Source organism: Spirosoma endbachense (assembly GCF_010233585.1).
Taxonomy (GTDB): Bacteria; Bacteroidota; Bacteroidia; order Cytophagales; family Spirosomataceae; genus Spirosoma; species Spirosoma endbachense.
Genome location: NZ_CP045997.1, coordinates 692522 through 750192, shown reverse-complemented (window position 1 = coordinate 750192; position 57671 = coordinate 692522). Strand labels below are relative to the sequence as shown.

The window sequence follows — 57671 nt, the reverse complement described above, 5'->3', positions numbered from 1 at the left end:
TATGGGGTGTGGGTTTCAGTCAGGTGCAGTCTTGTCGACTCTGTTTTATTATCGTAATTACTATATGCTCTTTGGCGGCAGCCTTAGTCCCGCTAACTGCACCCGTATTTTCGACATTACCTGGTCACTATCCATTGAAGAGCATTTCTATCTCTTTTTCCCGTTACTATTTATGGCCTTCTATCGTCGGCCTAAAATTCTGGCAACACTTATGGGGATCAGTATTGTATCAGTGCTGGCCTGGCGCTTATACCTTGTTGCTACAGAAGGGTTAACAGAACTGACAGTTTACCGGATTTACCATCTCACTGATACCCGGCTAGATGCTATTATGTTTGGTTGTCTTGTAAGCCTGATTTTACACCAAGACCGGGTAGGCCGTTACATCCGTATTGTGGCTCATCCAGCCGTGTTCGCCGGAGCGATTGGGTTATTATTTTTTACGTTCCTCTACCGAGACGGCACTTTTAGAGAAACTTGGCGCTATTCGCTACAGGCATTAGCCCTAAGTGTTATTCTACCAGCGGTGCTATACGGAAAGTCTTATACTAGCCTTATGCATTGGCTAAGTACACCCTGGCTTGTGACCATTGGTAAGCTGAGTTACTCGCTCTATCTGTTTCACTGGGTTGGAGTAAGTGTAGCAGAAAACTTAATTGGCGGAGAGCGTCTCAAGGCTCCCTGGCTCCTGACAGCCGTACCACTTGGCCTGTTACTTAGTTTGTTAAGTTACAATTATATTGAAAAGCCTACAGCCAGACTTCGGAAGCGATTCGGTTCCACCGTCGAAACAGCACCGCTCATTGCCGATTCAACGCTGGTTACCGAACGTCCCTTTGTAGGATAGATAGTTTTATCTCATTTAAAATGCCCGTGATCATGGTACTACAACCATGATCACGGGCATTTTCTGTTAACAGATAAATTGAAATCTAAACTATGTATAAGGTCGAAAATCAAGTAATAATAGTTATCAAAATGTACCGTATAGTAAATTAATCACTTTTAAAGGCTGTCACTTAAAACATTATGCATTTTGTTACTTCTATCAAAAAATCACTAATACGTAATTTTCACTAAATTTTAATATAAGTACTTCTACTTATTAAATTGAGCTTAAAAATAGATCTGATAGATTCTTTATCATCATTACACAAACATATAAATTTGAACAAATCTAAGCATAAAAATAGTCATTAAAATATAAATTATTGATTATGAGGGTATTAATATAGTCACATTAAAAACTAATTAATACTAAACTAATAGTCTATTTTGTGACTGAAAAAAAAGTTCACTGTCATAATTCCAAAAACAGTGTACTTACATGAAACGTGCTTATACCTCCTTTACTCTTTTTGCCACTTCCGTTAATAAGGATTTTTCTCTTGCGTTCACGTATATTCAGGCTACTAACCGACTTGTCCGTTTAGCCGTGCTTACCACTCTCTTACCTCTCTTTTTTAACCTAAGTTTGAGCAGTTGCTCCCAAGCAGACACGATTACTCCAGAGAGCGAAACTCACTCGGCTGCTCGTGAAGATGTTAGTTTACTTGGCAGCGACGGTTTTGAAGGCCAAACAATTGCCAACTTCTGGCGAACTGAACTTCGAACTCCAACAGCAGGTCTCATTACAAAAGATATGCATCGTGTTGGCAAACAATCGATGCGCTTTTCGTGGAAAACCAGTCAGGTTAACGGCACAAATGATATGCTACACTCCGAATTAGCAATGGAAGCTTTGCCCGTCGGCGAAACAGAACGCTGGTATGGCTATAGTTCTTATATGCCTTCATCCTCAATGGCCGACGATAATCAAACAGTAATTGTTAGCCAATGGCATGGCCATCCAGATCCAGGCTTTGAAGATTCAGTTCCTCCAATAGCTATCTCTGTAGAACCAGGCAATAAATTACAATTGGTTTACCGAGCATCAAACAAGCCTATTGTTAAACCTTTGCAACACCCTACAAGCCAACTTTATGCAGATTTAGGCCCAGCGATATTTGACCAGTGGGTAGATTTCGTTGTCCACGTTAAATGGGATCCCACGGGTACAACTGGCCAACTTCAAGTATGGGTAAATGGCATTATGAAGGTAAATGAACAGAATATTCAGATTGGCTATCTACAACAGCGGAAACCATTTTGGAAAGCTGGCCTCTATTGCTGGACAGGGAAATCGAAATATGATGAGAAAGTTATATATTACGATGAAGCCCGCGTAGGTGGTCCTTCGGCTAATTACGATGCCGTAAAACCTGGCCGGGGTGATAACTCAGCCAAGAATAAGCAATAAAATAACATCATAAAGTGACTGCTTTGAGTAACTAATTTATCAGCCAATCACCAAAAAGCCGCTCCTGATTCGTCAGGAGCGGCTTTTCTATATCTCACAAAATAGCCAGCTTTAGCCGTTGTTATCCATAAACGATTACTGTTTTTGGAGTACCCGTCGGCTTTCAGTCTGCTTATGAATTAATGGGTCCACATCGGCGGGCTCAATCACTTCAAGCTGGTGAGTAAGCGTAGTTGTTCGTTCTGGATCGAGCATGAGCGAGGCCCGGATCGTTGTCGTTGGCTGATTGCGATAAAAGCCCTCCGAGTACCAACCCAGTCGTAGTGGTTCTGTCTGACCGGTCATTATCTCAGTACGCAGACCAGAGGCTATTGTTAGCCACACCCGTCGTTCTGTATCAGGATGGCTGAGGACAAACTTATTTCGACTTAACGTATCCACCCGAACGTTTGGCCCAAAATGAAACATCACCTCCACAAGCCGGGCCTGCTGACCATAATTCTCTACCAAATCACGTATTGAGAACAAATCATTAGCTTTCTCAAACCGAAAGGTTCGCTGGTGTTTACACTGAAGCCGCGCATAGCCATTGTGAGTTGCTACAACCTCATCGGCCTGGTCGTTGGATAACGACGACAATACCTGCGGTTTATAGTGATCGAGCCACAGTAAAGCACCGGCCTGAAACGCCTGATTCTGACCATCGATACAAATTGTGTTGTGGGCTCGGGTGCTGATAAAATAGTTACGCCATTCTGGATCAGTTTGATAAGAATACGTACCTGGATCAGCCAGGAATACCTGTCCATCTACATGCATCAAAAACGATAAGGCATCAGCATGGCCGTGAGCAGCAATAGACAAAAAACCCAACGGAGCAGCATCGGCATGGATATAGATCTCCCGGAACTTCGATGGGTCATCAGCAATTTCCTGTTTCCGAAAAATGTAATGCCCTTCATCATATAAAACGCTGCCTAATGGTTCACTAGTGACCGGAACAGCCTCGAAAAGCGACTGGCCGGCTGCGCCAAACAAAATATAGTTCTTTAGATCGAAACGCGGAACGTCCCCCCTACTCGCCGATTGCTGCTTAAACAATGGTTCACCAAACAATACGGCCCCTGACCGCAACAACGACTGGAAATTGTTATGCGGATGTGCATCATCGAGTAATAGCACCCGGCCATCATCCTCATCGCCGTAGCGCGGAAATGTTCCCCCGCAGTCAAGAAACTGAGCGATATAAGCTAGAATCTGTTTGAGTTTGGCGGTGTAAGCTTCTGAAAACGGATCACCAGCCCGGTCACCTACTACGTTAGCAATCAGGAAAAAGTCCGTTATAAACTGAATATATTCGGCAGCCTCTTCCCGGTTAATACCTCTTGCACTGTGTTGCAGCTGAATTTCGCGTTCCAGTCCAGCTTTTGCGTAATTCCGCCAACTGGGTGATTCGGGAAAGGCCCAGAACGAAGCGGCAATAAACAACCCGGCATACTCTGAAATAAGGTGATTATTGGCCGAAGAATGGTAGGATGGATTGCTTCGGCTATAAACGCAATGCTGGTAAATCACCGGAAGCCACTCCGTTTCGACAAATAATCGAAAATCATTATTAGTCTGCGCCAGCCCCGATGCATCTAAAATATTCCAGCTGATAAACCAATTGATCAGCCGGATATTGACCTCGATATTACTGTACCAGTTTACGCCTGTCAGGTATGGATTTTCTGCGAACCAGGATCGGTTAAGTTCCAGGAATTGAGTTAAAAAACGCTGATCGCCCGTTTGCCGGTATTGCACAGCCAGCTGAGGCAAAAACAACAATCGGTTGATCTCCCAGGCGTATTTGGCACTTCCCCAACGCCCGCTTCTCACATCGACGTCTTTGGCATAAATCAGCGGAAAACGTCGACCCGTGTTTATATCGAGATGCCAGTCTACGGGTGTGTTAATATCAATTGTATGCCGAAAAATGGGCTGTTCGGGCGAAAAGGTTACGACAGGCGTCCCTGATGGATCGAACGGCAACAAGGGCTCTGGTAAGTGAGCCAGCCGTACGGCTGGCTGCCAACCCATTCGTCGGCGACCGGCTTTCTTCCGGATGAATTCTCCTGATCGGAACATTATTTCCGAGACAGTCATAGAACGCAGCCGATGATAAAACCACTGATAGGTGTGTGTCATCTATTTGGTTGTTTTCAAGGTTTTCCGAATACTTACCCAGCCCCCTACGGAATTCTCATACAGTTGCCCCTGATCGATTGCAATGGCGGTCTTAAGTTCAGAACCGCCTAACCAGGTAAGCGGCCATGTTAACCAGGCTGCGCCCGAAAACTGCGATACAGGTTCGTCGAAAGGATGGCGATAGGTCCCATAATTAAGGCTCATCGACAGGCGAGTTTGCCACTGAATACCTTGTCCAATTGTTCCAGCCAATCCCAGGTGGCCCATTTGAACTCGGTTGTTGGCAATTGCCCAGATTCGCTTGCTCGGTTGCTCATTCTGACGTTCGGGCCGCAAGTCGGCCCGGCGCGACAGAAATGGACTACCAATCACATGCTGTTTCTGTGCCCATCCATCGAGATATTGGTAGTTGTTAAAATAGTCATCCTGTCCGTCGTAGCGGGAGCCGGTATGGGTGAGCGAGCCACTCTGGCTCATCGTATTGAAATATTCGAGCAAAATGTGCCGTACCTGAAAGCCTCCCGATTTTGTTGGCTGCCGCTTCAGTGTCAATCCGTATAATCCATCCGGCATATTGACAAAAACGACGCCCGACTTATCTTCAAACGGATGCTGGTAGTAGGCCATCGCCTGCCACTGCCCCAACGCCATTTCTGCACTGAAATCAATAGAACCCAGGTGATTACCAACGCGATTAACCCGATCAAACTCCGTTAGATTAGGGGAGTCAGACTCGCTTCCCTCGCGAGCTGTCAGCACATACATATAGTCTTTAAACGAATTGGGTAACTGTCCATTTTGAGCCACAAGGGCAGGCAGATACGCAGAGTGACCACCCCATTGTGCATTGTGCAACACGCCCGCCGTTAATCGGATGCGCGAATCGGGTCGACCAATTCGAACATACAGGGCTTTCTGATGCAGGTAGGATTGTTGAATGGAATCAGAATTGGCAAACCAGCCGTGGGCAAAAAAAGCATGAACTGAAACCAATCCTCTTGTAAAACCTAGTGGCGTAAAACCATTTGTGCCGATCTGTAGCTTCGTAATCGGCAGAGCATTGCCAGACCAGGAGTAAAAGCCAGATGATAAGGTTGAATCGCCCAGACCGATGATTTCTTTTTTGCGCCCACCCCACAGGCTAAAATGACCTAAATCAAGGGATACATACGCCTGTGGCAACAGGACAGCCGACGTTCTGGCGGCATTACCAACTGCCTGAATACCGTAACTAATGGATCGATTAAGATGACTGGTACTTAATTGGAAGCGTTCACTAATACCAACCCGCACCGAACCAGCCGGACTGTTGGTGGGAACAATACCAAACTGATTCGCCTGTAGCCAGAAGGGAGTTCGACTACCCGATGCAATTAAACCGCCCACTTCAATGTCGTATATCGTCAAACGACGTGGTGGCAGAGTCAGGGAATCGATCTGCGCTAGTGCAAGAGGACTAATTGCTGCCCAGAAAATGATCGAAAGTAATGTCTTCACCAAATAGGGGGATAAAATGAACTAAAATCGGATCAAAAATAGGACTTACTACGCAATATAATAAAACTATAATTTCCTAAATATTATTTTTGGTAACTTATTATTTAATAAAAGTAAAGTCCAATTATTTTTATGCGATGCTCTTCAAGTCCACTATTACCAAGTTGAGTAATCGTCAATCGCTATGTTCTGCGTTATAATTTCCGGATGGATAATGCTCCTATTCCCTAAAACAAAGTCCCACAATAGCATACGCCTGTCAAAGACGTAGCTACTGCGGGACTAAATTGTAAAGGACTATAAACTGAACCTCAGACCGAAGCCTGTATCTGTCTATTGCTTGTTGTAAAGCGGGTCGAGGAATAAATAACGCCCTCTTTTCTGTTCAGGCTCCTGCCGGGTTGTTACGTCGATGTGCATAACCGGAACCGCATTTCCATTCGTAACTGCCGACCAGGTTGGCAAACCAGAACCGTTCGGATTACCCGTTTTTATGAAGTTGGCAAAATAGTTCTGCATTACCTCCGACACTTTATAATCGTCAGGTGTCCAGGCATATACTTTGTTCGTGGCCAGATTGCCCATGGCATACTCGATCTCCGCCGAATGCACGGCTCCACGAGCAGGTGGCGCTTTGGCAGCAGGGGCATCGCTCTTGACAACACCACCCGCCAGACCTGGGGCCGCATTACCCATTTCGGGTGTCATAGCCGGTCTTGGGCGTGAGTAGAGATAACGATATACCGGTTTTCCGCCCGTTTTACTCTGAATATCAGCCCATTTCCAGGTGCTATAGCCAATAAACCGGTCGCTGGCCAGATCAGTAGCCGCCTGTATGATTTCATCTTCGGTTGTGCCCGAATATAGTTTTAAAACTTCACTGGCCTGTTCGCCATACAGTTTCTGCACCGCTTTTGTATAGTTTTCGGGGGTTGGCTTTTCCTGTCCCAGCACAACCCGTGCGTTCATTTCCTCCGAATTCCAGCCAGCCAGTAATGGAACATGAGCCTGTTCACCAGCGGCAAAAAGCTGGGATGGTGGCTTTGGAAAAAAGTATCCATCGACCGTAGCCGAGAAGCGGCCGAAAGGAACCTTAGCGGTTGCTTCGAGCAGTTTGTCAGCTTGCATCGCCCGTAAATCGACCAGCGATTTTGCCCCGACACTCGTGGCGAACTCAACACCGTTTTTCTCTCCTTCGGAAAGCGGAGCAGGCGGCAATGTGCCGAGTAGTGAACCGCTTTCACCAATAGCACCAGCAATCAGGCCTTTCGACAAGGGTGATACCATCTGAGCGCTGACCGAGACCGAACCGGCGGACTCACCAGCAATCGTTACTTTTTTAGGGTCTCCTCCAAACGCTTCAATATTTTGTTGTACCCAACGCAAAGCAGCATTCTGATCGAGATAGCCATAGTTACCGGATGCCCGATGTGGCGATTCTTTTGTTAATTCAGGGTGGGCAAAGAACCCAAATAAGCCCAGGCGGTAGTTCACGGTAAGCGTAACGATGCCTTTACGGGCCATACTCTCACCATCATAGCGTGGCTCTGAACCATCGCCAGCCATAAAGCCACCCCCATAAAAGTAAACCAACACCGGTAGTCGTTCTTTGGCCGATTTGGCGGGTGTCCATACATTCAGGTAAAGACAATCTTCGCTCATACCGTCCGACCGGAAGCCCATATCGCCAAAAAGAGCAAGCTGCATAGCACGGGGCCCAAATTTTTTAGCAGGACGAACTCCCTGCCAGTTTTTTGCGGGCTGCGGCTCTTTCCAACGTAACTCACCGACAGGCGGTTGTGCAAACGGAATTCCTTTGAATGAGCGAATCCCGCTTTGTTCAGTAGTACCCTCTACGGTGCCGTTGGCGGTTTTGGCCTGAGGGGCTTCATTGTTTGATTGAGCAATTGCCGCTACTGTTAGCTGCATAGCAAGCAACGCGATAAAAGGGATTTTCATGACAAATCGGATAAGGGTAATTAGCAGGACTTAGTAGACAATTTTCTTAGGGAATCAGTTAGTCAGGGTTAATTACTGGTAAAAATCATCCCTGTGTCTGTTATTGGCTTATTATTGTAGCATAATGAGACAATAATAATCGCTTAAATTGAGATCACCAAATTTTCTGTTATTTGTGGCTAGAATTCTGACAGTATGAACGATCAACTTATTCCGGAAGAAAGCAGATCAGATGGAGCCGGTTTCTTACCGGGTCTGGCCATCGACTGCGTGATTTTCGGCTTTCATGATAACCAACTGAAAATCTTATTGCTGGAGTATCGAAATACGAGCCTGTTTGCCCTACCGGGTGGTTTTATTCGAGAGGGTGAAAATGTAAATGATGCCTCCAGGCGCGTACTCGCCGAACGAACGGGTTTGCATGATATTTACCTGGAGCAGTTCTATACGTTCGGTGACCTAAACCGTCATGACCCTACCCCTTTACGCGCAATCATGGCAGGCAAGGGTCTGGAACCCGTCGACAGCCATTGGTTGCTGGGCCGATTTGTTACGGTGGGGTACTATGCGCTCGTTGATTTTACAAAGGCAGTGCCTGTTCCGGATTTGCTTTCCGATAGTTGTACCTGGTACGATCTGGCTGCCTTACCTACACTGATGCTCGATCACCAGACTATCGTTTTAAAAGCGCTGGACACGCTGCGAGCTGACCTCGACCGGAAGCTGATTGGCTTCAATTTGCTTCCCGAAACTTTCACGATGAACGACCTCCAAAGTCTCTATGAAACTATTCTGGGGCAGTCGTTGCATCGGTCAAGCTTTCAGCGAAAAATGCTTGGTCTGAGTATTCTGGAGCGGCTCGACAAACAATACAGGGGCGGAGCGCATAAAGCGCCTTACCTATACCGTTTCATTTCAGGAAAATAGAGGGGAATCGCGCAGGAACTAAAAAGCGGACACAAAAGAGAAGCGAAATTACTTCGGGAAATACAGCCGGAAGGTCGTTCCCTGCCCTACCTGACTATCCACTTCAATGGAGCCTTTATGGCTGTTGATGATATTCTGTGTGGCCGTCAGACCAAGGCCCATACCGCCCGATTTACCGGTAAAAAATGGATCAAATAGTCGCTTACGGTCGGCTTCGGTAATCCCTCCGCCATTATCCATCACTTCCACATAAACCCGGTTATCTTCAGTACTATAGGTTTTTACAACCAGCATTCCTTTGCCTTCTTCCATCGCTTCAACCGCGTTGACAAGAATGTTAAGCAGTGCCGTTTTCACCTGCTCCCTATCCAGTAACGCCGTACAGTCATCCGTTGCAAAATGCACCTCAAGCCGCATCCGTTTGAGTTTAATACGGTCGCTGATAAGTTGTAGGGTTGCCTTTACAACTGCGTTGAAATCCTGCCGACGACGTTCGAGTTCACGTGGTTTGGAGGAGTTAAGCATTTCGGTGATGAGTTGCCCGATGCGATCTACGTTCCGCCCGATAATATCGGTAAACATCGTTACATACTCATTGTCCATCTCCAGCTCATCTTTGAGCTGTTCCAGAGCGAGGCTTAAATTGGTCAGTGGATTACGGACCTCGTGGGCAATACTACGCGCAATTTTGCCGGTCATGGTCAACTTCTCGGCCAGAATCAGATCCTGTTGTGCCCGTTTCTGATCCGTAATATCGCGGACAATGCCCTGGTACCATTCGGGTAAACCGGCTCTATCTTCAACCGCCCAGACCGAAATCAGGCAAATTCGCTTCCGACCGCTTTTGCTGATCAGTGTCGTTTCAAAGTCCTTGATCTGGCCATGCTCACGGACGTTGAAGCGTAACTCCCGCAGAAAGTTCAGATCGGCAAAAAGCCGGGCGGGGTTCAGTTTACGCAGCTCATCGCGGCTGTAGCCCAGCAGGCGCTCAACGGATGGGTTAGCATCCTGAAAATGAAGTTGTTCATCGGCTACGAAAATCGCATCAATTGAACGCTCGAAAAGTGACCGGTATTTGTTTTCCTTCTCGGCAACCTCGGCCAGAACGCTGGCCTGTCGAAGTGCATAGCGAATACTGCGCCCAAGCAGTTGAGCGTCGATACGCCCCTTCACCAGATAATCGGCGGCACCGAGTTCGAGAGCCGACTGGTCGACCGTCAAATCATCCTGCCCCGTCAGCAGAATCATTGGGGCCCGGCAACCTAATCGAAAAGCTTCCTGAATGAGGTGAATCCCGGTATGATGCCCTAATCGATAATCGACCAGGTAGACATCATGGTCGTTCTGTTTTAGCGCTTCCAGCCCCCGTTCATAACTGTCGACCCAGTCCAGCTTAATATTTCCATTTTCCCGCGCCGACACCAGTGCACGGGTTAACATGTAATCGTCCTCGTCGTCTTCAATCAGGAGAACGCGGATAGTATCATTTTTTACAGAAACGTTGAGAGTAGATTCAGCAGTCATATACTTTTGGGCAATAACCCACAGTTTTCAATTATAATGCAACGTTAAATTTAGCCATTAAGCAAACAGAAAACTGTTTGAGTCTACTAGGGCAATTTAACGGTATCCATCCAGTAGGCTTTAAGTGCCCCTATCATTTCGACCAGCCGATTAAAGTTAAAGGGCTTTGTCACAAACGAGTTAACGCCCAGGTTATACGTTTTAATCACATCTTCGTCGGTTGAGGATGTTGTCATAACGATTACGGGCAAACGACGAAGCTTCGGATCATCTTTAATTTCGCTAAGCGCCTGAAACCCGTTTTTACGAGGCATATTCAGGTCCAGAATCAACAAATTGGGCCAGGGTGCGTTCTGCTCATTATAACGTCCTTGCTGCCTCAGATATTCCATCAGTTGTTCGCCATCTTCAACGAACTCAATTGCCTGATTATAACCATTCTGCCGCATCGCTTGTTCGAGAAACATACGATCATCGGCATCATCGTCGGCAATAAGAATAGTCATCACAATAGACTTTCGGTGCATACAATCAATTAAGTTAAGCAGTTACGGTTATTTACGTTCAATTACATCCTTTTCAACCAGCTTAACAGGCTGATCGCACACTCAAGTCTGTAAGTAGGAAGGTACACACTATTCTACGCAGGTAAATTGGTCAAAAATAAAAAAAATCTGCTAACTATAGAGTTTTAATAGGCAACAAAACAACGAAAGTTGATCCTTCATTGGGCCGACCCTCTGCACGAATAAAACCCTGGTGGTTTTCTACTACTTTCTGAACGATGGACAAGCCAATACCCGTTCCGGTAAATTGAGATCGGGTATGCAATCGCTGAAAAAGCTGAAAGATTCGCTCGGCATATTGCTGGTCAAATCCAATCCCATTATCGAGTACCTGAATCCGGTGAAAGCCCCGATTTGCCAGAGATTCTGGCAATAGATTCGTTCCATCAGGCCGGGTCACCTCGCGTCCTCGTACCAGATCGGCCATGATCTGTACGTGTGGCACCACATCTGTCCGGCTAAATTTTAGCCCGTTACTAATCAGGTTCTGAAAAAGCTGGCGTAACTGACTGGTATCTCCATTAACCGTAGGCAATGCACCTGTCACCAGGTTTGCTTTCTTATCCAGAATGACTAATTCCAGATCATTGATTACTTCAGCAACAAGCTGATTAAGGTCTACCTCGTTAAATGCTTCTCTGGCGTTAGCCACATGGGAGTAGGCCAGCAAGTCTTTAATAAGAATTTGCATCCGGAAGGCCGCCGACTGCATGCGGTTGATCATATCAGCCCCATTGGCTCCCAGTGTATCAGCATATTGATTTCGCAGCATATCGCCAAAAGACACTACCTTTCGCAACGGCTCCTGCAAATCATGGCTGGCCACATAGGCAAATTGTTCCAGATTGTTATTTGTCTTCTGAAGCTCCTGAATTAAGGTACCAGTATGCCGTTCGGCTTTTTTTCGCTCTGTAATATTGATGAATGAGACAACGAGTCCGTCTCCATCGCGAGGGGTTGCTGACACATCAAGCCAGAGTTCGGCTTTGTCAGTTTGCAAATAGGCTTCCACACGTTCAGCCTGTCTGGCCTTCAGTACCTGCTCAAACATGGTCCAGAGGCCCATTTCCACACTTTCGGGGTATAGCTCCAGCAACCCGCGTCCCACAACCTCGGTCTGATTTCGCTGAAAGAAAACTTCGGCGGCTCGATTAGCCGATAATATGCGCAAATCGGTTAAGTGCCCATTTCCCCGAACAGGATCAAGAGAAACAAGGCCATTCAATGACCCATCCAGCAGCTTACTCACAAATTCGGCCTGATCTTCGGCCTGCCTTGAAGCCTTTTTTAATTGGCTGATATCGATAAAGGTAACGACGCAACCATCATCCAGCTTGGCGATAGCAACATCATACCAGGTATTTACGGAGGGAAAATAATGTTCAGTACGTACCGATTCGCCAGTTTCTGTTACTCGCGCATACAGCCCGAACATACCCGTTATGTGTGAGTCGGGATAGATACTCAGCAATGTGTGATCGGCAATGTCTCTACCGATACGTTCCAGAATATCTTTTCGGGCAGTCTGATTATATAGTCGAAATCGAAAATCAATGATCGTACCGCGGCTATCGCGAATGGCTTCATACACAACGGTTCCATTCAGCGACGTATTCAGAATTCCATGCAGAAGTTTGTTCTGCATTTCGGCCTGTTGAGCTGCCCTGTGCTGAACCGTTATATCGCGCAATGTCACCAATACGCCATCGCCCATTTTTCGAGCTCTCAGACTGATTGTTGCATTCAGATTGGGATCATAAAAAACGTGTGTTGCCATTTCGCCCGTTTCAACCACCTGCACATATTGCCGCATGGCTGGCCCCAGAATGGCTTCCTGTTCCCGATTATCGCCCAGCATATACATCCCCAGTTCCCGTTTATAGGGCGATGGAGCAAATGACTCAAATGCTTTATTAAAATAGATGAGCCGAAAGTCCACAATGATGCCTGTTTCATCTCGCACGGCCTGATGAAACACGACCCCATCAGGCAATAAATTAAGCATATCGGAAAACGGAAGATCGGATAAGCTATCGGTAACCATATTCATTCTAGTGAACGGATTCTTCCCCATACTGTGGAAGACTGTCCGCAAAATACGTAAAATGCCTAATTGGTGAATACATACCTACTGGCTCCGTAAAAATGCTGAATCCATTGAAATACAGCTTCAGACGGCTATAAAGTAGGGTACAGTTAAACTCTGGCACGAATTTTTACCTCTAAGTCAGGAAAGCAGGACGTGTTCCTGCCTCACAATCCAACATTCAACACTATGAAAAGCTCAGTGAATGCTTTATTTACGGCTGCTATTTTAACGATTGGTGTCTATGTATCAACAACCACCGATACATTGGCTCAGGGTCGTGTTCGGGCCGGTATTAAAGGCGGTCTGAACGCCAGTTCTCTCTACTATGATAGCCAGGGCGTCACCAACAAGAACGAACGAATTGGCTTTCATTTAGGTGTATTTGCCCAGGCTCCCCTTGGCGAGTTCTTTGCCATCCAGCCAGAGTTACTTTATACAACGAAAGGGGCATCGGCAGATTATAATGTGTTAGGGTTTAACGGTAAAAACACGTTTCGGCTCAATTACGCGGAACTTCCTGTTTTAGCAACCTTCAAATTAGGTCAGTCTGTTGAATTACAGGCGGGGCCCTACGTGTCTTACCTGCTAAACTCAGACGTCAATTCTAACGGTGATTTTGGCACGGGAACCTCTGCCATCAATCGGGATAATTTCAACAAAGTTGATTATGGCCTTGCTGGTGGTCTGAATGTCTATTTTGGTAAAGCCTTTATCGGCGCCCGGTATGAACAGGGACTACAAAATATTGCGAATAGCGGAGCTGCCCGTACGGTATTAGGCAATGCTAAAAACGGTGTAGGACTATTATCAGTAGGTTTTAGTTTTAATTAATTGACGATTTCAGTTGTAAACTGATTGAACCAGCATTGCTGGTTCAATCAGTTTACAACTGAAATTATGAAGCTATAGATGGATATCGTACGCTTTGAGCTTATTGTACAGGGTCTTACGATCAATGTTCAGCACTTCAGCAGCCTTGGTTTTGTTGTATCCGGTTTTCTCCAGAACTTTTAAAATGGCAGCTCGTTCGGCATTTTCTGAAACAGATTTCAAATTAGCAGCCGATTGACTGATCACCGGAACACCAGGCCGGGCCGGATCATAGCTTACCTGGGCTCCACTTACGGCATCGGAGGTCAGATATTGTGGGGAAAGAATTTCCTGTGGTAATACATCCGCTTCGATATAATCACCCTGCGTCAGCAGTACGGCTCGCTTTACAACATTCTGCAACTCACGCAGGTTACCATGCCAGAAATATTCCTTCAGTTTGTCTTTCGCTTCGTCGTTGAAGCCGATAATGTCTTTTTCCAGTTGCTGGTTAGCCAGTTCCAGAAAATGTTCGGCAAAGATCATGACATCGGCCTTACGCTCACGCAGCGGGGCGAGGTGAATTTCAAATTCTGCGATCCGATGGTAAATGTCTTCCCGAAAACGGCCCTGTCTTACGGCTTCACGCAGATCTTCGTTGGTAGCAACGATAATCCGTACATCCACCGCAATATCCTGATTAGAACCAATCCGACGGATTTTACGCTCCTGTAGAACACGTAATAATTTGATCTGATTATCGTAGGAAAGGTTTCCAATTTCGTCTAGAAACAACGTGCCTCCGTTCGCAAATTCGAAGCTACCCGCTTTATCGGCCATTGCACCCGTAAAAGCGCCTTTAACGTGTCCAAACAGCTCGCTGCCAGCCAGGTCTTTGCTCAGTGCACCACAGTCAATAGCGACAAAAGGCTTATCGCCCCGTTTGCTTTTGAGGTGAATAGCATTGGCTACAAATTCCTTTCCTGTTCCGGTTTCGCCAGTTATGATAACTGACATATCGGTTGGAGCAATCAGGTCGATGTGTTTCTGTAGCTGTTCGGCTACCCGGCTTTTACCAAAAATAAATCGCTTGCCGTCGGGTGCAATGACACTCTTAGTGGCAGACCTTGCGGAAGTTGGTTTAGCTGATGCAGTGCCAGAAGCGGCTGGAGAAACGGATGAGTCAGCGGGTTGGTTAAGCGACTGCAACCGTCGTTCGAGAGCACTCTTGATTGTATAAAGGATTTCGTCGGGGTAAAGTGGCTTTGTCACATAATCATAAGCACCATGCTTTACCGTCTGAACGGCAACCCGCACATCGGAGTAGCCGGTAATAATAATAACAGCTGTGGTTGGATGTAATACCTTTATCCGGCGTAACATTTCCAGGCCGTCGATATCAGGTAGTTTGAAGTCACAGATAACCAATTCGAACGGCTCTTTTCGTAACAGTATGAGACCGTCCTCACCCCGTTGGACCGACGCTGTTTTATAACCCTGTTTACTCAGAAAACGCTCGAGAAGCAGGCATATATCATTGTTATCGTCAACGATTAAAATCTTTTCCATGAAGTAGTAGCAGCCGATTCGGGCAACCTATGCCAGCTAAATAACGAATGAAAGGACGAGAAAGGTACTTCCGGCTGCGTAAACAAAGATACTCAAACCTGAATGGTTTGCAAAGCCTGCTCAACCGAACGGCGGGTGAAGGGTTTGCCCACAAAATAGTCAGCACCCTGCTCAGTAGCGCGTCTACGTTCGGCCTGCCCATCGAAGGCACTTATCATGATTACTTTAGCCTCCGCCTGGTCTTGCTTAATAAACGGCAGCAAGTCAAATCCTAATCCATCTGGCAAGTTTAAATCCAGGAAAATAGCATCGAACTGTTGTGTATTCAAACACTGACGCCCTTCTTCAATGAAGTGCGCGCACGTTGGAATATATCCTAGCTTTCTTAACAAGCCTGATAATAATAAACAAATATCTGCTTCGTCGTCAATAATTAGAACCCGCTTGTTATTCGAAACTGGATTCATTATGGTCGGCCTGAACTTCGGTCTGGTGCTAACTCCCATCATCGCTTTACTACGCTTAATCCAATGGACTAAATTTATTAATACTCTATATAATTCTATGCCGAAGAAAATTTCAGTTTCTCAGAACACGTAGATATACTTAGTAAAGTGCAGAGAATGGGCGAATTATGGCATTTAAAGGCGCATTAAAAATTACAGAAACGTTTGATTTATGGCTAAACTCTATTGGTATTATGGGCTTTTTTTCCCCGTTATTTCTACAACTGTAGAATTAAGTCCACAGTTATAGCGACCTTTTTATAGGCTATTTTTGATTAGTTACCATTATGATAGAGATAGTAAAGGCTCATTTACAACACTGTAAGCTATGTTTTGTTACATTTTCGCCAATCTGAGTTCTTTTGGCATAACTTTTTCTACTAAGAATGACGAATGCGAGACAATCAATTCTGATTTACTCAATTGACGTTATGGGAAATTTGCTCTATACGATAGCTGTTATATTAGTTATCCTCTGGCTCCTGGGCTTTTTAGGGTTTAATAGCTTTGGGTTAGGCAGTTTGATACACGTATTACTGGTTATCGCTGTTATTGCAATTATCCTGCGCCTGATTCAGGGAAGAGGGGTTTAAGGCGTACTAGTTTCAACTTACCTTTTTCAGCCAGACCATTCTGGTTAAAGACATACACAACATACCTAACAAGGTGGTACATTTAGGTTTAGGTGGTTTCATTTTAGGTTAAGTACAAGTTACGGTGGGTACGGAATCCCTACGCCAAGTTGAGCGTAGGGATTTTTTGTTTTGTCACTATTTTTTGCCCCTACAATCAGGCAAATGCCCAAAATTAATGGTAGATTGTACTGACAATGGGGTGAGGAACTATTGGGGCCCTTTGTGGAAAATACTCCTCAGTATATCTGTATTGGCTTATTCAGCGCATTCAATAACTTGTTTTCTGTCAGACACTTATTACATTTGCGACGTTCTGGTACAAAATTTTCTATAGGAACGGCGTAATGAATCACACACTAAATCAAGCAATCATGAAATCGTTACCCGGAATTTTAGTGGGATTAGCAGTAGGAGCCATTGTTGGTGTTTTGTTAGCTCCCGAAAGTGGCAAGAAAACCCGCAAACGGATCTCGTCTGAGTCGGATTCGTTCTTTAAAGATTTGCAAGACCAGTTGCAATCGGGTCTGGACAATATCCGTAGCCAATATAACGACTATGTCGACAGCGCTGTCACAAAAACCCAGGACGCTGTTAGCCAGGTCAAGAAAAAAGCAAAATACTAATTGATCACCAATCACCTAAAACGAACAGAAAAATGAGAAGCTCACGCGATTTTTTAACAGGAATAATCACCGGTATCGTTATTGGCATTCTGACAGCTCCCCGGAGTGGGAAGGAAACACGGGACAAATTAACTGAAGAAGCCAGCAAAAGAACCGATGATCTGAAAGATCAATTACAAAAAGGTGTTTCGCAGGTAAAAGATGGTTTCGAGCAAGCTAAGTCGCAGGTGAATCAGTACGCCGATAAAGCGAAAGAGCAATACAATCAATATAAAGATCAGGCTACGGAAGCTTTTAATAAAGAAAAAGAGAATCTAAAATCTAAATACAACACTAAAGTTGATGATTTAGCCGACAATGCTCAATCTGGCGTTGAAGATTCGCAGGATGCGCTTAAAGTCAACTAGTGCAAAATTTTGATTTACTTAACGTCTTGAAAAATGCAGCGACCTACTCTGAATAAGGGTAGGTCGCTGTTGTTTTACAGCCTAAGTAATTGACAAAAAAGTAGTTAAAGATTCATTAAAATAAAAATACCACTAACAGTCTGCATATCTGCAAATTATCCTTTTTTATCAATATAGTAATACTTAAAGAATTTACAGTTTTGAGAACGTACAATTACTTAAAGCATACGTTTAACAACCTTTTAATTTTGGTTTAAGCAGCCTTTAATTGCGTCTGATGACCTTTGCTGTTGAAATAATGTCTACCACATTGTTCAACATGATTTTGCATCTGACATCGGTTTTGTTTTCCCCCATACGTACCGCACTGACGGTATGGGCTGCGCTGAGTTTATCAACCGGGTTCGCTATTGCTCAAACGCCGGTTATAAACACAAATACACCCACAACTCCCGCTTCCGATACGCTTCGGCTGACGCTTGCTCAGGCAGACGAACAGTTTAAAGCTCATAACCTGACTGTACTGGCTACCCAACTTGGCATTAGCGAGAATCAGGCTTATGAAATTCAATCGCAACTGCGCATCAATCCGGCCATTTACGTCGAAACGATGCCCTATAACCAGCAGACCAAAGAAGTACTCCCGTTTCGGCAGAGCAATGCTCAACAGGTTGTACAAGTGCAGCAATTGATCCGGCTGGCTGGCAAGCGGAACAAACAGCTGGCAATTGCCAGAACAAGCACTGAGTTGGCAACTGACCGTTTCTACGATCTTCTGCGAACACTGACCTATCAGCTCCATACCACCTTTTATGACCTCTATTATGCCCGGCAGACGCTAACTGTTTATAACCAGGAAATTACGACTCTTCAGCAAACCGTTGCCCTCTATCAGCAACAGTTTGATAAAGGCAATGTGCCTCTCAAAGATCTGACTCGCCTGAAAGCATACCTGTTTAGCCTGACTACCGAACGGCAGCAATTACTCCGCCGGTTAATTGATGATCAGGCCGATCTGGTTGTCCTGCTCAATACAAGTCCATCCACAGCCATACAACCTGTAGTTGCCCCCGAAGCCATCAATCGGTTTACGGTAAACAGCCTGACTATTAATAATTTGTTTCAGCTGGCAGAACAGCATCGATTTGATTTAAAAGGCTACCGCGATCAGGCAAAACAGGAACAGCAGAACCTGACTCTGCAAAAAGCGATGGCGGTCCCAGACCTGACTCTTCAGGGGACCTACGACCGTAATGGCAGCTATATTTCCAACTATTTTGGCGTCGGTGTGGGTATCAGCTTACCTGTACTCAATAAGAATCAGGGAAATATTCAGGCCGCTAAAATTCGTATTCAAAGCAGCCAGCAATTACTGAGCGCGTACAATTTGCAGGTCGACAGCGATGTGGAGCGGGCCTACACCAAAGCACTCCAGACCGAGCAACTATACCAAACCTTCGACCAGCGGTTCAACGATGATTTCGGGCGGTTAATCGATGGTGTTACGACTAATTATAAAAAGCAAAATATCGATGTGGTTGAGTTTCTGGATTTTTTTGACTCCTATAAAAGTAGCCAGCTTCAGTTTGCCCAACTCCAGAATGACCGGATGCATAGCCTCGAAGAAGTAAGCTTTGCCGTTGGTACCAACCCCTTTCAAAATTAAGTCATGAAAAAGTATTCATTCATATTGCCCTGCTCCCGCCCGCTTCAAATTCGCGACCACCTGGGGTTAAGTACCGATAAACCAATGGCGGCTGCCTTCGGATTTCTGGTCCGTTCATCGACTGATACCAGATTTCGGCAACGGGCAATAGCTGCTATTGCTGGCCTGCTCCTGATGGGTAGCCTGAGTAGTTGCGGCTCATCGGCCCAATCGGACGATGCATCGTCGACAGAGCGCCATGAAACGAATTTGCTGTCTACGGCCCGACTCGATACAGCCAGGTTAGAAAATGCTGTCAATGAGTTGAATCTGACCGGAAAAATCACGTTTAATCAGGATCAGGTTGTCAAGGTATTCCCGCTTGTTGGTGGGCATATTGAGACGATCAAAGCCGATTTAGGCGATTTTGTTAAAAAAGGACAGACCTTAGCCGTGATCCGGTCGGGCGATCTTGCCGACCTGGAGCAACAGGGTATATCGGCCCGTGGACAGCTGTCTGTTGCTCAGAAGAATCTTCAGGTTACCGAAGACATGGCGCAGGCTGGTTTGAGTTCGCAACGTGAACTGGTAGCCAGCAAAGAACAACTGTTAGCGGCAAAAGGTGAAGTCAATCGTGTTTCGGAACGGCGTCGGATTCTGGGCGGTAATGGATCTGTTTATGTAGTGAAAGCGCCAATGAGTGGGTTTATCGTTGAAAAGACAGCCTCTCCCGGCATGGAACTGCGTTCGGATGACCCCGAAAATCTGTTCACCATTTCGAATCTTGATCGTGTATGGGTGATGGCTAACGTATATGAGTCCGATCTGGCTAATGTTCATGAAGGCGACCCCACAACTATTACGACCCTCTCCTACCCTGACAAAGTCTTTCATGGTCGAATCGATAAGATTTTTAATGTACTCGACCCCGATAGCAAGACACTGAAGGTACGGGTAACCCTCGACAACGCCGACTATCGGCTAAAACCGGAAATGTTCGCCAACGTGAGCGTAACCTATCCCGGCCGCGACAAACGCGTAACAGTGCCGGCTGGGGCTGTTGTCTTCGACAAAAATCGTAACTTTGTGGTTGCTGTCAATAAAGAAAACCAGCCCATTGTACGCGAAGTAAACATCTACAAAACAGTCGGGCAAAAAACGTTCCTGGCGAGCGGTCTGACTCCCGGCGACCGGGTTGTTACCACAAACCAGCTATTGATCTACAATGCGTTAGGCAATTAAATCAACTATCGGCAATCGGGTCCGGCAGCGCTGGCTACCCAAAGCAGAAGATCTGTTCAGGTAGCCAGCGCTGCCGGGCTCGATTATTAACAACAAGCTATAAATTCTTCACCCAACTGGTACTATAGTTGAATTTTTGACCTCAGCCATCACGAAAAAGCTACTTATATGCAGCGTTCCGGGAATAACAGACAATTGTTCCTGATAAAACCGGTTATACGTTTCCATATCGCGGCTAACGATTTTGAGCAGATAATCAAACGTTCCCGAAACCCGGTTACACTCCAGTACTTCTGGTAACTCACGTACGGCTGCGTCAAAGTCGGCAAAGGCATCGCGTGTTTGTCGGTCCAGCGTTACCTGACAGTAAACCATCAATATATTACCCAGTTTTTTTTTATCCAGAATTGTCACATAGCGGTCGATAACGCCTTCGCGTTCGAGTCGTTTGATACGCTCATGAACGGGCGTCTTGGATAGATTGATACGCTGTCCGATCTCCTGAATCGTCAGTCGGGCATTCTCCTGGAGAAGACCCAGGATTTTATGATCAATTGAGTCTAGATTTACCATAACGGAATTTTTACGCCAGGTAAGCGTATTATAGCCTACTGATAGAATAATTTCCTTTTAATGTTTCGAATATTATCCAAATTTCCCAAATAGTACGCAACTATTAGAAAAGAAAACCTGTTAGCCTACCTTTGTTTCCTCAATCGACAACAACTTTTAAAGTCCCAGATATCATGGTTATTGGTGTTCCGAAGGAAATCAAAAACAATGAAAACCGCGTTGCTCTGACACCTGCTGGTGTTGCTGAGCTTCGGAAGTATGGCCATACTGTCTATGTACAGGTCAACGCTGGCGAAGGCAGTGGTTTTGAGGACACAGAATACATTGCGGCTGGTGCGACAATGCTCCCTTCAATCGAAGAGGTATATGGCATTGCCGAAATGATTATGAAGGTTAAAGAGCCAATTGCGGCTGAATATGACCTTATTAAAGAAGATCAATTACTGTTTACCTATTTCCACTTTGCTTCGTCGGAAGAGTTAACACAGGCTATGCTGGCTAAAGGCGCAGTTTGCCTGGCTTACGAAACGGTGGAGCGACCAGATCGTAGCTTACCACTACTCGTACCCATGTCGGAAGTAGCCGGTCGGATGGCGGTTCAGGAAGGAGCCAAGTATCTTGAAAAACCGCTCAAAGGTCGTGGCATTCTTCTGGGTGGCGTTCCGGGCGTAAAACCAGCCAACGTACTTATTTTGGGTGGTGGAATTGTCGGAACACAGGCCGCGAAAATGGCTGCCGGTTTAGGGGCGCATGTTACCATCATGGATGTTAGTCTGGCACGTCTACGCTATTTGTCGGACATTATGCCGCCCAACGTTCAGACAATGATGTCGAACGATTACAACATTCGTGAAATGATCAAGGTCTGCGATCTGATCATTGGTGCTGTCTTGATTCCGGGTGCTAAAGCTCCTCACCTCATTACCCGCGATATGTTGAAACTGATGCGATCGGGTACGGTGCTTGTAGACGTTGCGGTTGATCAGGGAGGTTGCATTGAAACCTGCCGCCCAACCACGCACGAAGATCCAACCTTCATTATCGATGGCGTTGTGCATTACTGTGTAGCAAATATGCCGGGAGCAGTGCCTTACACCAGTACCCTTGCGTTAACGAATGCTACTCTGCCTTATGCACTCCAGTTGGCTAACAAAGGCTGGCAACAAGCCTGCCGCGACAACATGGACCTTCAGTTAGGGTTGAATGTAGTTGATGGCAAAATTGTTTACAAAGGTGTTGCTGATGCGTTCAATCTACCACTGACTCCTGTAAGCCAGGTATTGGCGGAAGAAGAACTGGCAAACTAAAAGACTTCAGACACAGCAAAAAAGACACTTACTTATTCTTCGTCTTTCAAAGCTGTTATAAGATATTACCAATTCATCGACAAACGCAGGCCGCTCTTCTCTTGAGCGGCCTTTTTTTACGTGTCTAAAAAATCTGTGAATTAGTCTATAAAGCAATCAATGTGGTGTCGGTTTCTCAAAACCGACACAGCGAGGACGGTTCGCCGATGCGACGGTTCGGTTCGCCGTGGCGACTCTCAAAACCTCGTCGTTCAGGGGCCGGATGTGGTTTGGCAACCCGCAGAGGTCAGGTTGAAGCACCTGACCTCACGCCAAAGAGGCAACCATGTATGCCAATCAGAATACAGACTGCTGTTATTTTCCTTCTCTCGTTAACCAAGCAATTGCTTTACCAGAACGGCCCACTCCTCATCGAGCGTGCCGTCGAAAAACGACGCACCTGCCCGGCGATACCAATAGTTGGCATTGAATCGATCGCCTTCTTTTCGGTGCAGATAAGCATGAATACGGTCATATGGCTTTTCGCCTTCACGAGTCTGAGCAATGTTATGCGCTTGCTCCCAGTTGCCATTTGCGTCGTACCACAGCGCCTGTAGTAATGGGGGCAGTTCGTTGGGAGGCTGTGCCTGACCGAGTCCAGCCTTAAATTGATCGAATGTCATGTGGTGTTAGGATCTACCGTTCAAATTGAGCTAATACCAGGAGTCGCGCAGAATACCGTTTAGTTGTTCATACGGCACGGTTACCTCGATTGGACCAACTGCATAAGCGGCTATTTCGTAAGGATTGTAGTAGAAAATCAGCCCATCACGACCAACCCCAATATTGGCTGGCAGAAAAAAACGGCCATCCCGCAAAAAGTACCCGCGTTCTTCCAGGTTATACTGTGGCAGCAGGTCCTGTTGTTTTCTAAACGCCTTTTCGACAACGCTAAGCAAGGCAGTTGTATCTTCCACCAAATCGGTCAAAGCCAGTGTTTTGCCCGTTTCGCGATCAAAGGTGTAAAATGCCAGATTGGAATTAGGATGGGCCCCTCCCGTATACGCATAGGTTTCGATCTTAACCGTAATCGCGTTTGAGCTCGTATAAACAGTATCGGCCGTAGTTTTCAGTTCCCAGCAGCCGCCTAGTTTATCCATATCTTTCATCATGGATTCGTAGTCGGTTGCAAACAGTGTTGCTGCTTTGTTCAGGTCAACCCGAGCTTCTGGATTATTAGCAACTGTTGTACTATCGAGCCAGTCTACAATACTACCAACGCTTATCTGGCGCATGCTGTCATTGATGGTACGGGCCGCCTGCGAATCATCATTGAGTAGAAAATAAGAAACCGACACATCAACCCCCTTATTGACAGACGTATCGCACGTACTGGCTCCGGCAAGTTTGTACTGTTGGCGTTCCAGTACAGGAGGCCCTGACTGGTGATTACAGGACGTAAACAATACTGTTGAGCCCAAAAAAAGATACGCGACTAAAAGATACTTCATGCACAGGAGTCTGCAATTGTTGAGTAATTGGCAACTAAGTAAATTCGCAAATCAGGTAATAGTGGCATTACCCTATTTATTAAACTAATAATCTAATAACCGATTGTTTACTAACCAATTACTGGGTTGCATTAATTACAAACTTAACAAATCTTTAAATCGTATCGCCTGACGACGGCTTATTTCGATTTTATCTCCTCCCCGTAAAGTGACAAGCAACCCGCCACTAAACCAGGGTTCAATTTTTTCAATCCACTGCAAATTGATAATATGCTTACGGTTGGCTCGAAAAAAAGTGGCCGGATTAAGCCGATCTTCCAACGCATTCAATGACTTTAACACTAACGGTTTCTGGTCATCGAAATACAGGCGAACATAGTTACCCATCGACTCGAACAACCGCACTTTGCCGAGTTTAACAAACCAGCATTTCTCGCCATCTTTCACGAAAACCTGATCGTTCTCACCCAGGACTTTAGACGTTGGCCCAATCGACGGTCCCTGTGTTTCCCCCGCGTGCTGTTGTTCCTCTTCTACACGGTGAATCGCTTCCGAAAGCCGGGCTAACTCAACAGGCTTGAGCAGATAATCGAGCGCATTGAATTCAAAGGCCTTGATAGCATATTCATCGAAGGCCGTTGTGAAAATAACTTCCGGCGTTTTGCCCTCAATGGACTGTAACAATTCGAAACCGTTTTTGCCCGGCATCTGAATATCCAGAAACAGTAGCTCAGGCTCGAGGTCTTCGATCATTGGCAGGGCCTCATCTGCATTGGCAGCTTCGCCCACAATCTGAATTTTCGGAAAGTTTTCCAGTAGCCGGCGGAGTTCGTTGCGGGCTAACCGTTCGTCGTCGATAATAAGGGTCTTCATAAGGGAATTATGGGTGATAGGTGGTGAATGATAATGAGTGTCATCTATCGACACAGCTCTTCATCGCCCCGGCGAGCCGGTTATAATTCACCATTCTTTACTTTTTCACGTCGAAATATACCCTCCGACTGGGTAGGAATACTAATTTCAGCACAGACTATATTGTCATCTTCCTGAAAAATCTGGAAGGTAGCCTCAGGGCCATAAAGCAATTCGAGCCGTTGAGCCGTATTGGCCAGCCCGAATCCTCCTGATGCCTCTTTATCGCCCAGCACACCCGTATTACGGATGGTAATGTGCAGTTTGTCGGCTACTATGGTTGACTGAACCTCAACAAAGCCACCACCTACTGCTGTCGAAACTCCGTGTTTAATGGCGTTTTCGACCAGTGTCTGGAGCATCATTGGCGGCACTTGCCAGAACAGCGTCCGGTTATCCAGCTCAATGCGGGAAGTCAGGCGGTCTTCGTAGCGGACTTTTTCGAGGGCCAGATAATCTTCAACGGTCTTGATTTCTTCGCGCAGCTCGACCGTTTTGCGCCGGTCGGCCAGCAGGGAGTTCCGGAGCAGATTGGAGAGTTGGGTGATACCCTGCTGCGCTTTGGTCGGGTTTTCATAAACCAGCGCCCGAATGCTGTTCAATGCGTTGAAAACAAAGTGCGGATTCAACTGCGACCGTAATACTTTCGCTTCTGTTTCCCGGATACTGGTTTTAAGCAAAATCCGTTCAATTTCAGCGTTTCGGTTTTCTTCAACGTAATGATAGGCTGTGTAGCTAAGCACCCAAGTGAGCATATTCTTACCCCAGGTTAACAAATAGCCAATCGTTGGCCAGGGTTCTTCAATAAAATATTGTGGGAATAAACGCCTATCGATCGGGATGTTGACCAGTGTCATAATCATGGCCAACACCAGCACCGACAGGAGCACACGCGGAACAAGCCGGAAGAAAGGAAGCCGCACCCAATTCCATCGCCGGATCATCAATCGATAGAGGTGCGTCAGCGTAATTCCCAGAAAAATATTAGCGATGGCCAGGTAAAGTGCATCAGGATCAAACCCCGATTCAAGCACATACGCCAGATACTCCACCAGTATGAGGAGTGACCAGCCAAAGAGCTGGCAAAACCAATATATTTTTTGTTTTGAAGTACTCATTCCATTTACCGCCCTTAGCTGGACAATAAGCGAATGTACAAGATTTTAACTCAAATTTTGGGATAACTACATCAAAGGAAGTGGAAAAGGAGGAATGGGAAAAAGGAAGGATGAAAACTGCTTAATTGCTTTGCCAGATTTCGCCTTGAGCACCCTACCTTGATCCTGATTTAAGCCAATGCCAATGTTAGCAAGTGCGATGTATCGTTTGCCACTTCGATGGTAAATGTTTTTTCGTCGTAATCGTAGCGAAGTTTGTACAGACATAGGTTGCTGTGCTCAAACTGGTCCATTATCGACAACGGCTGGTTCGTAAGCCAGCAGAGTAAAATCCGCATAGCCCGCCCGTGCATGGCCACCAGAACCGTTTCTTCGTCAGGATGTGATAAAATAACATCGATAGCAACTTTCTGACGAATGACAACTTCTTCCGGACTCTCTCCGCCATCGGTTGGTAAAGCCGTATTGCCCGAAGCCCAGGCTTCAATCAGATTTCGGTAGTATTCATTGTCTATATTACCCGGAACTTTACCTTCCATGATGCCCCAACTGATCTCATTGAGACCTGTTAGTTTTTCGTAGGGCATACCGAGTTCGATAAACGATTCAACCGTTTGATAGGTCCGTTTGAGGCCAGAAATATAGATTTTCTGGAAGGGAACATGCTGATAGGCCTGAAAAAATGCCATAGCCTGGGCGCGGCCCATCTCATTGAGATCTGAGTCAACGCCACTTCCCTGCACCACGCCCCGCCGATTATAATCGGTTTCGCCGTGGCGAATTAAATATATGGTTTTTTGTTGCAAGCTCTTAGCTTTGTCTTCCGTTGTATTCGGGTGCAAAATTATACAAAATTCGCTGCATTATGAAAGCAGGCTTTGACCTGAGTAACCTGGAGTTTGCCCACGCCGACTCGATTGTTAAACATTTGGGCATTGAGTTTACGGAAGCGGGAGAAGGGTATCTGACCGCCCGAATGCCGGTCGATGGTCGGACTCACCAGCCTTTCGGGATTTTACACGGAGGAGCCTCGGTTGTTCTGGCCGAATCATTGGGCAGTACAGCCTCCTATATGCTGCTCGATGATCCAACGAAGCAACGGGCTGTTGGGCTTGAAATCAATGCCAATCACCTCCGCTCCGTACGCGAGGGATGGGTATATGGCCGTTGCACACCCATTCATACGGGACGTACCACGCACGTATGGGACATCCGAATTACTGATGAACAGGGCAGACTTGTTTGCGTGAGTCGGCTAACGATTGCGATTATAAATGGGTGATTGTTGGGATAGCAACATTAATTGGTTTTATCAACCAAACGATCACTGACCATTCGTTAATTTCCTCAGCTGATAAAACAGCTTTTCGAATAAGCGGCCATCTGCTGTACTAACCCCGGCAGAAGCAGCCATACCACTTTTATAGGCCATTCGTTTCAATTTTACGTCCACTTATAGCTACTATCTTTTGTAAAATCTTGGAGTACACGATTCTGTTTATCGTATTCTTGTTTACAGAGTATGAAAAATAAATAGCCGTAGGATCTGCTTGTATGGTTTTCCAAATTGTTATACTCGAATCAGGTATACTTAATGAATCGTTGTGCACAACGACTGCTTGACTAAAGAACGTTGGCGCAAAAAAGCTGTCAATTCGTTTCTTGATTTCCAGCTCATCCTTGTCAGGAATAATCAGTCCCTCATGGTTTAACAATTCACGAGTTGGGAAAGAAGTTTTGTAGATAAGCTTCCCCTTATAATTAGTGATTTTCAAAAAGACTTCTCCTGTAATTATTGACTCGCCGTTAACGTCTACGCTCAATGTATCTCGCCAGGTTTGATTTGAGAAAAACCTGGCAACACGGTTCGTATATAGAGGCTTAATTTGATTGGCATTCGTAATTTCGGGTGAATTACTTTCATTCGTTTGTGTACAAAAAGTAAAGTTCGTACTTATCATACATAGTACGAATAGCTGTAGTAATCGTCTCTGTAGTAAAACCCTCGTCATAATTAGCCTATAGATTGGTATCTGTGATTCTCGGTAAATTACCTTCATTAGTTCTTATTTAACAACAGATTGAAATGCACCTGCTTCATTTCCCATTCATACACTTGTGAAAGTAAGTTGTTTTACTGCTGAGGCAACCCAGTCTACTTTTCACTGGCTCATATTTATTGATTCAGTTTAACCCGAGCCACGGTTTACCATGATGCTCTAAAATAATCCCCTTCACAAAAATTACCAAAGCGCCCTCAAATTTTAAAGGAGCGGCAGATTATAGACAAGTTTGTTTTCTAATGAGACTTGTTCTCCGGTCTTGCGTTGAACAATAAGTGTAAATTTCATTTCATAACGATCTCCTAACTGAACGACTGTGTAGAGACTGTTTAGTGGTTCCGGAAGCCCAGCCGCCAAGTTGCAAAAGCAATACGTTTGTCCTTACGGATTAACGTGATCTTTGCGTGGTTGATGAAAAGATTTGAATAATACGCCTTGTTGATCCTGCTGGATGTTGAATCGAAAGCGACCGAAAAGTCTCTGAGTTTAATATGTCTTCTCACTCCCAACCAGTCAGTTATCAGTTTATGATCTACAATGACCTGAATATTGTTTAATTCGTTAAGTGTCAATATTTCTCTATCAGCATTATCCTGAGCAAAACTATTTCTGACCAAGAAGCAAAAACTAATGATTCGAAAGAAAATAAAATATCGTTTCATAGGTATATCACGCCGATTTTCTTCGACGAATTAAAGGGGTATTTTAAGGTCTTTTTTGAGTAAGTCGGTTAACGATTTCAATTAGTAGGCTATAAGGATTAATTGGTTTTATCAACCAAACGATCACTGACCATTCGTTAATTTCCTCAGCTGATAAAACAGCTTTTCGATTAGTCGACTATCTTCTGTAACAACCTCGGCAGAAGCAGCCATACCACTTTTATAGGCTAACTTCTGGCCATAACTCGTTCTTAAGCCGTTATTGAGGGTGACCTTGGCCAGAAATACGCTGTCTTTTAGAGAAACGTCTGCCATAGTTGCAATACGACCATGAACAATTCCGTATTCCTGATAGGGATAGCCGGCAAATTTTATCTGTACTTTCTGCCCAATCTGCACCTTGCCGGCATTCTGTTGTGGAATACGTAATTCGCCGAAGCAGGTGGCACTAGGGGGTGCTACATAAAATAGCTCCTGGTTGATCGAAACGGATTGGTTCTCCTGCAAAATACCCACAAAAATAACGCGCCCGGTTACGGGAGCAGTAAGAATATATTTCAACTTCCAGGCATCCGTTGCACTTTGCAAAGTGTTGAGTGTCTGCAAGAATTTATCCCGTTCTTCGGCTACCTGTTTCGCTAATTCCAGAATCTCTTTCTGCTTTGCCCGTTGCGCTGTAATGTTATTAATCAATGCCGACATTGTTTGCTGGTAAGGCAGTTTGCGAGCGATGGCTTTACTTTCCTCCCTTTTCAACTCAAGTGGAGCAATCACCTTGTCGATGGCTAACCGTTGTTGAATTGCATAGTCTTCCTGAGCGAGCGCCATATCTCTTGCCTGTATCTGACGCTGTTCCTGTAAGTTTTGGGCCAATGCACGTAAATCGGAGATTTCCTGCAACAAAAGCCTTTTTTTGTGACTATAAAATCCATTAGCCAGGTAAGCTCGTAGCTGAATATGCGCCTGCTCAAAGGTTTGGTAAGCATTTTGTAATTCACCCAATTGGCTGTAATGGGATAAATCCAATCGATCCAATCCGTCAAGATTACCCTGACTAGCTATCGACCAGGCTTTGGTCAGTTCGTGCGACAACCGAAGTACTTGATCGTGATGAGCGGTGCTTTCCAGATAAGCGAGTATTGTTCCGGCCCTTACGGTCTTCCCTTCGTGCGCAAACAACCTAATCAGTTTACCGTCGGTACGGGTTAGAATAGCTTTGGGCGCGTTGGCAGAAGTGAGCTTGAACGAAGCCCGCACCAGATCAGGGTAATGAACCATCCAGGCACCAACAAATACCAAGGTAACGGCCAGACAGACAACCGTAATGCCCCAACGAAGCAACCATTTCGGTGGTCGGGCCAACAGTTCGTGTACCTCCTCAGAGCGTAGTTCGGTAAAGTAATCTGAACCGGGATTCATTTGATTGAATTGATTAGCTTGATTTTTGTTTCTCAGTAGTATCGGGTTTGAAAACGCGACACTACTGAAAACACTACACACCCAGTTCCAGTTGATTCTTCACTAATTGCCAATAGCTTCCCTGTTTAGCAACAAGCATGGCATGAGTACCTATTTCCGTAATTTTCCCCTTATCCAACACAACAATCTGATCGGCATGACGAACCGTACTGAGTCGATGCGCAACGACTACTACTGTTCGTGGCCGTCCCGTATGATCACGAAAAAACGCATCCAGATTCTGCACAATCACGGCTTCGTTATTAGCATCTAAAGAATTAGTCGCTTCGTCGAAAAAGAGATAAGCAGGGTCTTTGTAAACCGCTCGTGCAATCAAAATCCGCTGTCGTTGCCCCTGGCTGATGCCACTACCCTCTGCGCCAATTTTTGTGTGCAGACCCGATGGCAATGAATCAACAAAATCACGCAGATTGGCAACCTGTATGGCATGCTCTAATTTTCGTGCATCAATTCGGTCTACTCCCACAGCAATATTCCTGGCAATGGTATCGGAAAAGATAAATCCGTCCTGCATAACCGCCCCGCATTGACTTCGCCAGAACGTATGACTTATATTTTTAAGTGGAATGCCACCCAGCGAGATGGCATTACCTAATCGAATTTCGCCTTTGTTCGGTTCGTAGAACCGCAGCAAAAGTTTCAGTAATGTGGTTTTACCGCTACCGCTCATACCAACGATGGCTGTTGTTTTCCCCTCAGGAATCAGTAAATCAATGCCTTGCAAAACAGGTTCGTTGCCAGCACCCGTATACTGGAATGATACATTTTTCAGATGCAACCCAACTGACTCAGGTATGGACGTCAGGAAAACGTGCTCAGCCGGTTCTTCATCGGCAAGCGTATGAATTTCGTTAAGCCGTTCAAGGCTGATTTTGGCATCCTGCAAACTTTGGACGAATCCGATCAGTTGCTCAATTGGGCTGTTTAGCTGACCAATTAGTTGCTGCATGGCCAGCATACCTCCCAGCGACAACTGGCCGTTGATGACGGCTTGAGCGGCCAGAAATGTGATGAAAATATTCTTGCCTTCGTTAATGGTAAACGCCCCGGCCTGCTGGTACTGACTCAAGGCCAACCCACGCATTTGCAAGCGAAACAGCCGGGCCTGTAATTGCTCCCACGCCCAGCGCATCGGTCGTTCAGCACCGGCCAGCTTGATTTCCTGCATACCCTGAATCAGTTGCACCAGTCTACTCTGGTTCTTGGCGGATACATCAAACCGCTTAAAATCCAGTTTCCGGCGCTGGTGCAGAAACAACACCACCCAGCCAACATAGAGGAGACTCGACACCACGAAAATGCTAAAAATGCTGAGGTTATACATGGCCAGCACTGCGCCGAAAATGACGAGGTTGACCATCGAAAACAGCACCGAAATCGTTTGACTGGTCAGGAAGCTTTCGATCCGATGATGGTCGCCGATCCGCTGCATGAGATCGCCAAACTGTTTGCTGTCGAAAAACGACACGGGTAAGCGCATCAATTTGATCAGAAAATCAGACAGAATGCTCAGGTTGACGCGGGTGCTGATGTGTAGTAGAATCCAGCTTCGGATAAACTCGACCGACAGCCGCCCAGCCATCAGCATGAGTTGCGCCCCCAATACCAAATATATGAAGGGAATATTCTGCGTATTGACGCCCACATCCACAACCGACTGAGTCAGAAACGGGAATAACAATTGCAACCCACTGCCGACAGCCAGCCCCAGCGCAAGTTGTACCAACAGCCCTTTGTACTGCCATAAGTAGCCAAAGACCCGCTCAAAATTGTAAGCGTTTGTCCGCTCGTCATCCTGTTCAAAAAAACCTGGAGTTGGTTCGAGCAGCAATACAACACCTTCACGCTCCTTACCCGTTTGCGACGATAACCAATGGTCACAAAACTCCTCTGCCGGATAAGCGACTAACCCTTTGGCCGGGTCAGCTATATAAACTGTGCCTTTGGTTACGAAGGGAAAGGAGTGCGGGGCAGAATTTTGCCTAAACTGTTCCCGCTCAGCCCATCCATTAGGTGTAATAATAACGTCGCCCTTATCGATCCTGAAATCGTGCATGAACGGTTTAGGCAATACGTCAGTATCAATTCCTTTGATGGCCTTGCGACCACCTTTAATACGGTTCATCCAGCCTACACTAGCTCTCTTAATGTCATAGACTACGACAAAATGATTCTGATCCCAATGTATAATACAGGGCAATGGTGCCTCCGTGGCTAATTTCTCGAACGAAACCTTGACGCCCATCGTCCTAAATCCAATGGCTTCAGCCGCTTCCGAAATACCCAGTAACGATACTCCTTCTTTGCTAATCTGAGATTTCTCACGCAGTCTCTGCACTGTATAGGAACGACCATAGTACTTTGCCACCATGCGTAGGCAGGTGGGACCACAATCCATTTGGTCGAGTTGGTGATAATAGGAAAAGGTGGGCATGAATACTACAACTTCAATAATTCACGAAATTTTTCTCTAATCTTTGGATCATTTGGTCGAGGTGCATCGAACCTAATTGTAGTGCCATTTTTCCCAATTAATATATAGCGGGGAATGCTATTAATAGTATATTTTCTAAACAACCACGGTTTCTTATTATGAAAATATCTTTGGGGGAATTTATTCCGAAATTCGATTCGAAATTTAATAATTCATTCTCAATTTTAAACTGTCACAATTCTCCACTACTTTTTACAAATTTCACAGGGTATTCTGATTAGTAGACAACAAGTTTTATCTGCCATTCCAATACTCTTCTTTTATTACAATTAGCTTAATTACTATGTTCGTACCTCCTCACAACGTGGTTTTATTGCCAAAGTAATCTCCTAAATCCAATCCATTACCTTTATAGTTTTCACTTAAAAAAGCTTTTAGTGCATCTAAAGGCATTTCCTCGGCATAATATGTAACAAATCTAATGTCCAATCAAAGACAAATATCTGTGATTCTTCTTGTATTCCTGAGGCATATTTTGTAGAATTTTCCGTTCTGATTCATCTGGAGCAATTTCCAACATTTGCATATAATAAAGTGCTACAAAAGATTTTGGATGATCTTTAAGATACTGACGAGTAAATCGTTCGTATTCTTCCCTAGATGCGCTCATAAAACTAGCTCTTTTATTTTTTAAAATCTGTAAAGAGTCCTTGCCAATTATGCTCTCTCTTGCGCGCAAATTGGCCAAAAGTGTATCTAATTGCTTAATTTTTTTGAAAATTCTTTCTTCCGATAATCTTTCAAAATTTTCGCTCTCCTTCGAGCATGGTGATTTTAGAATAATCGACTGGTCAATATTATTTGTTTTTATATATATTTCAACATCACCATCCCAAAAAAATACTAAAAATTTTGCACTATTATTACTTTCCAGTATGTATGTATCTATTTCAGCAATATCCATATTAAAAATATAAGGTCCGCTTATAATTATCTTATTAACAAGCTCTTTCTTGAAACCATCCGTATATTTTAACAGTTTAACCGTTACGGGATATGCGTCACTTTTGAAAGAAATAGAACACGTGCTAGCTATGGAGACATTTGTAGCTACCCATAAACAAATTAATAAAAAATATAGACTAATCTGATAACGATGTTTGAGCGAATTATTTTCCATCTTATTTCTCCATTTAATTTTTTACCGTTGCAATAATTTTGAATCAAAAAAGCTAAAATTTTAAATTTTATTAACGAAATCCTAGTACATAGCCCCTTCATTGATATATGGCTATCCCCCAATAGAAGTAGCTGATATTATTAAGTATCAATTCACATGAAAGAGTGCGGTCAGTTAAATAAGGTTAACCGAATTATCAAAATTATGCCCTCTCAATAAGTTATTGGCCCGTTTTAAATCTTGCCTATAGGACAATCCTATAGGCAAGATGGCTGCTCGTTAATTAAACTAAGTAGCTCTGTTTATAACGATTTTCCTTTAGAATCGCAAGGGGTAAAGTTGCTGCTAGAGTACGATTTCTACTTAGTTAATCATCAGATTCAACTCACAAAAGTATTAGGGATTACAAGTGCCTTTATTGGCACCTCCACAGTATACCTTATTAAAGAAGGCCAAATCTGAGTTCGAATAGACTATTCCTGACCAGCTAGCACCACCACTACATGTACAGCTAACAGCAATCATTCCACCTTTAATCTCTCGTAGCTGTGCTCTATTCAAAACACTACCAGAAAAACTCGCCATTGAAATTTGTTTTTTCATAATTGAAAGTGGTTTTAAATTAAATACTTAATTTATTTTGATTTAGCTAAATCCATCTTTGACGTTTGGGCAGGAAGTTCATTTATTAACCACCTCAACTTATCCAGTACATACTGTTCCGGTATTAAATACCCATCCACAAATAGTGTCGGGGTGAATTTAATATCGGCTAATCGACACCATTTGTGATGCTGATTGGCTATTTCTTGCCAATTCGTTTTGTCGGCGATGACGGGATACTTTTTAGCCCAGATGCCGAATTTCTTGTCCGGCTGTTCGTACCAGTTCGTCAGTGCATGGGATTTACTCTCTTTGGCTAATGCCAAGGTGTGTACAGCCATCTGCATAGCTGGCCCGTCGGAACCATCACTCGTAAAAATGATGTTGGCTTTCACATTCTGATTTTGTTGAATTAGTTGCTCCAATTCCATATGTGTCCTCCCACATGGCCCACAATATGGATTCGTCACCATTGTAATTGTATGCTCAGCTTCGGGGTTACCCAGTATAATTGGACTCAGATCATGCGGAATAGGTGGCATCTCCGGTTGTTGCAATAGCAACGCCCGGAACAAATCTGGGTTACGTTTCAACCGCATCAGTTCTTCATGCTCCCGGCGGCTTTTTGGCAGCGTAGCCAACAACATCTTTAGAACTACCCAGACAAGGGTTGGTAACAGAAACGCGACCAGTGCAAGCAAGTAAGGCTGTACATCACTCGGCAACACGGTTAGCTGCCTTATGGCCAGAATACCCTCCATAAGTAACAAGCCTTGCACGCTCAAACACAACGAGCACCAATTTTGCAATATAAAGCCCTGATAATAAACTGAAAACACGGTATAAGGCAAGGCCAACAGAGCAAGCCAGTAGAGCAGCGAACGTAATTGAGGCTGCACACTCACCAGCAGCACAGCGAGTAAACCACCTGCAAAATAGAGCAACCCAACATCGGTCCAACTGAGCCACCCCCACAGCTTGGCGGCTGGGGAGTTAAGTACATCATCGCAATTGGTTTTGGCATTAATACTACATAGACGGTCGGTCAGGGCATTTTTACTGCCCAACTGTTTAGCTACCAACAAACCACTGAGTAGCAAACCCGTTGCCTTTGTAGCCAGTAGGAACCAGTCCGTTGTTTTAAGGTCCTTCGCTACGCTCAGGATGATGACAAAAAAAATAAGCAGTGAGCCAACCATCGCAAACGGGCCGCGTAATTCATTAAGGACTTCCCGTTTACGATGGGCAATATAATCGGATTCACCAGACTGTTCGTTTGTTTCGGCCAATAACACTATACCCGACCAGTTCTTTTCAAAGTCAGTCAATATATCGCTCTTACGTCCTTGGGTATTGTCACTATATGTAATTCGGTTGCCTGTTAAAGCAGTCACCAGTACATACCAACCACCATTCTTACGGAGATGTGCAACAAAAGGTACTGGTAATTCACGGAGTTGCTCGGTCGTGTTCAGTTGGAAGGCTGTATTGTCAATATGCCAATCGGTAAGCAGGTCACTTAAACTAAGCAAGCTAGGAAAATCGGGATGTTGCGAGAGTTCTTCCTGAACAGTTGCACGCGTCACTTTTGCGCCTAGCTCCTTCACCAGGGCGTAAAGTGTTGCGGTTGCATTTTCGTCGGTAGTATTTGATAGCGTGTCGAATAAAGCCATTTCACGAGCTATTGTCGGATTGGTCGGTCGGTCGTTGCCGCCACTCCGCACCGAAGTGATAGCTCAAAGATGTAGCCTAAATCGGCTCATTGTTATGCGTTTTTTATGCTTTTTTATGCCATTTTATGCTTTTCTAATCCTAATTACACCGTTAAATAAATCGTATACCCATAAATAAGCACTTGCCACTTATTCCACATATTACTGACTATCAGCATATTATATCTGAAATTTACATCAGAAACGAAAGTATCCAAAAATGTAAGTTTCATTACTTATGTCGTTATTCATCGTCATACCCAACAAATTCATCGTCTTGAATCGACTTCTTCATACCGTTATGGGATTAGCAGGAAACATCAAGCAATATCGCAATGATCATCACATCAAGCAGGAGTATGTAGCCGATAAAATCAATGTCCACCAAACGACCTATCACCGGATTGAAAACAATGACGAGCGTAGTGCCAAACGATTGTCTGAGATTGCCGATGCATTGGAAACTACTCCCGACGTACTCAGAAACTACCACCTAACGAATGGCCCAAAGCCAGAACTTCCCGAAACCGTTAAGACACTTCTGGTAGAAAAAGAGACTTTAATCGAAAACTTACATGTTGAAAATACATTTTTGAAGCACTATACAACCTACCTGCACAGGGTCTGGAATGAATATTGTCTGGGGCATAACAGAGAGCGGCCGGTATTGAACAAATGATTTGAAAATCGCCCGTAACCGGCGGTTGTGTAATATCAGCACGGCGTTTACAGTAGAATTTCGACACCTTATTTCTTCAGGTAAAGAACCGACTCGTTTGCGATACAAACCTGCCTACTCTACATGAAGACCTTCCAACCGACCCGCCGGGATTTTCTGAAACAAAGCAGCGCGGCTGCTCTTAGCTTAGCTGTCTTTCCTAACCTGAAACGCAAAGTTGCCCCCAGCGACCGTGTTCGCGTAGCCCACATCGGCCTGAACGGTATGGGTACCAATCACCTGAACTGGTTTGCCAATCTACCCGAAGTTGACGTCGTTGGTCTGTGCGATCTGGACGAAACGCACCTGGCAAAAGCACTGGATACGCTCAAAAAAGTACACCCTGACACGACGGCCAAAACCTACTCCGATTTTCGTCATCTGCTCGACCGCTCCGATATCGACGCCATTACCTGCGCTACACCCGACCACTGGCACGCCCAGGTTGCCATTATGGCGTTTCAGGCTGGCAAAGACGTTTATGGCGAAAAACCCCTCTCCTACAGCGTCCGCGAAGGGCAGAAAATGCTCAAAGCCCTCGATCGCTACGACCGTATTTTTCAGTTGGGTACGCAGATTCACGCGGGCGACAACTACCACCGCGTAGTGGAAATCATTCAGAGCGGAGCCATTGGCAAGGTACATACCGTTCGGCTCTGGAAAACCGGATTTCCGCCCGTGCTGGGTCCGGCTAATTACCAGGCTCCACCGTCTACATTGAACTGGGATATGTGGCAGGGGCCCGCTCCCGTCTCGCTGTATACGCCGGAACGGTGTCATTTTACGTATCGCTATTTTCTGGATTATTCGGGTGGTGTGTTTCAGGATTTCTGGTGCCACATTGCCGATGTCGTGTGGTGGGCCATCAACCCGACTGGGCTGAAGCGCATTTCGGCAAAGGGCGAAGCACCCGAAGGTATTGGCGACGCGCCCAAATGGATCGATATCGATTATGAGTTCGATGGACTGAAACTCCACTGGACCAGCACACCGCCTAATGTGCCGGGAGCTGAGAAACGCGGTATCGGTGCTTATTTCGAGGGCGATAAAGGCACACTGCTTTGCGATTACAATACCCGCGAAATCACGATCAATGGGGTCATTATGAACGATGTTGCCGAAGTCCCCATCACCCTCGAACGGTCGCCGGGGCATCAGCAGAATTTCATCAACTCGGTAAAATCACGCAAGCAACCGGAGTCTAATCTGGCCTATGCCCGCCAGATGACAATGCCCATGCATCTCGGCCTGATCTCGTACCGGCTTGGTCAGCCACTGGAGTGGAATCCCCGCAAAGAAAAATTCAGGCATAATTCCGAAGCCAATGCCATGCTGTTCAGAGAATACCGGAAAGAATGGGATTTGATATGAAGTCTGAACCAGCAGAAACAATTTCGAACATTCTTATAACGCCTGACGCAATAGAATTCCAATAATGGCCGCTGCGGCAATTACACCCAGTTCTGGTAGTTTTTTGAATCGGTATAGAAGTAATATTGTTACGAGCGCAATGCCAACCGCAGGCAGATCGACAAGTTGCCGACGGGCGAGCACAACGACGGCTCCGGCAATAGCCCCTACAGCCGCAATGGTTACGCCATCGACAAACGCTTTGATGCCCGGATGTTTACCATACTTTTTGAAGTAGGGAGCCGGTAAAACTGTCAGCAGGTAACAGGGCAAAAACGTGGCCAGTGCCGCCACAACCGCACCCCAAAAACCGGCTACCAGATAGCCGATAAACGCGACGGTAATGACAACTGGACCAGGGGTTATCATGGCAACCGCAACAGCATCTAAAAACTGCTGTTCGGTCAGCCAGCCGTATTCTTTGACAACACCACCATACAAAAAAGGAACGATAGCCAACCCACTACCGAATACAAAAACCCCCGCTTTAGTGAAGAAGATCGCCAGTTTCCATAAAACCGAATCAGTGGGTATTGCCAACAACTGAGTCAGGACGGGAGCCCAGACGTTTCCGGTTCGGCCAGGTAGTCGGTAGGGTGATGCCTTTACAAACCAGTAAAGAATACCCGAACCAATAACCAACCACAATAACTCCGATTCCATAACGACCGTTACAACTGCCGATACAATAAACAGCCCCCAGCTTAGCCCGTCTTTTGCGACAGTTTTAGTGGTGAGTTTATAGGTTCCAATGGCTATAAGCCCAATAACAGCTGCGCCAACGCCATAAAACATGGCCTGCATCCAGGGCAACCCACCGAAGCGTACATACGCCCAGCCCAACGCCAACACCATCAAAAAAGAAGGCAATACAAAAGCCACACCAACAAACGTAGCACCCAGAACACCATAGTGCACATAGCCCAGATAAATGGCCAACTGGGCCGCCAATGGCCCCGGAGCTAGTTGCGCCAGTGCTACGCCTTCTCGATAATCAGCTTCATCGATCCATCTCCGATCCTGAACCAGATCGCGGTACATAGCACTCACCAATGCAGGAGGCCCACCAAAACCAAATGTGCCTAGCTTTAGAAAATAGACCGTAAGTTGCCGGCGTGTATAAGCAGTTGTCGGGATAACCATGGCGTTGCTTAATGCTTCATAGCTGGTGTTCCTTTACCGAGCTGGTCCAAAGCTGCCCGAAAGCCACGCGCCAGATCGGTGGCAGGGCCGCGACCGTAGTAATGTAAAAACACCGTTCGGGGTTGGTCACCCAGCATATGGTGATGAAGGGCAACTACTTCCAGGTTATTCTTCCGTAAGATTTTTACGACTGAATTCACTTCACTTTCGAGCATAGCAATGTCGCCCGCTATGTGGGCACCAGACTGCTGACCCGCCAAGGACGCCCAGGAATTTAACCCGATAGCCGCAGTCATTTCTGCACCCATCGCCGTAATCTGCACGTCATCACGGCCCACAGTATATTTGTAGGTCGGCCCATTGACCACTCCTTTATACTTCACAATCTCATCGAGGACCGGCAAATCAAACAATTCCTTACTCGTTTGGGAAACGGTTGCTGGTGCGGTCGCTATTTTGGCTGCACTGAGCTGATTGGCCGGAAAAAGCTTCGTATTTTGAATAGCCTGAGCATACTTTTTTGCCAGATTTCTCACATCGCCCATACCGTGCAGATGCATGTAAAAAATGCGGGGTTGCTCGTAGAAAAAGTGATTGTGAATAGCGCCGATCTCCAGCCCGGCAACATGGACTGAATCGATCAATGGGTTCACTTCTTCTTCGAGCAGAACCGTATCGCTCATCATTACGGTCTGCTTTCCGTCGAGTGTTTTCTTGAAAGCAACCCATCCGCCGAAGCCAAACGGAATAGGAACAGGTTCACCTTTTAGGGTCACCTTAAGGTCCGCACGCGGTAAGGGGACTGAGTAGGTAGCCTGAGCTTCGGTGTAAGTTCCTTTCTTCCCCAGAGCAGTGGCGATGGCGTCCTGTTCTTCCACCGACAAAGCGGGGGTCGGCCCAATGGGTAACGCATCGGTACCGGAAGTCGAGCAAATGGGAATGGCACCTGCCACGATCGCCGTTTGCAGAAAATTTCTTCGTTTCATAGACATGGCAGAAAGGTTAAGCTGACAGCGAATGTGCATTTTTAAAACGCAATACCAAACTGGAAACCAACGGTGGCTGAAGTAGAGCGATCATTACCAAACCGAACCGGAATGGGTATAGCTACGAAATAGTTACTGTGTTTATTCCGCTTTACAACTTTGTTAAATACTGGTGTGACACCATAGCGCCCGTTTGTTTCAAAAGCCAGTCGACCCGCAAACGCGAACCCGTTTCCTAAATTAAGCAGTATACCGGGGTGAAACAACACGTTGCTAACCCGACTGACGTGGTTTTCTGCCCGAATAATGGGTACAATCTCGACCGAAAAGCCAACTCGCTCGGTCTTCCACAGATTCAGCCCGATCGGAAATCCGACAACGTAATAATCAGAAAAATTAGTCTCGCTACCGTTGCCATCAATCGTAACCAGCGGGTGAAGTATGCCCAGATAACCGGCCATTCGGGGTGGAGTTGGCGCGATGGTTTGCGCACTGACATCAATTGGCCAAATTGCAATCAGCAGCCAGAATAAACTCTGAATGATTATTCTTTTACGGGAAGAATCAGGCTCCAAATCAAGAGAGTAACGTTGTTGCATACAGTAATCATAAACGATTTCGATTACAATGCTACAAGCACCTTTGCCCGAAAAATAGAATAGAATTAACCTTTTGTATCTGCTTTACCTTTTAGCCACCTTTTTCGGTACTCGGAGGGGTTTTTCCCGATCTGTTTCTTAAAAATCCGGGTAAAATGACTCTGATCAGAGAAGCCAGTCAGGTAAGCTATTTCAGAGAGTGTATAAGCTGTTGATTCCAGCAGTTGAAGCGATTTTTCGATACGAAGTTTGCGGATGTATTCGCCAAATGACAGATTATCGAAATACCGCGAGAACTCTCGCGACAGATAGGCGGGATTGACCGACAGATTCTCCGATAAGCCTTTCAGGCTCAGCGACAGATTGGTATCAATCTGGTCCTGAATCATTTCCCGAAGCTCCTTCACCCAGGTGGGTGCTTTTTTCTTCGGTTTTTCGTAGGTATGAAGCACCTGTAGCAATAGCTTTTCTGTCGGGCTTTGAGTGTGCTTCTGGCGCTGTAGGTATTTTGCCCAACTATAAAGCGCATCATACAAAATCATTCCCTGTACCAGCAACTCCTGATCGTCACGGATGTTGAGAGCCATACCTGCCGAAATGGCCCAAAGTCCAGCCGCCTGCGGAGCCAGCAAATGGTCGTCAATGTCGGCTCCCCGAACGATGGGAGCTATTGTCTGTAGGGCCGGATCAATTAGCGCGTGTTTTTCCAGGAAATAATCAAATGTGCAGCGGCCTTCGTAATGCGTATATTCTACCCCCGGAATGTCGAATGGCGTCGCGTCTAATTCCTGCGCTTTCATTTGTACCTGCGATTCTGGTACGAAAATAATGTCGGCTTCCGGGTCAATAAATCGACGGATTAGCCAGGGACAGGCAAGCCGGTCAATTTTAGGACGTTCGCGGGTAATCCAGCGCATAAGAGCTGTTTTTGATTTTAAGCGGCTAAATTACCAATTGCCGGTGCATTACGACCTACTACCTGACACGGGTGTCAATATATAACCTGGATAGGGCTAACACTCGTTTTAGTGAATACCCTACTGCCAGCCACCTGTTTTCTAGTGGGAAACACCTTTATCAGCAATACACGAAGTTTTGACACAATAACGGAAGTCTTAAGAGAAAAATCTTTGCCATATAGTGACAAAATCATCCAACGCGACTTTGATGAATCACCTTTATCTGTCAAACGCTTCCCGTTTCTATCGACATGATCTCAATTCTGCGAATGACTTATGATTTCCCGCTGCTAAATACTGAGAATATGTCCCAAATCTGTAAAAGAATGTCCCGAATTGAATAGATTACTAACTTAAGTCTATAGTAAATTTGTAGTTTCCTTGTAATCATCATTGTACTTCAAGAAATCAGCTTATTGCTATCAAATACAGGATTAGAAAAGAATTTCTAGTTATGTAACTAGGGATTATGTAACTTTTGAAAAAATTTGGTTTTGTTAATTTAAGCTACATGTCATCTACTAAATATGTTAAGATGTTTTAGCGAAATTTATTTCCAGAACCGTATATTGCTTGACTATCCGCCTTACGTTTTATTGACTTTTTTCATTTATGTCTCTTGTTTCATTACCTATAAGCGATGGTCAGTTTAAAAACCTGATCGATGAGTTAAGTCAGCTCCCTATATACAGTGTTGGGCGAAAAGAAGACAATACGATTATCATTCCTAATGGGAAAATCAGCGGCCAGCATGCCCGCTTGATTCAATGCACAATTACCTGTTTTATCCTTGAGGATCTTGACAGCAAAAACGGCACCTTTGTCAACGGTACGCGAATTACAAGAAAAGTCGTAGATAGTCAGGACTCCATACAACTTGCTGATTCCCGTTTTACGGTAAGCCAATTACTTGACTTGGGCAAAAGCAAACTCACCAAAACGCCCGCTCCTATTCCTCTGGAAAAACCAGTTACCAGTAATCAATCTAAACCTGATAAGTCCGCTCTGGATTTTATAGATCAGTTTGCAGCGTTGCAACAAGTCTACGAACAATATCCTAAACTACGTCGAGATTGCCGCAATCGAGAAAAAATGATTCGCACAGGTAGTGTTATACTCTCATCCATTGTAGGCGTAAGCGCAGTATTAACTACGGGAGGAACAGCCCTGCCACTACTTCATATTATGTCTGGAGCTGGTTTAAGTATGTTAGTACCTACTCTATGTTCTACACTTTTATCGACCGACGAAAAGCTAGAAGTTATTGATAAAGAATACCGAGATCGTTACCGATGCCCGAACCCGGTTTGTCGTGACCCTTTTGGTTCACGCGAATGGGAACTTCTGGCCCAGCAGAAAACATGTCGTCGCTGTCAGGCTATGTGGGTTAGTTAATTTTTTTCATTTTTTCACTCACTTTTTCCCATCTAGTTCGATTAACCCACATTATGCAACTTTAATTATTCCATTACAATGGCACCGTCTCCTAACCAATCAGAATTTCAAACCGATACGTATTTAATGGCTCAATCATCTACCCCCCCAAAGTCTGGTCTCGATACTAAGCAAAAGAAAATTTTGGGAATCTCAGCGGCTACTTTACTACTAGGTGGTGCAGCCTGGGCAATTAAAGCAGATACCACAGAGCAACCCTCTGAAGGAAATAATCCTGCAAGCCCGCCAACAACCTCTGCCCTACCTATTGATATTGATGTCGCAGGGAAAGTAACGGAAAATATGACCTTTGAGCAAGCTTATGAAGCCGCTCGTCACGAAGTGGGAATGGGAGGTGTATTTAGTTGGCACGGAAGCTGGTATAATACATTTGAAAAGGAAGAATGGAGCAGTTTATCGCTTGAACAACGCCAGGAGTTTACCGAGATGGTTACTCAGGAACACCTACCCGTTAAACCCTATAGCGCTGCTGTAAAGGTTTCTGAAACCATACCTGACCAGCCCCCCATAGAGCCAACGATTATTGAAGGGCACCTCAATGGCCAGCGGGTAATGGGACTCGATTTTGATCGGGATGGCATTATCGACACACTGGTCATGGAGGGTGAAGATGGTAACACCTATCGAGTAGTCGACGCAACTGGCGATCAGGGATTAGATACTTTATTTCGCTATGATTCACTCAGTGGTGAACTCACGCAGGTTGAAAAAATTGATGCGCCATTTGTGCTAAGTAATGATCAGTTTAGTCAGGGGCTGGAGGAAAGTATGTCCCATGGAGTCGTGGAGTCAATACTCCAAACAGATGCGCCAGCAAATGCTACACCTGTAGATGATCCAGCTGAGGTAGAATCAGAGCCAGGGAGTGATCACTTTATGGCGGATGCAAACGAGACTGATGATACGTATATAAATGATGGTGATGTCCATGAAATGGATGAGTAATACGTATGGAAGGTTTCAGAACAACACTTATTAATTGCCGAGAATGTAATCGCCGTATCCTAGTAAGGGCAGCCGATGCTGAACGGGGGACAATTATTTGCTCACATATTGGGTGCGGAGCGCTAAACACATTGCAAGCCGGATTTTATTACGATGAAACTATTGTACAGGGGCTACCTGGCTTCGGTCATCTGACCTATCTGGACAAGCCTGAAAAGACATATTTACTTCAATTTGGGAGTAATATACTGGGCACTTCCGATTCTTGTACCATACAGATTGATCGGTTTATGCACAATGACCGATGTTTTATCAGTCGTCGGCATTGTACGATAACGGTTACATTCGATAAATGGATTGGTCAATTACGCTACCAATTGCAGGATGGATTTATTGATTCCAGTACTCAGCAACAGCAGTCGAGTCTAAATGGTACGCTGCTTAATGGAGTGCTCTTGCAAAAAAACGAACTTATTGATGTCAGTATCGATGGAATAATCTCTCTGGGAGGGGCTGACCGATTTCAATTAACGCATTATTGCATTAATCCGGAAATGCTCAATACATATAAAATTGAATTAGCATTCAACCCTGACCGTACTCAATAGCTTATGCTTATTTATCCAAGTTTACCTGTTGCTTTTTCGCACATTGGCCAACGGACTATTAATCAGGATACTCTGTATCCCGCTATAGATACAGCAAACGAGCAAACACAGCTTTTTATCGTTTGTGATGGTATGGGCGGGGTAGACAAAGGTGAAGTAGCTAGCCAATTGTTATGTGAGGCAATTGTGGCTTACGCGTCTTCAATGGGTAATCCCGTTTTCGACGGCCCCCATTTGAAAGCAGCTCTCGATCAGGCCTATAACGCTTACCATGAGTACTTACGTCAGCATCCACTTGTCAGTCGGATGGGGTCGACACTTACTTTATTACAATTACACAAGCACGGAGCTACAGTAGCTCATATTGGTGACAGCCGGGTCTATCAATTACGAGAGGGTAAGATTATCTTTCAAACCCAGGATCATAAACAGGTAAATGATATGGTGGAGGCCGGAGTTATCACAGCTACCCAGGCTTTAACTCACCCCTGGCGAAACAGGCTCAGCCGGGCTGTTATCGCTAGTTCGGATTATGAAGAAGCGACGAAACCAACACCCGATATTACAGTCTTAACCGATATTCAAGCTGGCGACTATTTTTTTCTGTGTACGGATGGTGTGCTGGAACAGCTTGACGATTATGCGCTGGAAACTTTATTGGCTCAGGATATACCTGATCAGGCAAAAATGCAGTCTCTTCTGGCGCTATGCGCTGATCGGACAAAAGACAATTACTCTGGCTATTTAATAGGTATCAGCGATGTGATGATCCAAGTAAAATCGATTTTAGCTCCCACAATTTCCCTTAAAGATGCTTGCTAACTTACTAACTTATCTGGGTGCTTTAATCGCCTTGCTCAATGCAGAACCTCAGAAACAGACGTACGCTGTCGTGGTCGGCATTTCTGACTATAAAGCACTTACCCGCCTGACTGGCGATCTGAGATTTGCGGACAGAGACGCTCAGCAAGTCGTTACTTTTTTGCAAACCAGATCTGGAGGGGCTGTACCAGCCTCACATATCCGTTTCTTAACGAATCGGCAGGCTACTCATGCCAATATTCGACAAGCCTTATCACTTTTTCGAGAGGCTAAAGCAGGAGATCGCGTTATCTTCTATTTTTCGGGGCACGGCTTACCCAGCAGCTTTGTGCCCTATGATGTTCAGCTAGATAATCAACAAAATCTGTTGACTTATCAAGATATAAAGGCTGCCTTTCATGACTCAAAGGCATCGACTAAATTGTGCATAGCTGATGCGTGTTTGTCGGGAGGCATGACCTACCAGAAGGCAAGCCAACGGAGTCTGGTCCAAACTATAGCGAGTACCGTTAGCGACGATAATAACGTAGCCATGTTACTGGCCAGTCGATCGACACAAAGTGCTGTTGAAGCTGGCCAGTTGGCTGGTGGAGCGTTTACGCATTATTTGCTTAAAGGATTGAGTGGCCAAGCTGATCTCAACAGTGATAAAGTTGTAACCATTCGCGAACTGCATCGCTATGTAGCGCCCAGAGTTCGGCGTGTCACCCAAGGACAGCAGACCCCCATTTTTTATGGTCATTTTTCGGATGAGCTGGGCTTAGCCTACCTTTAGATCAGATACTTTGTAACACAAACTTTTACTATGAGTCAAAGCTTTACTTCTTTTCTGGACTTCAAACGACGGTATCCGATTCGACCCAACGACGAAGGCTCGCTGTTGGGCAGTGGATCGTATGGGCGAGTTATTAAAGTCGAAGACCAACTTGAAACGGAGTGGGTAGCCATTAAGATCAGCGAGTATAAAGGCAATGATACTAAATCGTTAAAAGCTGAAGTCGAATTGGCCCAACGAATCCCCCGGCAAGGGAATATTGCTCGTTACGACGCTTGCTATCGGCTTGAAACGGATACGAGTGTTAGTGATTTTGCCATCATGAAATACTATCCTGATGGAAATCTAGCTGATTTGTTGCGTCGGATTAACCTAACAGCGCCCCAGATTTATGATATAACCAGGGGTATTTTGTTGGGCCTACAGCATCTTCATCGCCATCGTATTGTTCACCGTGATTTTAAGCCTGCCAATATTCTTATTTCCCGTGATAACGCGGGTCGGTTTATTCCTAAAATAGCAGATTTTGGCCTGAGTAAGTTAGTCAGCGACGATGAACTTGACAGCTCCGATTTTGATCTAAGTGATGGCCGTGGTACACCTTCCTACAAAGCCCCGGAACAAATTGAAGGCAGTAGGGTAAGCTTCAATCTTGATTTATGGGCTTTTGGTGTCATTTTATTTGAGATGCTAACAGGCGAAAAGCCTTTTCGCTCCGATTTGCGCAATAGCAGTGAACAATCGGTGCGACGCGAGATCGAGAAAAAAATCATTACCGTTGAATTACCATCTCAACTCAATCAAATTGAAGAGCCATACCAGGCTATGATCAGGCGATGCCTGGTACGGGATATTCATGACCGGGTTCGTAAAGAAGATGAATTATTAGACCTTCTTGATCGAATTCCCCAGCTACTGAGTGAAGCGAAAAAGCTCATTTCTCAAAATGAGTTTGAGCAGGCACGTTTGCGATATGAGCAAATTCTGGCTAAGCGCGAGCATCACATTGATGCCCAGAAAGGACTGGAATTCTGCAAATTACGGATTACCAATCAACAGATTGATAACTTACTGGCACAGGCTGGCACGTTTGTGACTCAACAACAATTTGAGCAAGCTAAACTCTATTACGAACAGGTTTTACGCCTATCGCCTAATCGTCAGGAGGCTGCTCAAGGTTTGGTGTTATGTATCGAACAGCTCCGACCAAAGCCGGTGGCTATTCAAAAAGTTGAACTGACAGATGTATTTCAGGAGGAAAGAACCGATGTATATACTACTCCACTTGTTGCTCTGCACCCCTCTTCGGCCGACCAAAAACAGCCTGATTCAGTTAAGGTAGCTTTAGAAAAGAAAAATACTGACAGGCCTACGGCACTCAAGACAGCTATATATCAAGATATAGTTGAGTCAAGTACTATTTCTGATTCTGAAAAACGTTTTCCCTGGCGGGTAGTCGCTCCCGTAGTAATTGCTATGACACTGGGAGGTAGTATTCTGTATTACGTGTCTCTCCATATCGACCAAAAGCCTGACATATCGACGGCAACAGTTGTCCCACTCACTAAAACCAGACCTCCAGAATCTGCCCACCGAGAAAACACTGCACGGCTCCCGATAGCGGGTGATACAAAAAATAGCGCGGTCGATCAACAGGTCGATTTTGCATTCAAAAATGCCAGACAAGCCTTTAGACAAAAAGATTACAAAAAAGTTATCGAGTTCACTACCCCTGCCCTTCGACTCGACCCTACTCGGCAGGACGTGTCCAGATTGCACCGGATTGCGCTTAAAGAAATCGACGAACTGACGCCTGAAAAGCCAAAGGAAAATGACAAGACTAATGGCCAAGAGAATAGTCCTGTACTGGAACCTTCAAAGCCGACCGTAGTAGAAGCGCCCAAAGAATCAGCTCCTGACAATACGGTCAACCCAAAGTTGGCAGCGCAAGAAAAATATGATCAACTCATTGAGGATGGACAGAAGGCGATTTCTAGAGGAAACAATAAAGCGAAGGCAATCGCAGATTTTACGGCCGCCCGTGCACTAGCGAAAGAACATGAACTCAATACGGCTAAGGCTGATGCAGCGTATAGCACGTATATGAATAAAGGCAACAAAATCTTCGATAATGAAGAATATGACGGAGCCAAAGAGTGGTATAAAGTTGCGCAGGCCCTCAAAGAAACGCGTGATGTGCAGTCAAAAATTAAACTATGTACTAATCAATAATCAACCCTAATGATCAAACCGTTTTACCTGCTTCTATTCTTCCTGTTTTTATCGGCCCCCATAGCATCAACGCTGGCTAGTGGGCGAACTTCAGTAGTAAGCCTACTGACCGATGATGAATATGACCGTTACAAAAAGAAAGGCGATGATTTCTTTAAAGAAGGTAGATACCTGGAAGCCCGCCGACAATATCAGAACTGCCTTGAAGTGCCAGGCTTTGAAAATGACATTTATGCCAAGGAACAGATTGAGGAGTGTACAAAAGGTTTAGCCCTACGTCAACAGGCTACCGATGCGCTCGCGCAGAATAAAGGGCAGGAAGCTATCCGGCTATTTGGCCAACTGTTGAATCTTAATCCTGATGATGCGGTCACAAAGACCCAACTTGCAGATTATTACGAACGCGAAGGCAACCAGCTTTTCAATCAGAAAAAATATATACCCGCCCGGGAAAGCTACACGCAGGCGCTCAAGTATACAACCACCCGGCAGGAAACCTTACGTCTGCAAATCCGGACAATTGACAATCTATTAAAACCGTCGAAACAAGTAGGGCTAAAAGTGGCAACCGGCCTTGTGGCAGTGGGTGCAGGTGCTTTTGCTTTGTTGCTGCGTAATGATTTTCAGAATAAAATGGGCACTTTAAGCCAGATTAGCCAAACGGTTGACCCTTCAGGCACGGGTATTATCGATAATCCAGATGCCTATCGGCAATATAATGACGCTTATAATGCTGCCGAGTCTGCTCAGAAAAGAAATGGTTTATACAAAGCCAGTATTGGGATCGCGGCAGTAGCCACCGTTGCTGAGCTATATCTGTTACTCCATAAATCACCAAAAACGCCCCGCGCTACTGGCTTCCACTGGCAACCATCGTCTCAATCGTTCGGCCTTGCTATTCGCTACACATTCTAACGTTAACCGGCTCATCCTTTGAGTTTACCACGACATTTTCTATTAAAAATGAAGAAGACTATACTTACATACCTGTTCAGTATACTTTTAATCTGCCTGGGCGGTATTTTTCTTTGGGCTTGCGAATCCTGGGAATTACCCACCCGAAAATCACAACGTAATTGTACTAAACCCCAGGGAACACTTATTGCGCAGATGCAGCAGCGCAAAGTTGATTTTTCAATTACTGGCAGCTCGGGTACTATTGATCGTGTACTATGGGATTTTGGCAATGGCAGTACAACGGCAACTACTGGTATGACCGTCAGCTATACTTACCCCACCTCGGGAACATACACGGCTAAAGCTACGCTGACAAACTCATGTTTGGTAGAAACCACGTTACAAAGTGTTATTGTTGTGAGCGATGCCGTATCGCCAACGGTGAGTTTACAGGCAGCCACTAACATTGTAACCAGTTCGGCATTAGTGGGAATGACTGTAATATCTACTGGTAATGCATCCATTACGCAATATGGCGTTTGTTATTCTGACAAAAACACGATGCCTACGAAAGAGACTGACGCTACACAATCTCTTATAGGCTCTTTGGCTGTTAACACTTCTGTTCCATTCTCATTAACTGGTCTTCAACCAAACACACTTTACTATGTACGCAGTTTTGCCACCAACTCAGCGGGTAAGACTGGATATAGTGATCCACAAACCTTTCGAACAGGAGTAGGTCCATCCGTTTCCAGCAACGGAAATCCAACTGTGGGAGTTTCTACGGCCGTAGTGAGCTTTATTCTAACTAATCCCGGCAATCCAGCTGCCATTCAGTATGGCGTTCTTTATTCGTCGACGTCCAGTACACCCGATATAAACAATTCCGGACCGGGGGTAACAGTGACAAATCCAAATCTAGGTGCTAACACGCTCGTCAACTTAACAGATCTGAAGGCGAATACAACCTACTATTACCGGCCTTATGCAAAGCTGCCTTCAGGAGAGATTGTTTATGGACCTATTAATTCATTCACAACACAAGTGGATGCTGTTGCGGACGGCCTGATTGCATATTTGCCGTTTACCGACAAGTCCTTACAGGACGCTACAGGAAATGGCAACAATGCTCTTTTAATTGATAATCCTGGCTTCACCTCAGACCGTAAAGGGAAGGCGAATGCGGCTATTCTGTTAGATGGCATCAATGATTATTTCTATATGGCTGATAATTCGAGTTTACAGCCAGATGCGTTCTCAATTAGCATATGGATCAAACCAAATGCAATCAATAATGTGAACGACCGTATGCAGATTTACAATAAATCGCGCTGGAGTGATAGCAAGTTCGAGATGTATAGCTCGCTTGTGAAAATAAACGAAACCGGGCCTGGTCTCACGTTTATGACGAATATCAAACAAAATAGTAATTGCGAGGTCGCAAAAGGCTGGCAAAGCTTTGAATTTAGTAGTAACCCTCAGCTAGGTAACTGGTATCATTTAGTTTTTACCTACTCAGGCAGATCGAGCCGCATGTATTTCAATGGAGTTTTATTAGATCAAAAAGACAATTTACCGGCCGCAAGCATAGATAAATGCCCCGGGGGCGAATTGAAATTCGGCGCTCAGATTCAGACGTTCCCTAACTATTTCAGTGGCGCTATGGACGAAGTCCGAATTTATCGTCGGGTGCTATCAGCTAATGAAGTACAAACGTTGTTTACTCAATAACCTTAACTAATTTTTTGTACTGACCTCCGCCCACAAACTGGCTCTTACGAACTTTGTGTGACTCCTTCTATAATTAGGCAGCAAGAATCATTTTGTATCGCTTATCGGAAAGGATTTCTGTAATTCAACTATACAAAGCGCATAAGAGCCAGTTTACGGGATTACCTCAAGGTTGGATTTACCCATAGTTGAAAATGGCTCCCCAAACGGAGTAATGGCAGAAAAAAAGCCAGTCAGCATCTAAGCTAACTGGCTTTTTTACAATGTGATCCCGAAGCGACTCGAACGCTTGACCGTCTGCTTAGAAGGCAGATGCTCTATCCAACTGAGCTACAGGACCAAAAATATATACGAAAATGACCACACTACAGAGGTCGAAAACATAAACTAATTATCTCGACTTGTTTAGTTGATTGTGGCCATCAATACCATTTACCACCTCAACCCTGTGTTTAATTACCCCAAAAGTAAGCTCATTTCTACTATTTTGCAAAAATAGACCATTGAATGCGCTAGCGTAGAGCAGCAAATCGACCATTCAGGCAAATACAAATCTGACTTTATCAGGCGTTGGTTCTGGGAACCGTAAGTCCCATACGTTACTTATTTACCCATTCCTACCAACTATTCATTTCCAATCGTTTCCTGTCATTAGTTCCGCCAATTTCGAAGCACGAAATCATTGCAATCTAATCACATAAATAACCAGATTGCACTAGTAAACAAAACTACAGAAATGAATCAAAAACCATCAATGGCATTTGTTGGAGCATCCTGGCTAGCTTTGGGTGCGGGAATGTTTGGGTTCTTAATCGGTCTTTGGCGATCCGAAATGCTCCTGAATGAAAAAGGATTTTATTTCACGGTACTGATGTATGGTCTTTTTTCCGTGATATCAGTACAAAAAAGCGTGCGAGACCGATTAGAAAGGGTTCCGGTCACTGATATTTATTATGGTCTTAGCTGGTTCTCTACTATTCTCGCCATTGTTTTACTGACCATAGGCTTATGGAATGCAACATTATTACCCAGCGAGAAAGGCTTTTATTCATTTGCTTTTCTATTGGCCTTATTTGGAGCAATCGCTGTTCAGAAGAATACGCGCGATAGCCAGACTGTCGAGACGAACTAATTCATCAAATTAAGCCATACAAGCATGAATCATCCCGAATTTTAAAGATGGCTATCAACGTAAAAACCTTTCGAAATTAGCAATGCAGTGCTAGTATTCGGAAGGTTTTCTTATATCTAATGACATTATAAAGATCGGCAGCTAAGCCATCATGTCAAGTACTAGGCTCCCTATTTTAAGCAGTACTTTGGTGATCGTCAACGCCTGGGTCGCCGTTTAGTAATCACTTTCAAGGCCTTGCCGAACTATTGTGTGCGCTTTCGCCACAATAGCCTGGGGTAGTAGCCATACACTCGCTAAAGAGACGAACCACGAGAATTATAGCCGACTTGGTTCTAATTGCTATTTACAACAAATCTTCTCAGCTTCCTGCCTTCTCTTATTGACAAATTCCAGAAATGCTAGGTGAGGGTTTATTATAAACAAGTTTTCACTGCCTGTTTCCCGCCCCTTCTTTAGTTCAATCCAGTTGATTTGCTTTGAAATCAGATCAAACTCGCTGGCCATTGATTCGGCTCTATCTTTCCAAAACTCCTTTGTTGGTGTGTCCAAGTTGTCTTAGGTTTTTTTGAAGAGTAAGATTAGGGAATAAATCGTTAATAGTCAATAGCCGGGTACAGTTGCATCGGCCAGGTTTCGTGCTGATCAGGTGTAAAACCAGTCATTTACCGTGATTTGGGGGTTGGAAAGAAAAAAAAAGCCGTTTTTATTCCATCACTTTCGTCGCTTTTTCTCCATTCGCTCGCAAGTATTACAATAGATCGTTCAACGCTATTTATTTGTCCGGAATCTTAAGCCTCCTGCTGGAAAAACGTACAATCCTACTACTGTTAGCTAGTCCACAGAGAGCCGTGAAAGGCACTTGTTCTGCAACCGTATCAGATCTTTCGTTTGAAGAATTGTCAGAAAATCGACAATAGGGGCTTCGGTTGTAACTGGCCCCAGATGAAATTCGATTGACGGGGTGTATTTATGCCGCAGACAGCAATGGGCTTGAAGAGTCGAAACTTCAAGCTGCCAGGCGTTTTATTACTTAAGCCCTTAGGCTTTCGCATACTGTTGGGACCATCTCGCACAATGACTGACAGCATCTGCCTCACAAAAGCATACAGGGCATCAGCGACTCTTCCTCTTTGCGAACTAGAGTATTGACAACGATCGTTTGCTACCCCAACTGGATAAGTATACCACTGCCGAAACGACCTTGAACGAGGGAAGCAATCTAGTAGCAATTCAGTCGCGGATATCGACTTTGGCTACCGACCCCGCGACAGGTCGAGCCATAACCCAGCAGTCGGGGTTTTCCCTACTAATAAGGATAGCAAAAATGACTCGACTCCGAAACTGTTATTTTGGAACGGATTAGTGGACGGAGAACCCCGAGCCACCAGCGCTCATGGGAATAGAAGCCTAACCTGGCATGGGGCCAACAACCTGGTCGATGTGGGTAATAAAGAATTTGAAGCCTTCAGGAGAATACGTTTTCGGTGACGAAAAGGGTCTACCTGTCGGCCGCGGACCTGGCCTTGTTCTCCTTCCGGAAAAAAGTCCATATCAAAGGTGTGAACTACGTGGTCGGATCGATGAAAGCCGTGTTGAGCAACAATCAAATACCATTCCGGTCGAAGTGACACTATGGCGAAACTAAAAGGCAGGGCGATCTAAAGAAGTGCAGCGATATGGGACCCAAACCTCCAAGCCAAGCAGCGAATTCTCTGTTTAGTATTCAACTCCGAAGTTAAAAGCGTTTGACGGCCCTGCTGCCGTCAAGCCCAAATAGCGTATCGACCCGCTATAACCGGCAAATTTTTACCATTGTTTTTCCCAATTTGTACACATAGCGGTAAAGTATATCTCAAAAGGCCTACATCATCAACACAGATAAATATTGTACTATTTCCACATTTCCATCGAGAATAATGGATATTTTATACGATTATTCCAAGAATATACATCCTTTAATAGAATTTCTTCGTTACTCTAGCCCTTAAACTCGTCACAAGCAGCATATGAAAATAACATGAATTTCAAATCTATCATTATTAACTATTAATTTTTATTTATAAGTCTATATATTAATAAAAGTCTATTAATATATAGACTTATAAATAAAATAAGCTTATGTAACTATAGTAAATCTATATATATGTAGACTCAGTGACTTTTTGGGTGATTTCATCCGCTGAAATTGTGATTTCAGACAATCTTCGACTAAATCTGTAGGTTTTCAAAATGGTATAAGGATACTTTTGGCTCGAATAATATAGAAAAAGCATAGCTCTTTCTTATTATCCGATTGTCTTTATCTCACTCACCCTTTTTAATAGTACTTTTATGAAAAAGTACTATTATTGCCTATTTGTCTTCTTATTATTTTTTCAGTGCCAAAACGATATAGTAAGAGAAGATTTTCTAAGCAGAAAAGTTTCTTTAGAAGCGATTAAAGTAGATAGCGATTTTACAGAATTCGTAAATGCTTCACAGCAATTTGCTAAATTGATTTATTACCGTAGAGGTACATTGTATGACAAGAAAAATATAAAAAATCCTTTCGTCAAAATTGAAGAAAGCAGAGCTAGAATTAATGGGTATTTAAATGGCAGTTTGAGCAAGGAAGAAGTACCGTTAATATTGAAGGAATACAACATATCACACGACCAAGCTACAAATCTCATCGGTCGTATGATGGTTAGTGTCGCTCTGTTAGAGCGGAAATTTGGAGAAGGTGCCCTTCAAAAGCTAAATAGAGATGAATTAAATATTGCTATTGAGTATGCCCAGAATAAACTTTCTGGCAGCGAGTCAAAAGCAAAAGAAATGGACTATTGCGTTCAATGCCCATATGCTAACTGCGAGAATTGTGGCCCAGGGCAAAATCCGGGAGAAGGTATTGATAATGGAGGTATTGATGAGATTCTCGGAGGAGGAGATAGTGGCACTAATTGCGTACGGGTACGTCAAATTGCCGCCAATAAACGGGACAGCACTATTGCTAACGCTTGGAGGGAGTTTGCTGCAGAAACCATTGTGTGTGCAGGCTCAGCACAACAGGCAGCAGTTAATTTATATGGTGCGACTTGGTATCTTGCAGCTCTGGGACCTGAAGCGCCTTTTGCAATAGCAGCGTTAGGTGCAGTAGGTGTTGGGGGAACTTGCATGTGGGCGGCTGCTAGTCGATTAGATTCTAATTTACAAATAGCTCAGAGCGATTATCAACTTGATGTAATGGGCCAAGGTTGTAATCCTTAAATTTTCAATAAACTCATATTGTCATGGCAACTAAAACAATAAAAAATGTACTTTCTTGGTTTGTTATCCTATTCCCGATAGTTGTATTCTCGTTGAAAAGAGGAGTTGTGGGTGATTGGTATATTTTAATAATTATTATCAGTCTAGGTGCTTTGTCTGTCTCAAACTATCTTACTTTTAAGGACTTGAGAAAGACAATATTAGCAACTCTTATCCCTATAATAGTTGCTCTAACTTTTATTGGGATAGTTTATTTTCGCTACAACTAAGTTAGTCTTTTAAACGCCATTACTGGTATAAGAAAGTGACCGTACTTTCTTATACCAGTAATGGGTGCATTTGCCGGTTCGTACAAAATCCGTCACTTGGAATATCCTAAAGTAAGTCATGAACGGCTTTTTAGATCAACATATGGTCGAATAATTACGATGAAATCTTTTAGTAAGGGGATCATTATTGTAACCATGATGATGTTCACTCTCTCGTCCGCACAATCAAAGCAATCTACTGATCAACCAGCGGCCAAATGTGTTAATACATTGCCCTTAGGGAGCCGTATGTTAACCGATAGTATCCAGAAGTATTTAAAGTAAGTTGACAGCTATGAAATTCCTATTGTGGCGATTCAAACGTCAGCAGATACAACCCGCTATTTTATTACGGCTTTTATCTCAACTTACATGATTAAACGAAATCCACCGACGGCAATCGTAACCATTATGAATCGGGAGGCTTTGTTGTATGCCGAGAAGGCACCAATTACCCAAACCGCCCCCAAGTGTTACCAGTATCTGATCGAAAAATACAGCCGACTTCTTCACATCGATAAAATCAACCGACGTGATGGTATTCCTACGGACAGCTATACTGGTTCATACGATCCTATAAATAAGGAGATCGTTGTCATCAAAGGTGAGCCAATTTTAGTCAAGTCGGCCAAACGTTTTCCTTACATGAAAATGTGACGACGCCCTATTAAAGGAAGAAAGCTGAGTTGGTTTGGCAAATTGCTAAAACCAACTCAGCTTTAGAAAATCCTACAACGATTATGATATGAGTGGACTAACTGGGCTATTGTTTTATCTGATAGGAGGGCTGTTTATGATGGGGTATTATGTATACCCGCTCATTCTCAAATCGACCAATAATAGCCCTAGACAAGCTTTTGTCATTTGCTTAATACTCTATGTTGGCCAAGCGGCCGCATTATTTTTCCTGAATTGGAAACTCAAGATGCATTTGTGGGATTAAGTAGGATTGTCACAAACGTGTGGTAGCGACTTGGAACCTCACTACCGCACATTTACATTGAACCTGTTTATGGTCTTAGGATCCTTTCTTATTCTCCAACTGAGTGGAGTATATGTGCATATTCTTGCCTTCTATTTGCTTTAGTATTATTGGGGCATATACCTAGGCTTTGAGAAGCGTAACGAGAATCTCTTTGTGTTCGCCTTCGTAGCCTTTGAGATAGCAACCATGACCGTTCTATTTTCAACGGGTATCTTGACAATAGATATGTTTGAAATACCCTAAAAGCGAATCTTCTGCTTCAGCATGATGTGGCTATTTGTTTATCTCACTGGGAATCTAGTATTTATGGCACTTTTTAGTTTTCCTCTGGTATACAAAGCCACAAAAAACCCAAGGCGTGCTTTGGTAATTTGTCTGATTTTCTACGTCGTTCAAGCCGGTACTCTGGCTTTTCTAAATTGGAAACTGCAAATGCACTTGTGGGATAAGTAGGATTATCAAAAGTGCGGTAATGACGTATCAAGCTGCTACCGCATCACTTTATTATAAACTCCCACCACTTTAACCCTATTTTCCTTTTCAAGGATGAAATTACTCTTATGCTATATCAGGGCTTTCTTATAAAACCAGTTCTTGATTCATGAACTGAATCAATGTTAGGAATTTGTCGGCAAAGTCTTCTAGTTGAGCAACCATATTTTTGGGCTTTTTTCGCCCTAACAAGTTGATAACCAT

The 57671-nt window shown here is 44.7% G+C and carries 50 protein-coding genes and 1 tRNA gene (1 of these 51 cut by a window edge); 25 read left to right on the top strand and 26 right to left on the bottom strand.

What is annotated here, in order from left to right; all coding sequences use genetic code 11:
• Window positions 1-847, top strand: the 3' portion of a protein-coding gene (locus GJR95_RS03055) for an acyltransferase family protein (RefSeq protein ID WP_162384486.1). 299 nt of this gene lie to the left of the window's left edge; 847 of the gene's 1146 nt are visible here — the last part of the coding sequence; the start codon falls outside the window, past its left edge; its stop codon occupies window positions 845-847.
• Between the two features lie 480 nt (window positions 848-1327).
• Window positions 1328-2299, top strand: coding sequence for a polysaccharide lyase (locus GJR95_RS03050; protein WP_162384485.1), 972 nt, complete (start codon window positions 1328-1330; stop codon window positions 2297-2299).
• Between the two features lie 135 nt (window positions 2300-2434).
• Here the strand turns inward: GJR95_RS03050 and GJR95_RS03045 are convergent, their stop codons facing one another.
• The 3 genes from GJR95_RS03045 to GJR95_RS03035 form a co-directional block, all read right to left on the bottom strand.
• Entirely contained in the window at window positions 2435-4486 is a 2052-nt protein-coding gene (locus GJR95_RS03045; RefSeq protein ID WP_162384484.1) for an alginate lyase family protein, read from the bottom strand.
• Window positions 4487-5983, bottom strand: coding sequence for a capsule assembly Wzi family protein (locus GJR95_RS03040; protein WP_162384483.1), 1497 nt, complete (start codon window positions 5981-5983; stop codon window positions 4487-4489).
• Between the two features lie 333 nt (window positions 5984-6316).
• Window positions 6317-7942 (bottom strand): carboxylesterase/lipase family protein, encoded by a 1626-nt coding sequence (locus tag GJR95_RS03035; protein ID WP_162384482.1) that lies wholly within the window; start codon window positions 7940-7942, stop codon window positions 6317-6319.
• A gap of 195 nt (window positions 7943-8137) precedes the next feature.
• On the opposite strand from GJR95_RS03035, the gene GJR95_RS03030 reads away from it, so the two are divergent.
• The gene (locus tag GJR95_RS03030) at window positions 8138-8869 is read left to right on the top strand and encodes an NUDIX hydrolase (protein ID WP_162384481.1); all 732 of its coding nucleotides are present in this window, start codon (window positions 8138-8140) and stop codon (window positions 8867-8869) included.
• Window positions 8870-8917: 48 nt separating this feature from the next.
• On the opposite strand, the gene GJR95_RS03025 is transcribed toward GJR95_RS03030, so the two are convergent.
• From GJR95_RS03025 to GJR95_RS03015, 3 genes are all read right to left on the bottom strand, one after another.
• Window positions 8918-10393 (bottom strand): hybrid sensor histidine kinase/response regulator, encoded by a 1476-nt coding sequence (locus tag GJR95_RS03025; protein WP_162384480.1) that lies wholly within the window; start codon window positions 10391-10393, stop codon window positions 8918-8920.
• Between the two features lie 86 nt (window positions 10394-10479).
• Window positions 10480-10920, bottom strand: coding sequence for a response regulator (locus GJR95_RS03020; protein ID WP_232074009.1), 441 nt, complete (start codon window positions 10918-10920; stop codon window positions 10480-10482).
• A gap of 154 nt (window positions 10921-11074) precedes the next feature.
• On the bottom strand, window positions 11075-13009 hold the full coding sequence (locus tag GJR95_RS03015; RefSeq protein ID WP_162384479.1) for an ATP-binding protein: 1935 nt from the start codon (window positions 13007-13009) through the stop codon (window positions 11075-11077).
• 225 nt (window positions 13010-13234) lie between these two features.
• Here GJR95_RS03015 and GJR95_RS03010 point away from each other — a divergent pair, with 225 nt between their 5' ends.
• Window positions 13235-13879: a porin family protein gene (locus tag GJR95_RS03010; protein ID WP_162384478.1), complete on the top strand. Its 645-nt coding sequence runs from the start codon at window positions 13235-13237 to the stop codon at window positions 13877-13879.
• Window positions 13880-13951: 72 nt separating this feature from the next.
• On the opposite strand, the gene GJR95_RS03005 is transcribed toward GJR95_RS03010, so the two are convergent.
• Window positions 13952-15427: a sigma-54-dependent transcriptional regulator gene (locus GJR95_RS03005; RefSeq protein WP_162384477.1), complete on the bottom strand. Its 1476-nt coding sequence runs from the start codon at window positions 15425-15427 to the stop codon at window positions 13952-13954.
• A gap of 92 nt (window positions 15428-15519) precedes the next feature.
• Window positions 15520-15894: a response regulator gene (locus GJR95_RS03000; RefSeq protein ID WP_162384476.1), complete on the bottom strand. Its 375-nt coding sequence runs from the start codon at window positions 15892-15894 to the stop codon at window positions 15520-15522.
• Between the two features lie 470 nt (window positions 15895-16364).
• On the opposite strand from GJR95_RS03000, the gene GJR95_RS02995 reads away from it, so the two are divergent.
• The 5 genes from GJR95_RS02995 to GJR95_RS02975 all read left to right on the top strand — a co-directional run bounded on the left by GJR95_RS02995 (window position 16365) and on the right by GJR95_RS02975 (window position 20485).
• On the top strand, window positions 16365-16526 hold the full coding sequence (locus GJR95_RS02995) for a lmo0937 family membrane protein (RefSeq protein ID WP_162384475.1): 162 nt from the start codon (window positions 16365-16367) through the stop codon (window positions 16524-16526).
• 413 nt (window positions 16527-16939) lie between these two features.
• Complete coding sequence (locus tag GJR95_RS02990; protein WP_162384474.1) at window positions 16940-17191, top strand: YtxH domain-containing protein; 252 nt, start codon at window positions 16940-16942, stop codon at window positions 17189-17191.
• A gap of 32 nt (window positions 17192-17223) precedes the next feature.
• Entirely contained in the window at window positions 17224-17598 is a 375-nt protein-coding gene (locus tag GJR95_RS02985) for a YtxH domain-containing protein (RefSeq protein ID WP_162384473.1), read from the top strand.
• Between the two features lie 298 nt (window positions 17599-17896).
• On the top strand, window positions 17897-19264 hold the full coding sequence (locus GJR95_RS02980; RefSeq protein ID WP_162384472.1) for a TolC family protein: 1368 nt from the start codon (window positions 17897-17899) through the stop codon (window positions 19262-19264).
• Between the two features lie 3 nt (window positions 19265-19267).
• On the top strand, window positions 19268-20485 hold the full coding sequence (locus GJR95_RS02975) for an efflux RND transporter periplasmic adaptor subunit (protein ID WP_162384471.1): 1218 nt from the start codon (window positions 19268-19270) through the stop codon (window positions 20483-20485).
• A gap of 108 nt (window positions 20486-20593) precedes the next feature.
• Here GJR95_RS02975 and GJR95_RS02970 read toward each other — a convergent pair whose 3' ends face one another.
• Entirely contained in the window at window positions 20594-21058 is a 465-nt protein-coding gene (locus tag GJR95_RS02970) for an Lrp/AsnC family transcriptional regulator (RefSeq protein ID WP_162384470.1), read from the bottom strand.
• A gap of 173 nt (window positions 21059-21231) precedes the next feature.
• On the opposite strand from GJR95_RS02970, the gene ald reads away from it, so the two are divergent.
• Window positions 21232-22365, top strand: a complete 1134-nt coding sequence (gene ald, locus GJR95_RS02965; RefSeq protein WP_162384469.1) for an alanine dehydrogenase — start codon at window positions 21232-21234, stop codon at window positions 22363-22365.
• A gap of 371 nt (window positions 22366-22736) precedes the next feature.
• Here the strand turns inward: ald and GJR95_RS02960 are convergent, their stop codons facing one another.
• From GJR95_RS02960 to GJR95_RS02940, 5 genes are all read right to left on the bottom strand, one after another.
• On the bottom strand, window positions 22737-23027 hold the full coding sequence (locus tag GJR95_RS02960; RefSeq protein ID WP_162384468.1) for a hypothetical protein: 291 nt from the start codon (window positions 23025-23027) through the stop codon (window positions 22737-22739).
• A gap of 30 nt (window positions 23028-23057) precedes the next feature.
• Entirely contained in the window at window positions 23058-23855 is a 798-nt protein-coding gene (locus GJR95_RS02955; RefSeq protein ID WP_162384467.1) for a DUF3298 and DUF4163 domain-containing protein, read from the bottom strand.
• A 135-nt stretch (window positions 23856-23990) separates the two neighbouring features.
• The gene (locus GJR95_RS02950) at window positions 23991-24728 is read right to left on the bottom strand and encodes a LytR/AlgR family response regulator transcription factor (protein WP_162384466.1); all 738 of its coding nucleotides are present in this window, start codon (window positions 24726-24728) and stop codon (window positions 23991-23993) included.
• An 80-nt stretch (window positions 24729-24808) separates the two neighbouring features.
• A complete protein-coding gene (locus tag GJR95_RS02945) occupies window positions 24809-25885 on the bottom strand; it encodes a sensor histidine kinase (protein WP_162384465.1) in 1077 nt (358 codons plus the stop codon).
• Window positions 25886-26055: 170 nt separating this feature from the next.
• Window positions 26056-26691 carry a histidine phosphatase family protein gene (locus GJR95_RS02940; protein ID WP_162384464.1) on the bottom strand — a complete coding sequence of 212 codons (636 nt, stop codon included), beginning with the start codon at window positions 26689-26691 and terminating at the stop codon, window positions 26056-26058.
• A 59-nt stretch (window positions 26692-26750) separates the two neighbouring features.
• Here GJR95_RS02940 and GJR95_RS02935 point away from each other — a divergent pair, with 59 nt between their 5' ends.
• A complete protein-coding gene (locus GJR95_RS02935) occupies window positions 26751-27167 on the top strand; it encodes a hotdog fold thioesterase (RefSeq protein ID WP_162384463.1) in 417 nt (138 codons plus the stop codon).
• Window positions 27168-27306: 139 nt separating this feature from the next.
• Here the strand turns inward: GJR95_RS02935 and GJR95_RS02930 are convergent, their stop codons facing one another.
• The 6 genes from GJR95_RS02930 to GJR95_RS02905 all read right to left on the bottom strand — a co-directional run bounded on the left by GJR95_RS02930 (window position 27307) and on the right by GJR95_RS02905 (window position 35979).
• Entirely contained in the window at window positions 27307-27846 is a 540-nt protein-coding gene (locus GJR95_RS02930) for a hypothetical protein (protein WP_162384462.1), read from the bottom strand.
• A gap of 887 nt (window positions 27847-28733) precedes the next feature.
• Complete coding sequence (locus GJR95_RS02925; RefSeq protein ID WP_162384461.1) at window positions 28734-30029, bottom strand: HlyD family efflux transporter periplasmic adaptor subunit; 1296 nt, start codon at window positions 30027-30029, stop codon at window positions 28734-28736.
• A gap of 73 nt (window positions 30030-30102) precedes the next feature.
• Entirely contained in the window at window positions 30103-32523 is a 2421-nt protein-coding gene (locus GJR95_RS02920; protein WP_162384460.1) for a peptidase domain-containing ABC transporter, read from the bottom strand.
• Window positions 32524-33001: 478 nt separating this feature from the next.
• Window positions 33002-33703, bottom strand: coding sequence for a hypothetical protein (locus GJR95_RS02915; RefSeq protein WP_162384459.1), 702 nt, complete (start codon window positions 33701-33703; stop codon window positions 33002-33004).
• A 396-nt stretch (window positions 33704-34099) separates the two neighbouring features.
• Window positions 34100-34306, bottom strand: coding sequence for a hypothetical protein (locus GJR95_RS02910; protein WP_162384458.1), 207 nt, complete (start codon window positions 34304-34306; stop codon window positions 34100-34102).
• Window positions 34307-34338: 32 nt separating this feature from the next.
• Window positions 34339-35979, bottom strand: a complete 1641-nt coding sequence (locus tag GJR95_RS02905) for a vitamin K epoxide reductase family protein (protein ID WP_162384457.1) — start codon at window positions 35977-35979, stop codon at window positions 34339-34341.
• A 277-nt stretch (window positions 35980-36256) separates the two neighbouring features.
• On the opposite strand from GJR95_RS02905, the gene GJR95_RS02900 reads away from it, so the two are divergent.
• Both GJR95_RS02900 and GJR95_RS02895 read left to right on the top strand, forming a co-directional pair.
• A complete protein-coding gene (locus tag GJR95_RS02900) occupies window positions 36257-36697 on the top strand; it encodes a helix-turn-helix domain-containing protein (RefSeq protein WP_162384456.1) in 441 nt (146 codons plus the stop codon).
• 123 nt (window positions 36698-36820) lie between these two features.
• Window positions 36821-38107: a Gfo/Idh/MocA family protein gene (locus GJR95_RS02895; protein ID WP_162384455.1), complete on the top strand. Its 1287-nt coding sequence runs from the start codon at window positions 36821-36823 to the stop codon at window positions 38105-38107.
• Window positions 38108-38140: 33 nt separating this feature from the next.
• Here the strand turns inward: GJR95_RS02895 and GJR95_RS02890 are convergent, their stop codons facing one another.
• The 4 genes from GJR95_RS02890 to GJR95_RS02875 form a co-directional block, all read right to left on the bottom strand.
• On the bottom strand, window positions 38141-39289 hold the full coding sequence (locus GJR95_RS02890) for a chromate transporter (protein WP_162384454.1): 1149 nt from the start codon (window positions 39287-39289) through the stop codon (window positions 38141-38143).
• An 8-nt stretch (window positions 39290-39297) separates the two neighbouring features.
• Window positions 39298-40275, bottom strand: a complete 978-nt coding sequence (locus GJR95_RS02885) for a DUF1259 domain-containing protein (RefSeq protein WP_162384453.1) — start codon at window positions 40273-40275, stop codon at window positions 39298-39300.
• A gap of 41 nt (window positions 40276-40316) precedes the next feature.
• Window positions 40317-40874 carry a hypothetical protein gene (locus GJR95_RS02880; protein WP_198424803.1) on the bottom strand — a complete coding sequence of 186 codons (558 nt, stop codon included), beginning with the start codon at window positions 40872-40874 and terminating at the stop codon, window positions 40317-40319.
• A gap of 65 nt (window positions 40875-40939) precedes the next feature.
• Window positions 40940-41791, bottom strand: coding sequence for a chromate resistance protein ChrB domain-containing protein (locus tag GJR95_RS02875; RefSeq protein ID WP_162384452.1), 852 nt, complete (start codon window positions 41789-41791; stop codon window positions 40940-40942).
• A gap of 654 nt (window positions 41792-42445) precedes the next feature.
• On the opposite strand from GJR95_RS02875, the gene GJR95_RS02870 reads away from it, so the two are divergent.
• From GJR95_RS02870 to GJR95_RS02835, 8 genes are all read left to right on the top strand, one after another.
• The gene (locus GJR95_RS02870) at window positions 42446-43228 is read left to right on the top strand and encodes an FHA domain-containing protein (protein ID WP_162384451.1); all 783 of its coding nucleotides are present in this window, start codon (window positions 42446-42448) and stop codon (window positions 43226-43228) included.
• Between the two features lie 78 nt (window positions 43229-43306).
• The gene (locus tag GJR95_RS02865) at window positions 43307-44233 is read left to right on the top strand and encodes a hypothetical protein (RefSeq protein ID WP_162384450.1); all 927 of its coding nucleotides are present in this window, start codon (window positions 43307-43309) and stop codon (window positions 44231-44233) included.
• 131 nt (window positions 44234-44364) lie between these two features.
• Window positions 44365-44841 carry an FHA domain-containing protein gene (locus GJR95_RS02860; protein WP_232541062.1) on the top strand — a complete coding sequence of 159 codons (477 nt, stop codon included), beginning with the start codon at window positions 44365-44367 and terminating at the stop codon, window positions 44839-44841.
• 3 nt (window positions 44842-44844) lie between these two features.
• Window positions 44845-45663: a PP2C family protein-serine/threonine phosphatase gene (locus GJR95_RS02855; protein ID WP_162384448.1), complete on the top strand. Its 819-nt coding sequence runs from the start codon at window positions 44845-44847 to the stop codon at window positions 45661-45663.
• A complete protein-coding gene (locus GJR95_RS02850; RefSeq protein ID WP_162384447.1) occupies window positions 45653-46438 on the top strand; it encodes a caspase family protein in 786 nt (261 codons plus the stop codon). Before GJR95_RS02855 ends, GJR95_RS02850 begins: the two co-directional genes overlap by 11 nt.
• A gap of 30 nt (window positions 46439-46468) precedes the next feature.
• Window positions 46469-48670: a serine/threonine-protein kinase gene (locus GJR95_RS02845; RefSeq protein WP_162384446.1), complete on the top strand. Its 2202-nt coding sequence runs from the start codon at window positions 46469-46471 to the stop codon at window positions 48668-48670.
• A 9-nt stretch (window positions 48671-48679) separates the two neighbouring features.
• Window positions 48680-49585, top strand: a complete 906-nt coding sequence (locus GJR95_RS02840) for a tetratricopeptide repeat protein (RefSeq protein ID WP_162384445.1) — start codon at window positions 48680-48682, stop codon at window positions 49583-49585.
• 48 nt (window positions 49586-49633) lie between these two features.
• Complete coding sequence (locus GJR95_RS02835) at window positions 49634-51301, top strand: LamG-like jellyroll fold domain-containing protein (protein WP_162384444.1); 1668 nt, start codon at window positions 49634-49636, stop codon at window positions 51299-51301.
• A gap of 266 nt (window positions 51302-51567) precedes the next feature.
• On the opposite strand, the gene GJR95_RS02830 is transcribed toward GJR95_RS02835, so the two are convergent.
• A tRNA-Arg gene (locus GJR95_RS02830) sits at window positions 51568-51641 on the bottom strand.
• Window positions 51642-52037: 396 nt separating this feature from the next.
• Between GJR95_RS02830 and yiaA the strand changes: the two genes are divergently transcribed.
• A complete protein-coding gene (gene yiaA / locus GJR95_RS02825; RefSeq protein WP_162384443.1) occupies window positions 52038-52433 on the top strand; it encodes an inner membrane protein YiaA in 396 nt (131 codons plus the stop codon).
• A gap of 342 nt (window positions 52434-52775) precedes the next feature.
• Here the strand turns inward: yiaA and GJR95_RS02820 are convergent, their stop codons facing one another.
• Window positions 52776-52985, bottom strand: coding sequence for a hypothetical protein (locus GJR95_RS02820; protein WP_162384442.1), 210 nt, complete (start codon window positions 52983-52985; stop codon window positions 52776-52778).
• Window positions 52986-54767: 1782 nt separating this feature from the next.
• On the opposite strand from GJR95_RS02820, the gene GJR95_RS02815 reads away from it, so the two are divergent.
• The 3 genes from GJR95_RS02815 (at window position 54768) to GJR95_RS02805 (ending at window position 56647) form a co-directional block, all read left to right on the top strand.
• Entirely contained in the window at window positions 54768-55682 is a 915-nt protein-coding gene (locus GJR95_RS02815) for a hypothetical protein (RefSeq protein WP_162384441.1), read from the top strand.
• A gap of 23 nt (window positions 55683-55705) precedes the next feature.
• Window positions 55706-55951 carry a hypothetical protein gene (locus GJR95_RS02810; RefSeq protein ID WP_162384440.1) on the top strand — a complete coding sequence of 82 codons (246 nt, stop codon included), beginning with the start codon at window positions 55706-55708 and terminating at the stop codon, window positions 55949-55951.
• A gap of 411 nt (window positions 55952-56362) precedes the next feature.
• On the top strand, window positions 56363-56647 hold the full coding sequence (locus tag GJR95_RS02805) for a hypothetical protein (protein ID WP_162384439.1): 285 nt from the start codon (window positions 56363-56365) through the stop codon (window positions 56645-56647).
• Window positions 56648-57671 lie beyond the last annotated feature (1024 nt).

Coding starts and splice junctions, on each gene's coding strand:
- GJR95_RS02835 (WP_162384444.1), top strand. CDS start 49,634: ATGAAGAAGACTATACTTACATACCTGTTCAGTATACTTTTAATCTGC.
- GJR95_RS02995 (WP_162384475.1), top strand. CDS start 16,365: ATGGGAAATTTGCTCTATACGATAGCTGTTATATTAGTTATCCTCTGG.
- GJR95_RS02970 (WP_162384470.1), bottom strand. CDS start 21,058: ATGGTAAATCTAGACTCAATTGATCATAAAATCCTGGGTCTTCTCCAG.
- GJR95_RS02840 (WP_162384445.1), top strand. CDS start 48,680: ATGATCAAACCGTTTTACCTGCTTCTATTCTTCCTGTTTTTATCGGCC.
- GJR95_RS03030 (WP_162384481.1), top strand. CDS start 8,138: ATGAACGATCAACTTATTCCGGAAGAAAGCAGATCAGATGGAGCCGGT.
- GJR95_RS02920 (WP_162384460.1), bottom strand. CDS start 32,523: ATGCCCACCTTTTCCTATTATCACCAACTCGACCAAATGGATTGTGGT.
- GJR95_RS02885 (WP_162384453.1), bottom strand. CDS start 40,275: ATGAAACGAAGAAATTTTCTGCAAACGGCGATCGTGGCAGGTGCCATT.
- GJR95_RS02990 (WP_162384474.1), top strand. CDS start 16,940: ATGAAATCGTTACCCGGAATTTTAGTGGGATTAGCAGTAGGAGCCATT.
- GJR95_RS02960 (WP_162384468.1), bottom strand. CDS start 23,027: ATGACATTCGATCAATTTAAGGCTGGACTCGGTCAGGCACAGCCTCCC.
- GJR95_RS02805 (WP_162384439.1), top strand. CDS start 56,363: ATGATTAAACGAAATCCACCGACGGCAATCGTAACCATTATGAATCGG.
- GJR95_RS02900 (WP_162384456.1), top strand. CDS start 36,257: ATGTCGTTATTCATCGTCATACCCAACAAATTCATCGTCTTGAATCGA.
- GJR95_RS02815 (WP_162384441.1), top strand. CDS start 54,768: ATGAAAAAGTACTATTATTGCCTATTTGTCTTCTTATTATTTTTTCAG.
- GJR95_RS02870 (WP_162384451.1), top strand. CDS start 42,446: ATGTCTCTTGTTTCATTACCTATAAGCGATGGTCAGTTTAAAAACCTG.
- GJR95_RS02875 (WP_162384452.1), bottom strand. CDS start 41,791: ATGCGCTGGATTACCCGCGAACGTCCTAAAATTGACCGGCTTGCCTGT.
- GJR95_RS03035 (WP_162384482.1), bottom strand. CDS start 7,942: ATGAAAATCCCTTTTATCGCGTTGCTTGCTATGCAGCTAACAGTAGCG.
- GJR95_RS02845 (WP_162384446.1), top strand. CDS start 46,469: ATGAGTCAAAGCTTTACTTCTTTTCTGGACTTCAAACGACGGTATCCG.
- GJR95_RS02955 (WP_162384467.1), bottom strand. CDS start 23,855: ATGAAGTATCTTTTAGTCGCGTATCTTTTTTTGGGCTCAACAGTATTG.
- GJR95_RS02850 (WP_162384447.1), top strand. CDS start 45,653: ATGCTTGCTAACTTACTAACTTATCTGGGTGCTTTAATCGCCTTGCTC.
- GJR95_RS02975 (WP_162384471.1), top strand. CDS start 19,268: ATGAAAAAGTATTCATTCATATTGCCCTGCTCCCGCCCGCTTCAAATT.
- GJR95_RS02915 (WP_162384459.1), bottom strand. CDS start 33,703: ATGGAAAATAATTCGCTCAAACATCGTTATCAGATTAGTCTATATTTT.
- GJR95_RS02980 (WP_162384472.1), top strand. CDS start 17,897: ATGTCTACCACATTGTTCAACATGATTTTGCATCTGACATCGGTTTTG.
- GJR95_RS02985 (WP_162384473.1), top strand. CDS start 17,224: ATGAGAAGCTCACGCGATTTTTTAACAGGAATAATCACCGGTATCGTT.
- GJR95_RS03050 (WP_162384485.1), top strand. CDS start 1,328: ATGAAACGTGCTTATACCTCCTTTACTCTTTTTGCCACTTCCGTTAAT.
- GJR95_RS02855 (WP_162384448.1), top strand. CDS start 44,845: ATGCTTATTTATCCAAGTTTACCTGTTGCTTTTTCGCACATTGGCCAA.
- GJR95_RS03025 (WP_162384480.1), bottom strand. CDS start 10,393: ATGACTGCTGAATCTACTCTCAACGTTTCTGTAAAAAATGATACTATC.
- GJR95_RS02905 (WP_162384457.1), bottom strand. CDS start 35,979: ATGGCTTTATTCGACACGCTATCAAATACTACCGACGAAAATGCAACC.
- GJR95_RS03015 (WP_162384479.1), bottom strand. CDS start 13,009: ATGAATATGGTTACCGATAGCTTATCCGATCTTCCGTTTTCCGATATG.
- GJR95_RS02945 (WP_162384465.1), bottom strand. CDS start 25,885: ATGAGTACTTCAAAACAAAAAATATATTGGTTTTGCCAGCTCTTTGGC.
- GJR95_RS02880 (WP_198424803.1), bottom strand. CDS start 40,874: ATGCAACAACGTTACTCTCTTGATTTGGAGCCTGATTCTTCCCGTAAA.
- GJR95_RS02910 (WP_162384458.1), bottom strand. CDS start 34,306: ATGAAAAAACAAATTTCAATGGCGAGTTTTTCTGGTAGTGTTTTGAAT.
- GJR95_RS03020 (WP_232074009.1), bottom strand. CDS start 10,920: ATGCACCGAAAGTCTATTGTGATGACTATTCTTATTGCCGACGATGAT.
- GJR95_RS02865 (WP_162384450.1), top strand. CDS start 43,307: ATGGCACCGTCTCCTAACCAATCAGAATTTCAAACCGATACGTATTTA.
- GJR95_RS02895 (WP_162384455.1), top strand. CDS start 36,821: ATGAAGACCTTCCAACCGACCCGCCGGGATTTTCTGAAACAAAGCAGC.
- GJR95_RS02925 (WP_162384461.1), bottom strand. CDS start 30,029: ATGAATCCCGGTTCAGATTACTTTACCGAACTACGCTCTGAGGAGGTA.
- GJR95_RS03000 (WP_162384476.1), bottom strand. CDS start 15,894: ATGAATCCAGTTTCGAATAACAAGCGGGTTCTAATTATTGACGACGAA.
- GJR95_RS02930 (WP_162384462.1), bottom strand. CDS start 27,846: ATGATAAGTACGAACTTTACTTTTTGTACACAAACGAATGAAAGTAAT.
- GJR95_RS02890 (WP_162384454.1), bottom strand. CDS start 39,289: ATGGTTATCCCGACAACTGCTTATACACGCCGGCAACTTACGGTCTAT.
- GJR95_RS03005 (WP_162384477.1), bottom strand. CDS start 15,427: ATGGAAAAGATTTTAATCGTTGACGATAACAATGATATATGCCTGCTT.
- GJR95_RS03045 (WP_162384484.1), bottom strand. CDS start 4,486: ATGACACACACCTATCAGTGGTTTTATCATCGGCTGCGTTCTATGACT.
- GJR95_RS03010 (WP_162384478.1), top strand. CDS start 13,235: ATGAAAAGCTCAGTGAATGCTTTATTTACGGCTGCTATTTTAACGATT.
- ald (WP_162384469.1), top strand. CDS start 21,232: ATGGTTATTGGTGTTCCGAAGGAAATCAAAAACAATGAAAACCGCGTT.
- GJR95_RS02950 (WP_162384466.1), bottom strand. CDS start 24,728: ATGAAGACCCTTATTATCGACGACGAACGGTTAGCCCGCAACGAACTC.
- GJR95_RS02935 (WP_162384463.1), top strand. CDS start 26,751: ATGAAAGCAGGCTTTGACCTGAGTAACCTGGAGTTTGCCCACGCCGAC.
- yiaA (WP_162384443.1), top strand. CDS start 52,038: ATGAATCAAAAACCATCAATGGCATTTGTTGGAGCATCCTGGCTAGCT.
- GJR95_RS02810 (WP_162384440.1), top strand. CDS start 55,706: ATGGCAACTAAAACAATAAAAAATGTACTTTCTTGGTTTGTTATCCTA.